Origin of the sequence: Kitasatospora sp. NPDC051705 (assembly GCF_044453265.1) — a bacterium.
GTDB lineage: Bacteria > Actinomycetota > Actinomycetes > Streptomycetales > Streptomycetaceae > Kitasatospora.
On the sequence record NZ_JBITCO010000004.1, the window covers coordinates 114,510 to 170,409 of the forward strand.

Consider the following 55,900-nt stretch of genomic DNA (forward strand, 5'->3'; position numbering starts at 1 on the left):
GCCCAGGTCGTCGCCCCGCCGCGCCAGCTCGCCCCGGGCGATCGCCGCGTCGGTGTCCGGGAAGAGCCCGGCGAAGCCCTCCGGCAGCCCCGCCGCGACCAGCCGGCGCACCTGCTCCTGCGGCGCGACGTCGAGGTACGCCACCGGGCTGCCGGAGGCCGCCGCGAGCTCGGCCGCGAACTCCGCCATGCTCCAGTCGGCGTCGCCGTTCAGCTCGTACACCCGGCCCTCGTGCCCCTCACCGGTGAGCACGGCCACGGCCGCGTCCGCGTAGTCGCGGCGCGCGGCGCTCGCCACCCGGCCCTCACCGCTGCTGCCGAAGACCTCGCCGCTCGCGACGTTCGCGGCCGCGGCGGCCAGGTAGTTCTCCGTGTACCAGCCGTTGCGCAGCAGCGCGAAGGGCAGCCCGGACGCGCGCAGCAGCTCCTCGGTGGCCCGGTGCTCCTCGGCGATCCGGAAGGTCGCGGTCGGCGCGGCCAGCACGCTGGTGTACGCCAGCAGCGCCACGCCGGCGGCCGCGGCCGCGTCGATCACCGCGCCGTGCTGGGCGACCCGGCTGCCGATCTGGTTCCCGGAGATCAGCAGCACCCGGTCGCCCGCGCCGAACGCTCCGGCCAGCGTCCCGGGGTCGTCGTAGTCGGCCACGTGGACCCGCACGCCGCGGTCCGCCCAGTCCGCGGCCCGGGCCGCGTCGCGGACCACCACGGCGACCCGCTCCGCCGGCACGGCGGCCAGCAGCCCCTCCACGACCAGCCGGCCGAGCTGTCCGGTGGCTCCGGTGACGACGTACATGTGCGCTCCCTGGGGTGATTCCGCGGCCTTCGCGGGCCGCACCGACTTCGACACTCACCCTAGGAACGGCACTAACTCCTGGATAGTACGCACTTCGAAGTAGGGTACTGACATGGAGGTAATGGAGAACGGTCTGTCCTTCCTCGACCGGGCGCCCGACGTGTACGACCGCACGTGCCCGTCCCGGGGCGTGCTGGAGCACGTCACCAGCCGGTGGGGGGTGCTGGTGCTGATCGCCCTGCGCGAGCGCGGCTACCGCTTCAGCGAGCTGCGCCGCCGGGTGTCGGGCGTCAGCGAGAAGATGCTCGCGCAGACCCTGCAGACCCTGGAACGGGACGGCTTCGTGCTGCGCGAGGCCCATCCGGTGATCCCGCCCCGGGTCGACTACAGCCTCACCCCGCTCGGGCTGGAGGCCGCCGAGTACGTGTCGGCGCTCGCGCACTGGGTGGAGGCCCGGATGTGCGCGGTCCGGGACGCCCGCGAGGGGTACGACGCCCGCGCCGCACGCGCCTGACCGGTCCCGTCCGCCGGATCGGTCCGCGGGGGCGGTCGATCCCCCGGGGCGGTCGATCCCCGGGCGCGGTCAGTGCTCGGGCGCGGTCAGTCCTCGGCCCTGATCAGTGCCGCCAGCCCGTCCAGCACCCGCGCCAGGCCGAAGGCGTACGCGTGGTCCGGGTCGTAGGCGCCGCCGTGCGCCTCTCCCGCGGCGGCCCCGACGCGGGCGGCCACCGGGTGGCGTTCCGCGTCGAAGACCTTGCCGAGCAGTTCGGCGTTGGCCGCCCACCACTGGGCGTCGGTCAGCGCGCTGTCCTGCTGCGCGGCGCGCTCGTCGGCGGCCATCCGGGCGCAGGTCTGCACGAAGCCGAGCAGGTGCGTGAGGGCGGCGTCCAGCTCGACGTCGGGCAGGCCGGTGCCCTCCAGGGCGCGCAGCTCGTACTCGTACTTGGCCATCAGGCCCGGGCCGAGCGGCGGGCGGCTGGTGGACACCGCCGCGACCCACGGGTGGGCCCGGTAGAGCGCCCGGTTGTCGTCGGCGACGGCGGTGGCCCCGGCCCGCCAGCCGTCGTCGGCCGGGGTGCTGCGGGGCATCGTGGCGTAGACGGTGTCCAGCATCAGGTCCAGCAGTTCCGCCTTGCCGGGCACGTAGGTGTAGAGCGCCATCGGGGACAGCCCCAGCTCCTGCGCCACCCGGCGCATGGTGACGGCGTCCACGCCCTCGGCGTCGGCGAGCGCGATGGCGGCCGCGGCGATCTCGCCGGTCGACCGGGCCTGCCTGGGGCCGCGCCGGCCGGGCTTCTCCTCGGCGGTCAGCCCCCAGAGCAGGGCGAGGGTACGCGCCGGGTCTCCTGCGCTGCTGCGGTCCGTGGCCATGCCGCCATCGTTTCACGGCCGCGACGGGGCCCACCCGGCCCGCCCGGGTTACCGTCTCCTTCCATGACCAGTGCCCCGACCGACGGCCCCGACCCGATTCCGGGCACCGACACCCCCGAGGCCGTCCGCCCCCGTGTCACCTGCCGCCGCTGCCACCGGCCGCTGCACGACCCGGAGTCGCGGATCCTGCGGCTCGGCCCGGAGTGCCGGGACCCGGCGGACCGGGTCGCCCGCTTCGACGTCGACCAGGATCCGCTGCCGGGCGTGGGCTGACCGCCGGCGGGCGGGCCCACCGCCCGGCCTGCGGGGCCGAACCGCCCCGGCCGCCGGTCGCGCCGTCAGCCGCGCCGTCAGTCGCGGCGGAAGAGACGCCGGAACAGCCCGGGGCGGGGTTCCGGGCGCCCGTCGGCCGCCGGCACCGGTGCTGCGGTCTCCTCGGCGGTGCCGCTCTGCCCCGCCCGTCCCGGTTTTCCCGCCTTCCCCGCCTGCTCGGCCTGTTGGGCCCGTTGGGCCTGCTCGGCCTGCTGGGCGTCCAGCCGGTCGATCGAGCGGCGGGCCAGGTCGAGGTCGGCCCTCGGCAGCCAGGGCGCGGCGAGCGCCAGCGCGGACACCGAGCGCAGCACCGTCACCACGCGGGTGCCGTACGCCCGGACGCTGTAGTGCAGCCGCTGCCCGAGCTGTTCGGCGACGTCGCTGCGGGTGTCGGGTTCCGTCCAGCCGATCGCCACCAGGGCGAAGCCGGCCGCCTCCACCACCCAGTCCTCCGGCCCGAGCAGCAGGTCGACCAGCACCCGGCGACGGTCGGACTCCGCCCACGGCTGGTCGGTGCGGTGGTGCGCGATGCCGAGGCAGGCGAAGACCTGGACGGCCCGCACCCAGAGTTCCGGCTGGTGGGCGAGCAGGGCCCGGCCGAGTTCGTCCTCGCGGGGCATCGGCGGGTGGGCGAGCACGCCGAGCAGGTCGTCGAGCGGCAGCCCGGCCAGCCGGACGGCGTGGTCGTAGGCGGCGGGCACGGTCGCCCAGACGATCTCGGCGGTGGCCTGGACGAGTTCGGCGCTGTGCGCTGCGGGCGGGCCGACCACCGGGCGCGGGTCGGTGCCGTCCCAGGCCCAGATCCGGGTGGCGGGCTCGGCCAGCGGCACCCGGGGGTCGGGTTCACCGACGGACTGGTATCCGACGGTCGCCCGCGGCAGGGCGAGCCGGACGGCCAGCAGCGAGCTGGGCGGCTCGACGGCGGAGGCGCTGCACTCGATCTCGCTCTCCCGGGTGGTGCCGGGGGCGGCCAGCACCTGGTGCAGCACGTTGACGGTCGCCTCGGTCGCGCCGGGGACCATGCCGAGCCAGGGTTCCCGGTGGCTGAGCCGCTCCAGCAGGTCCTGGGCGTAGTCGTGGTCGGGGTGGGCGCGGTGGTGGTCCGCGAGGGCGAGCAGGTGGGCGGGGTCGCCGTCGACGGCGTGCCGCAGGCCGTACCGCGCCGGAGCCGCCTTGGGGTGGTCGGGTTCGGTGGCGAGCACCCGGTCCAGCCAGGGCAGGCCGTCGGCGGGGCGGCCGAGGTCGCCGTACAACTCCGCGACGTCGACCGCGAGGTAGCTGCTGGAGTTGTCCCGGTCCGGGGCGACCCGGGCCAGTTCGGCCTCCCAGACGGCGAGCGCCCGTTCGGGCCGGCCGTGGGCGCGCAGGGCGTTGCCGAGCATCACGGACGGCATGTAGCCGGGGGCCAGGCGGTGCGCCAGTTCGGCGAGTTCGACGGCACGGGCGGTGGCGCCGACGCGGCGGGTGAGGCCGGAGGCCATCGCCAGCAGCAGCGCGTGGTCGCCGTGCAGGTCCACCACGGCCTGCACGAAGTCCTCGAAGGGGCCGACGGCGTCGACGAGTTCGGCCGGCAGCGGGTCGGGCAGTCCGCCCGATGCCCGGGCCACCGCCTGGGCGACGGCGTCCGGGTCGACCAGGGAGGGCAGGTCCTCGCGGGCGAGCCAGGCGGTGTGCGCCCAGGGTCTCGCCGGCTCGTACTGGATCGCGGAGGCGAGCAGCCCGACGGCGGTGTCCCAGTCCCCGGCCGCGGCCTCGACGTGGGCGCGGCAGACGACGGTGCCCAGGAACACCTGGCCGTCCAGCGGGAACAGCTCCCGCGCGGCCGCCGGGCCGCCCGCGGCCGCGCACAGCTCGGCCAACGCCTCGTGCAGTTCCGGCAGTTGCGGGTCGGAGAGGATCGCGTCGGCCAGGTGGTCCGCGGCGTGCGCGAGGTCCCCGGAGTCGATCGCCAGCCGGGCCACCGCCACCTCGCCCTCGGCCGCGAGTCGTGCGTCTCCCTCGCCGTCCGCGTGGTCCATGTGCCGTCCCCCCTGGTCGTGCCGTTCTCCGATGTGCGCCGAAGAGGGTATCCCGTGCATATGACGACCGCATGATCACCCCGATGGCCCGTCAGGCGGGGTGGCGCGAGGCCTTCGCCCGCGCGGGACGCACCCGGGACGCACCCGGAGGTGGCACGGGAAGCCGGCGGGCCCGACCTCCCGTGCCGCCCTCGTGCCGCCGCGGGCCGCCCCCCGGCGCCGGTGTCGGCGGCGTCTGGTCTGCTGCCACCGGAATCACGAACCGGAACGAGAACGGGCCGGGACGAGGACGAGGCGGAGAGGACGGCGGGGATGGGCGTGCTGACGGACTACTTCCGGGCGCCGGACGCGGCGGCGGTCGTGCGCGAGCTGGAGCGGACGGACGGCGGGTCGCCGGAGTTCGACGGGGTCCGGGCGAAGCGGATCGACCCGACCGTGCTGCTGGGGCAGCTCGTCGCGGCCGTCCGGCAGGAGCCGTGGCGGGCCGGCCTGGTCACCGAGACGCCGGTCTGGCCGACGGCCCCGCTCCCCGGCCCCGGGGGGCCGGCGGACGAGGACGACCCGTGGGCCACCGGCCCGTGGGTGACGGAACTCGGTGACGACGCGCGGGACGCCCTGGCCGGGGCCGGCGACGAGCGGTTGCCGCCGGCCGTCGCCGCGTGGGCGGTGGCGGAGGAGTGGGGCGGCGCCGATCCGGCGGAGCTGCTGCCGGTGGCGGAGGAGCTGGTCGCCCTGGCCGGGCGGGCCCGGGCGGCCGGGGAGCGGCTGTACTGCTGGATCTGCCTGTGAACGGGCCCGGTACGGGCGGCCGGTCGGCTCCGGCACCGGGCCCCGTCGATCAGCTCACTCGCCGAGGGTGGCGCGGTACCCGGCGGCGTCGAGGAGCCCGTCCAGCTCCGCCTTCTTGGCGGGCTTGAGCTTGAAGATCCACGAGTCGTAGGCGTCCTCGTTGATCAGCTCCGGACTGTCGTTCAGCTCCTCGTTGACGGCCACGACCTCCCCTCCGATCGGCGTGTAGAAGTCCGACGCGGCCTTGACCGACTCGACCACTCCGGCCGGGTCCCCGGCCTGGAGGGTCCGGCCGACGTTGGCGAGCTCGACGAAGACGATGTCGCCGAGCGTCTTCTGCGCATGGTCGGTGATGCCGATCGTCACGGTGCCGTCCCTCTCCAGGCGTGCCCATTCGTGCGAGTCGGTGTAGCGCAGGTCGGCGGGGATGGTGGTCATGACTTCTCCGTTCGGGGTGGTGGACGGCCGGCCCGCCGATCGTGCCCAGAAGCGACTGCGGGCAGGCCTCCGTTCCCTCGAACGGGCGCTGGTCCTTGACCGCCATTGACGGTGGACCTGAATATTTCATGATGAGAAATATTCAGGTCGCCGCCCGCGTTGGCCCCGGGGTGCGTGCGGGAAGGACCCGCGCGGCCGGATGACAGGAGCAACGCCGTGCGCGTCGAGGTCTGGAGCGACATCAACTGCCCGTGGTGCTACATCGGCAAGGCCCGGTTCGAGAAGGCGCTGGAGCGCTTCCCCCACCGCGCCGACGTCGAGGTCGTCCACCGCTCCTTCGAGCTCGACCCCCGCTCCCCCGCGGAGGCCCGGCCCGTCGTCCCGCTGATCGCCGCCAAGTACGGGATCAGCCTGGAGCAGGCCGAGGCCGCCGAGGCCGGGATCGCGGCGAACGCCCGCGCGGAGGGCCTGGACTACCTCAGCGAGGGGCGCGACGCGGCGAACTCCTTCGACATGCACCGCCTGCTGCACTTCGCCGCCGAGCACGGGCGCCAGGCCCAGCTCCTGGACGCCCTGTACCGGGCCAACTTCGCCGAGGAGGGCTCCGCCTTCGCGGACGGCCGCCTGCTGGAACTCGCCGTCGAGGCCGGGCTGGACGGCGGAGCCGCGGCGGCCGTGCTGGCCGATCCGGCGGCCTACGCGGAGGCCGTCCGCGAGGACGAGGCGACGGCGAGCGCGATGGGCGCGACGGGCGTGCCGTTCTACGTGTTCGACCGGCGGCTCGGCGTCTCGGGCGCCCAACCGTCCGCGACGTTCACGGCGGCGCTGGAGCAGGCCTGGGAGAGCCGGGTGGCGGTGCCGCTCCTGGTCGAGGCCGGAGGGGCAGGCGCGTCCGGCGAGGCCTGCGGGCCGGAGGGCTGTGAGCTGCCGCAGCGGTGAGCCGGGATCCGGCGGGCGGAGCGGGGCGTCGGACGGGCCGACGCCCCGCGCCCGCCCCTGCTCCCGAAGCGGTCAGCGCCCTGCGGCGACGAGCCGGGTGCCGGACCAGTCCACGGCGGCGCTGATGCTCCTAACCTGGACGAGGCCGGCCGTCCGGGCCGCCTCCTGCAGGTCCGCGGGATCGACGTGGCCGTCCCGGCCGGACTTCGGGGTGAGCAGCCAGACCGCGCCGCCCTCGTCGAGCACCCCGACGGCGTCCACCAGCGCGTCGGCGAGGTCGCCGTCCTCCTCGCGGAACCACAGCAGGACGACGTCGGCCACGTCACCGAAGTCCTCGTCCACCAGGTCCTGGCCGATCAGCGACTCGATGCCGTCGCGGAGGGCGAGGTCGACGTCGTCGTCGTAACCGACCTCCTGGACGACCTGGCCGGGCTCGAACCCGAGCCGGGCCGCCGGGCCGGTGCGCTCCTCCTCCGACGTCGTCATGGCGGTCTCCCTTCGTCCGGAGGCGCCTGCCGCCCCGCGTGCGGGTAGCCAACCAGACACGCAGCGTGTGGGGCCCGGAACACGCCCGTCGCGGCCGGCCGCGGAAGGACCGGCGCAAGCCCCACCCGTGCCGTCCCCTCCCGGGCGCGTCCGGCGGAGGAGCGTTCCGCGGATCCACCGGGACGCCCGCCCCGGAACGCCCGCCCCGGAGCACCGGGTGGCCCTCCGGACTGCCTCCCGGGGCAGGGACGTTGCCCGGAGGGCCCTATCCGTGCGGCGGATCCGAGGGGTATTCAGGAGTGTTGGATCCGAACACCCGAGGGGACGCCGATGCGGACGCGTGACAGCGAGAAGACCGCCCAGGACCAGGCGGTCGCCCGACCGGTCGCCGCCCGCGCCGCCGCCACCCCCCTGCTCGGCCTGCAGGCCACCGCCGGGAACGCCGCCGTCGTCCAGATGCTGCGTCAGGCCGGCGAGCTGCTGGAGGAGCCCGGGCAGGCGTCGTCGGTGCGGGACGTGCTGCGGCGGCCCGGACGCCCCCTGGACGGCGCCGTCCGCGCCGACATGGAGGCCCGCCTGGGGGCGGACTTCTCCGACGTCCGGATCCACGACGACGGTGCCGCCAGGGCCTCCGCCGCCGGCATCGGCGCCCGCGCGTACACCTCCGGGAGCCACGTGGTGATCGGCGACGGCGGCGGCGACAAGCACACCCTGGCCCACGAGCTCACCCATGTCATCCAGCAGCGGCAGGGCCCCGTCTCGGGCTCCGACAACGGCTCCGGACTGAACGTCAGCGACCCGTCCGACCGCTTCGAGCGCGAGGCCGAGGCCAACGCCCACCGGGTGATGTCCGGTCCGACGCCCGCGCAGCACAGCGGGCACGCTGGCCACGACGACCACTCCGGGCACACCCACCACGAGGAGGAGGAGGAGGGGGTGCAGCGGGCCCCCGCCGCCCCTGCCACCGCCGGCGCCGGAACGGCCGTCCAGCGGGCTCCCGGCCCGGGCATCGAACTCCTCAAGGGCCACGACCCCCTCCCCGACGACACCACGCCGCTGCGGGACTGGGACACCCTGCGCAACGCCGCCCAGCAGCCGAGCGCGCTGGACGTCCACCAGATCCTGCTGACCTACCAGAAGCTGTCGAACGGCTGGAGCAGCGGCATGGGCGAGGTGCAGCAGGCGCTCAGCAACCGGCACGGCGAGCTCAACAACGTGCCGCAGACCGTCGTCACCTTCGGCCCGGTGGTGAACGCGGGCGGCGTCCTCCGCGGCACCGCCATGCGCGCCTACCCCCTGACCTCGCGCGGCGCGGCCGGCTCGGACGCCACGACCGGCGCCTACGCCGGGCTCGGCGGGGCCGTGGAGGGGCACCTGCTCAACGCCCACCTGCACGGACCGGCCACCCCGGAGAACCTCGCCCCCTTCTCGAAGAGGCTCAACAGCAAGCACAGCAAGGAGGTCGAGGAGCCGCTCAAGAAGATGGTCTACAACGAGAACGGCACCTTCGGCTACGAGGTGGTCGTGAACGGCGACCCCAACTCCCCCCTGCCCTACTCGATCACCTGCCACGTCGTCGAACTCGACGACACCCTCCAGCAGATCGCCGGCGGCTACGAGCTCAAGGTCGAACTGGACCAGCAGGGCGGGGTGAACTACCTGGTCAACCGCACGACCGACGGGCCGGACCGGAGCGAGCCGCTGGACTTCGGCCGGGTCGAGCAGGACGGCGTGCCCGACGAACTCGCCATCCTGTGGAACCAGTTGAGGTTCCCCTGGACCAGGGAGTACGGCGACGTGGTCCGGGAGGTGCTGGAGACGGCCCACCAGGCCGTCGGCAGCTTCGAGACCCAGCAGTACGGCGGCACCAGCCTCGCGAACCTGCCCCGCACCCAGGTCGTGTTCGAGACCGGCAACTTCCAGAACATCGACGAGGACGGCGACCTGGTCGACGAGGTCATGGGCGTCCGGATGCTCGCCGAACCGCTCACCCTGCTGGCGCCCCCGGGGCAGTCCGGATTCGAGCCGGAGGGCGGCGCCTGGGGGCTCGGCGCCATCCGCGGGCACCTGCTCAACCACCACCTGCACGGCCCCGCCGAGGCGCGCAACCTCGTCCCGATGAGCGCCAGTCTCAACCAGCAGTTCGAGCGCGAGGTCGAGTCGCCCGTCAAGCGGTGGGTGCTGGAGGAGGGCCGGGTGCTGAGCTTCGAGGTGCGGATGCTGGGCAGTGACGAGCAGTTCGGCATGGACGGCGTGCCGACCACGCTGGCCTACGAGGTCCACGAGTGCCGGCAGGACCAGGGCGGGACGTGGCAGCGGGCCCAGCGCCTCCTCAGCGGCCGGCTCTCCAACGAGAGCGACGAGGCGTACGAGGAGTAGCCCCGGCGGCCCTCCCGGCCGGGGCGGCCACCCGCCGTCCCGGCCCGGACCCGGCCCGCGGTCCGGAAACCCGGGGGCGCGCCACCCCTGCCCCCTGATAGACAATGTGACATGCTACAAGGCTTGCACGTCACCCTCCGCGCCCGGCACCACGACGACGTCCCCGTCCTCCAGGCCGAGCTGTACGACGACGTCCCCACCCGCTCACGCGCCGACTCCCGGCCGTGGCGGCCCGTCCCGCCCGTGCCCGACCGATCCCCGTACGCCGTCACCGAGCCGAGCGAGGAGGCCGCCCTCTTCTCCGTGGTCGAGCGGGCCACCGGCGAACTCGCGGGCGAGGCGCTGCTCTGGGGCGTCGACGCCCACAACCGGTGCGCCCACCTGGGGATCGCGCTGCGGCCCTCGCACCGCGGGCGCGGGCTCGCCACCGACACCCTGCGCACCCTCTGCCACTACGGGTTCCGCGTGCTCGGCCTCCGGCGGCTCCAGCTGGAGACCCTGGCCGACAACGAACCGATGCTGCGGGCGGCGCGCAGTGCCGGCTTCACCCTGGAGGGCACCCTGCGCGCCGCCCGCTGGGCCGACGGGGCCTTCGCCGACGAGGCGGTGCTCGGCCTGCTCGCCGGCGAACGGGAGCACTGACCGCACCGGCGGACGGCCCGTCACGGAGGTGCGGCCTCCGTCACGGCTGCGCGCGGGACTCGTCACGGCCGGGTCAAGACGCCGCCAAACCGATGGTGCCGCGGTCGCGCCCTGCGCTATGAACGTCCCCGGAAGGGCGGCCGTCCGGCCGTCCCGAGACACGGGGGACACCCATGAAGTCCATCGGCAGCAGTAGGAACGCGGCGGTCCTGGCCGGACTCGTCGCGGTCGGCGCGTTGACCCTGACGGCCTGCAACGACGACGCCGCCTCGTCCGACACCGCGAAGACCCCGCCGGCGGCCGCGGCACCGACCACCCCGGCCGCGGCCCCGACCGGCCCGGCCACCACCCCGGCCGCGCCGGCCACCTCCGCGGCGACGGCCGCGGCCCCGGCGAACACACCGGCCGCCAGCGCCCCGCCGGCGGCCGGAGGCGGGGCGACCGCGGCGCCCGGTACGACGGTCAAGGTCGGCGAGGCCGTCACGCTGCCCTTCTCCTCGGGCAGCACCAAGGGCACCATCTCGCTGGCGGTCACCTCGATCGACCAGGGTGACCCGGCCGACCTGACCGCCCTCAAGCTCGGCGACAAGGCCAAGGGCCTGGTGCCGTACTACATCCACTACAAGGTCACCAACGCCGGCTCCACCGACCTGTCCTTCACCAGCGTGGACCACGTGAAGGGCCTGCTGGCGGACGGCACCGAGGCGCAGGACCTGATGATCATCGGCACCTTCGCCAAGTGCCCGAGCAGCTCGCTGCCCTCGGGCTTCACGGCCGGGCAGTCCGCCACCTCCTGCGCGGTGGCGCTGTCCCCGTCGGCCTCCAAGGTCGCCGGCGCCGAGTACTGGGGGGACCCGTACACCCTCGGCAAGGGCGTCAACTGGAATTGATCCGGCCGGGGTCCGGGCGGCGGGCCGGCCACGGCCGCCGCCCGGACCCCGCGGGGCGTCGGCCCGCCGCCCGGAGACCGGAGGCGTCCCGGCCCGCGGCCGGCGCGGCGAGGGCGCGTCAGCCCGCCGCCGGGGCTCGGTAGATCCGCAGGAAGGCCTCCACGCCGTCCGCCGCGATCCGGGCGACCTCCTCGTCGGCGACCGGCAGCGCCCCCCAGAACGAGCGCTCGGCGACGCCGTGGAAGGTCAGCAGGGTGTACTGCTCGGCGGCCAGCGCCGCGTCGTCGAAGGCCAGCAGTCCGCGGTCGGCGAGGGTGGTGAAGTGCCGCGCCAGGTCACGCTGCGAGGCGATCGGGCCGGCGTCCAGCCAGGCCTCCAGCACGTCGGCCGGGATGTTTGTCACCTCGGCGCGGATGGCCCGGCCGAGCGCGCCGTGGTCACCCGCGGACAGGACGGCCCGGGCCCGCTCGACGGCGAGGTCGACGAGGTCCTGGCGCAGGTCGACGACCCGGTCGAGGTACCGGGCCATCAGGGCGGCGATCCGCTCGGTGAGCTCGGCGGAGTTGTGCAGGGCGACGGAGAGGAAGAGGGTCTCCTTGTCCGCGAAGTGGTTGTAGACCGTCCGCTTCGACACCCCGGCCTCCGCGGCGATCGCGTCCATGCTGGCCCGGACGTAGCCCTCGCGCCCGAACACCGCCGTCGCGGCCCGCGCGATCGCCTCGCGCTTCTCCGGCCGTCCCGTTCCGCCCGTCGCCACCACCGCCACCGCACCGCTCCTCGCCCGTCGAACTAGAAAACTACCCGGTGTAGTATATATCGCCTGCGCCGGCCCGGGTTGCCGTCCGACCAGGGTGTCCTATGCTGCTGCCGATCTCTACACCCGTGTAGAAAGAAGTGGACGGCAGGCCCCGGCTCACCCGGTCGAGGGAACCAGTCGGCCGACCAACAGCGTCCAGTAGTGGCAGCGCACGGCCGATCCCCACACGGCGGCCGGGCGTGGGCGCCACCGTGGCGCACCAGCACCGAGGACCGGGGGTGAGTACGTGGCGGGCCGACGAGGACGGACGTCCGACCAGCGGATACGGCGGCAGTCGGGCGGAGCGGCCCGCCCGCTGCCCGGCGGCGCCGCCCTGCCCGCCGCGCTGGCCGTCGGGCTGCCGGCGGCGGGCGCCGCGGTCGACGAGCTCTCCGGGCCCGGCACCGGCCTGGCCTTCGGAGTGGGCGCGGTGCTCGGCACCGGCCTGGCCGCCGCGCTCAGCGGCCGCAACGGCTGGTGGTGGGTGCTCGCCGCCTCCCCGCTGCTGGTCCTCGGGGTCACCGCCGGCGCGGAACTGCTGGCCAACGGCGACGCCTACCGGGGCAGGGCCCTGGCCACCGGCTCCGCGAAGTGGGTGGTGCACGGATTCCCCGTGATGGCCGCAGCCGCAGCCGCGGCCGCGCTGGTGATGGTGGTCCGGGTGGTCCTGGGCCGGAGGAGGGCCCATGGCTGAGGAACGGAACGCCGACCGGGCCGCGGAGGCGGCTCCAGCACCCGCCCGCAGGCGCTCCCCGCTGCTGATCGCGGGCCGCACCGCGGCCTGCTCGGTGGCCCTGGCGGTCTTCGCCGCCAGCGGGGTGGTCTGGTACGAGTACACGTCCCTCACCGACGGGATGACCACCTCCGACGTCATCGCCGGGACGAAGAAGGACGCGCCCAAGCACCTCGACAACTCGGTCAACCTGCTGCTGATCGGCCTGGACAGCCGCAAGAACATGGACGGCACCGACCTGCCGCCGGAGTTCGTCCAGGACGAGCTGCACGCCGGCCACAGCTCCGACGTCGGCGGCTACAACACCAACTCGCTGATCCTGCTGCACATACCCGCCGGCGGCGGCAAGGTGCAGGCCGTCTCGATACCCCGCGACGACTACGTCATGACGTACGGCGCCGACGGCAAGCAGGCCGGCATGCGCAAGATCAAGGAGGCCTACGGCGAGGCCAAGGAGAAGGCCACGCCGGGCCTCCAGGCGAAGGGCCTCAAGGGCGCGGACCTGGAGAAGGCCGGCCGTGACGCCGGCCGGGCGGCCACCATCCAGACCGTGCAGAAGTTCCTCGACCAGCCCGTCGACCACATCGCCGAGGTCAACCTGATGGGCTTCTACGACATCGCCAAGGCCGTCGAACCGATCGAGGTCTGCCTCACCCACGACACCAAGGACCCGGCCATGGAGGGCCAGGGCTCCGGCGCCGACTTCCACAAGGGCATCAACAAGCTCAACGCCGCCCAGGCGCTCTCCTTCGTCCGCCAGCGCCACAACCTGGACGGCCCGGACGGCAACAGCGGCGACTTCGCCCGCACCCACCGCCAGCAGGCGTTCATCTCCTCCGTGGTGCACAAGCTCAAGCAGGACGGCATCGTCAGCGACCTGGGCAAGCTGCAGAAGCTCTTCGGCGTGGTGCAGAAGGACCTCGTCATCGACAACGAGTGGAACGTCCTCGACTTCGCCCAGCAGGCGCCCAACCTCACCGGCGGCAACGTCGAGTTCAACACCCTGACCTTCGACGACTTCGGCAAGCGCAACGGCCAGGACGTCAACCTGGTCACCCCGGCGAAGGTCCAGAAGGTGGTCAAGCAGATCTTCGGCTACGCGGACTCCGCCCCCGCCCCCGCGCCCGCGGACACCGCGGCCGCCACCCCCGGCGCACCGACCGCGACGCCCACCCAGACGCCGACCGCGTCCCCGACGACGACGGCCGCCGCGGCCTCCGCCACCGTGGACGTCTTCAACGCCTCGACCGCCGCCGGGGTCTCCTCGGGCGCGGAGTCCAAGGCGCTGGTCGCGATGGGCTTCAAGGCCGGCCGCACCGGCAGCGCGAGCACCCGCCCGAAGACCACCACCGTCGTCTACGGCAAGGGCGCCAAGGACGCGGCCGACCTGGTCGCCGCGCGCTACGGCGTGAGCGCCACCGAGTCCGCCGCGACGCCCGCCGGCCGGGTGGTGGTCACCCTCGGCACCGGGTTCACCGGAGCGGCCGACGACAAGCCCACCGCCACCGCGAGCGCCGGCGCCTCCGGGGCCCCGGGCGACCCGACCGCCAACCTGCCGGTGCAGGGCCCCGCGGTCGACGCGGAGTCCGACGGCGGCATCCCCTGCGTCTACTGACCCGGCGCGGCCGCTGACCGGCCGCACCGGGTGACGCCGGGTCACGCCGGCCGCACCCGTCACGTCTCTCGATCCGCCACACCGCACCGTGGGGAGGCTCCCGCCCGGGGGCCTCCCCACGCGCATCGGCGGAGAGCCCTCGCACAATTCTCCGTACTATGTATAGTGTACTGCGTACGGGATAACCGTGCCGGCTTGCCGACGAGAGGACGCCCACCATGCAGATCACCACCTCCGCCATCGCCCTGACCGTCGAGGACACCACCGCCTCCGCCGACTTCCTCCGGCGCCACTTCGGCTACGCCGAGGCGATGTCGGCCGACGGCTTCGTCTCGCTACGGCACCCGGGTGGCGGCGTCGACGTCGTCTACCTGCGCCGCGGCATCGAGGTGCTGCCCGAGGACCAGCGCCACCGGACGGTGGCCGGCACCATCCTGGCCTTCGTCGTGGCGGACCTCGCGGGCGAGGAACGGCGGCTGCGCGCGGAGGGCGCCGGGATCACCATGGAGCTGCGCGAGGAGCCCTGGGGCGAGAAGCTCTTCCAGGTCACCGACCCGAACGGGGTCGTGATCGAGCTGGTCGAGTGGGCCGCGGAGTGACGCACGGCACGCCGGGCGCCACAGCGGACTCGACGACGGGCCCGACAACGGGCGGCGCCCCCTCGGCCGGTGGCCGAGGGGGCGCCGTCACACCGTCCGGAGCGGTCAGTCCACCGTCCAGGTGTCGGCACCGGCCAGCAGCCCGGCCAGGTCGCCCGACCCGTGCCGGGCCACGGCCGCGTCCAGCTGATCGGCCATCAACTCGTCGTAGACCGGCCGCCGCACGTCGCGCAGCACCCCGATCGGGGTGTGGTGCAGGGTGTCGGTGTCGGCGATCCGGGACAGTGCGAAGGCCGTCGCCGGGCTGGCCGCGTGGACGTCGTGCACCAGCACCTGCGCCTCGTTGTCCGGCGTCACCGCCCCGACGGACAGCTCACCGCCCGGGCCGCGGAACACCCCGCCGGCCAGCCCCGCGCCGAAGCGGATCGGCTGCCCGTGCTCCAGCCGGACCAGCGCCTCGTCGCGCGTGCCCGGCTCCTTCAGCACCTCGAACGCGCCGTCGTTGAAGATGTTGCAGTTCTGGTAGATCTCCACCAGCGCGGTGCCCTCGTGCGCGGCCGCCGCCCGCAGCACCGACTGCAGGTGCTGGCGGTCCGAGTCGATCGTCCGCGCCACGAACGTCGCCTCCGCGCCGATCGCCAGCGACAACGGGTTGAACGGCGCGTCCAGCGAGCCCATCGGCGTCGACTTGGTGACCTTGCCCAGCTCGCTGGTCGGCGAGTACTGGCCCTTCGTCAGACCGTAGATCCGGTTGTTGAACAGCAGGATCTTCAGGTTCACGTTGCGCCGCAGCGCATGGATCAGGTGGTTGCCGCCGATCGACAGCGCGTCCCCGTCCCCCGTGACGACCCACACGCTCAGGTCGGGCCGGGAGGACGCCAGCCCCGTCGCGATCGCCGGCGCCCGCCCGTGGATCGAGTGCACCCCATAGGTGTTCATGTAGTACGGAAAACGCGACGAGCAACCGATCCCGGACACGAACACCGTGTTCTCGCGCCGGATGCCGAGCTCCGGCATGAAGCCCTGCACCGCCGCCAGGACCGCGTAGTCCCCGCAGCCCGGGCACCAGCGCACCTCCTGGTCGGTCTTGAAGTCCCGGGCGCTCTGCGCGCCCTCGGCGCGGGGCACCAGACGCAGGGACGGGAAGCCGTTCTCGCTCATCGGTGGTCCTCCTCGTCCAGGGTGCCGATCGCCGCCGACAGCACGTCCGCCAACTGCGCCGCCTTGAACGGCAGCCCCCGCACCTGGTTGTAGGACTCCGCGTCCACCAGGTACTTCGCCCGCAGCAGCAACGCGAGCTGCCCCAGGTTCATCTCCGGCACGATGACCTTGTCATAACTCCTCAGCACCGTCCCGAGGTTCGCCGGGAAGGGGTTCAGGTGCCGCAGGTGCGCCTGCGCCACCTCACCGCCGTCCGCCCGCACCCGGCGCACCGCCGCGGTGATCGGCCCGTACGTCGAACCCCACCCGAGCACCAGCACCCGAGCCTCACCGCTCGGGTCGTCGACCTCCACCTCGGGCACCGCGATCCCGTCGACCTTCGCCTGCCGGGTGCGCACCATGAAGTCGTGGTTCGCGGGGTCGTAGGAGATGTTCCCGGTGCCGTCCTGCTTCTCGATGCCGCCGATCCGGTGCTCCAGACCCGCCGTCCCCGGCACCGCCCACGGCCGCGCCAGCGTCTTCGGATCCCGCAGGTACGGCCAGAACGAGCCGTCCTCCCGGTTCGGCCCGGTCGCGAAGTCCGGGCTGATCACCGGGAGTTCGTCCACCTCCGGGATCCGCCACGGCTCCGAGCCGTTGGCCAGGTAGCCGTCCGACAGCAGGAACACCGGCGTGCGGTACGTCACCGCGATCCGCGCCGCCTCCAGCGCCGCGTCGAAGCACTCGGCCGGCGTCGCCGGGGCCACGATCGGCACCGGCGCCTCGCCGTTGCGCCCGAACATCGCCTGCAGGAGGTCGGCCTGCTCCGTCTTCGTCGGCAGGCCCGTCGACGGGCCCCCGCGCTGGATGTCCACGACCAGCAGCGGCAGTTCCAGCGACACCGCCAGGCCGATCGTCTCGCTCTTCAGCGCCACCCCGGGGCCCGAGGTCGTCGTCACGCCCAGCGCCCCGCCGAACGCCGCGCCCAGCGCCGCGCCGATCCCCGCGATCTCGTCCTCCGCCTGGAAGGTCCGCACCCCGAAGTTCTTGTGCCGGGACAGCTCGTGCAGGATGTCCGAGGCCGGCGTGATCGGGTAGGAGCCCAGGTACAACGGCAGTTCGGCGCGCCGCGCCGCCGCGATCAGGCCGTAGGACAGCGCCAGGTTCCCCGAGATGTTGCGGTAGCGCCCGGCCGGCAGCCGCGCCGGCGGCACCTCGTACGAGACCGCGAACGACTCCGTCGTCTCGCCGAAGTTCCAGCCCGCCTTGAACGCGCTGATGTTCGCCTCCGCGATCTGCGGCTTCTTGGCGAACTTGGTGCGCAGGAACGCCTCCGTCCCGTGCGTGGGGCGGTGGTACATCCAGGAGAGCAGCCCGAGCGCGAACATGTTCTTCGCCCGCTCGGCGTCCTTGCGGGCCAGCCCGCTGTCCTTCAGCGCCTCCAGCGTCAGCGTCGTCAGCGGCACCTTGTGCAGGTGGAAGGCCTCCAGCGAGCCGTCCTCCAGCGGATCCGCCGCGTACCCGACCTTCGCCAGCGCCCGCTTGGTGAACTCGTCCGTGTTGACGATGATCTCCGCACCCCGCGGCAGGTCCCCCAGGTTCGCCTTCAGCGCCGCCGGGTTCATCGCCACCAGCACGTTCGGCGCGTCCCCCGGCGTCAGGATGTCGTGGTCCGCGAAGTGCAGCTGGAAGCTCGACACCCCCGGCAGCGTCCCGGCGGGCGCCCGGATCTCGGCCGGGAAGTTGGGCAGCGTGGACAGGTCGTTGCCGAACGACGCCGTCTCCGACGTGAACCGGTCCCCGGTGAGCTGCATCCCGTCACCCGAGTCGCCGGCGAAACGGATGATCACCCGGTCGAGTCTGCGGATGGGCTTGGCCCGCCGCTGCGGAGGGCCTCCCGGGGCGGGAGGACCGGCCGGCACGGTCGGGCCGGAGCGTCCGTCACCGCTCCCGGAACGACCCTCGTCGCCGTCCGGGCCGTCCACTGCCTCTGACTGATCGACCTGACTGGTCACTGCCGCGGACCTCCTCGTGGGCACACCACCGCGGGCGCGGCCCCGTGCCCCGTCCGCCTGGTGCACCTCCCGCATCCTATGCGCGGGAGGTCGGCCGGGGACGGAACTCCCGCGTGCGGCGGGAAATCACCGACCCGCGCCCGACCCGCACACGAGGTCCAACGTCCGGCCTCCGGAGATCATTCCGGCGGCCCTCCGAGGGCTCCGGCGGCCCGGTCGTGCCCCGGGCTCCGCTCCCGGCCGGTCAGGAGTTGAGGTACGTGAGCACCGCCAGCACCCGGCGGTGGTCCTCCGGGCTCTGCGCCAGGCCCAGCTTCAGGAAGATGTTGCTGACGTGCTTCTCCACCGCGCCGTCCGAGACCACCAGCTGCCTGGCCACCGCGGTGTTGGTCCGGCCCTCCGCCATCAGGCCGAGCACCTCGCGCTCGCGCGGGGTCAGCCGGGCCAGGACGTCCCCCTTGCGGCTGCGGCTGAGCAGCTGCTGGACCACCTCCGGGTCCAGCGCGGTGCCGCCCTCGGCGACCCGGACCACCGCGTCCGCGAACTCGCGCACCTCGGCGACCCGGTCCTTCAGCAGGTAGCCGACGCCCCGGGTGGAACCGGCCAGCAGCTCGGAGGCGTAGCGCTCCTCCACGAACTGCGACAGCACCAGCACGCCCAGCTGCGGGTAGTGGCCGCGCAGCTCGACGCAGGCCCGCAGCCCCTCGTCGGTGTGGGTCGGCGGCATCCGGACGTCGGAGACCACCACGTCCGGCAGCTCGCCGGCCGCGGCCAGCTCGTGGACGGTCTTCAGCAGGCCCTCGCCGTCACCGACCCCGGCCACGACCTCCAGGCCCCGGTCGGTGAGCAGCCGGGTCAGGCCCTCCCGCAGCAGTACGGAGTCCTCGGCGATGACGACGCGGCGCATGGCGACCTTCCCGGCAGGGTGAGCTGACAGGGGTCAGTCTCCCCCATTCGGGTGTCCGCCCGCCGGGGGATTCACGGCGCCGGACGCCCGTCCTCCGGGGGGTGCCCACCGCCGCGCGGCCGGTGCCGGGCGGCGCGGGCGCCGGGAGGGGGCCGGCTGAGTGCCGGGCCCGGGCGACTGCCGGGCCGGCGGGTGCTCCGGCCGGGCGGGTTCCCGGCCGGGCCGTCACATGGTGCGGATCGCCACCGAGTCGCAGAGGCCCTCCAGGGCCGCCTTCGCCGGGCAGTCCGGCAGCGGGGCGAGCAGCGCGCGGGCGTCCTCGGCCTGGCGCAGGGTCTCCCGGCGGGCGCGCTCCAGCGCCGGGTGGCGGCGCAGCAGCCGCAGCGCCTCGGCGTGCAGCTCGTCGTCGGCGAGGGGCTGGGCGATCAGCTCGCGCAGCCGGGTGTCGGCCGGGTCGGCCGGGTCCGCGGGCATCTGCTGCAGCAGCAGGGTCGGCAGCGTCGCCACGCCCTCGCGCAGGTCGGTGCCGGGGGTCTTGCCGGACTCGTGGCCGTCGCTGGCGATGTCCAGCACGTCGTCGGCCAGCTGGAAGGCGATGCCGATCCGCTCGCCGAACTCGCCGAGGGTGTCCACCATCCACGGCTCGGCGCCGGCCACCAGTGCTCCTATCCGGCAGGAGACGGCGATCAGCGACCCGGTCTTGCCGGCCAGCACGTCGAGGTAGTGCAGCAGCGGGTCGCCGTCCGGGCCGGCGCCGCGGGTCTCCAGGATCTGGCCGGTGACCAGCCGCTCGAAGGCGTCGGCCTGCATCCGGACCGCCTCGGGGCCGAGGTCGGCGAGCACCTGGGAGGCGCGGGAGAACAGGAAGTCGCCGGTGAGGATGGCGACGGAGTTGTCCCAGCGCGAGTTGGCGCTGGGGGCGCCGCGGCGCACCGGGGCCTCGTCCATGACGTCGTCGTGGTAGAGCGTGGCCAGGTGGGTCAGCTCGACGACGACGGCGGCGGGCACCACGCCCGGGGCGCCCGGGTCGCCGAACTGCGCGGCGAGCAGCAGGAGCAGCGGGCGGAAGCGCTTGCCGCCGGCCTCGATGAGGTGACTGGCGGTGATGGTGATGAAGGGGACGTCGCTCTTGACGGCCTCGGCGAGCGCCGTCTCCACCGCGTCCAGTCCGGCCTGGACGTCCCGGGTCAGGTCGCGGTCCTGCACGCTGAGCCCGAAGGGTCCCACGACGGTCACGAAGACCACTCCTCTGTCCCTGGTCGATCTAGCGGCCTGGTCCCTGAGTGCCGCCGCTGGCCATACAGGCAGGGTATCCGGTCGCGAGTGGATCACTGCACGGGCGTGCGGATCCTGTCATGATCGGGCCGGACGCCCAGGTCAGGGCGGCTGTCGCGGCGATCCGGCGGTGGGGGCGGAATCCGCCGGTGAACCCGCCGGGAGAACCGCGGCGGACGCACCGGCGGCGGACGCGCGTCCGGGCCGCGCACGGGGGGGCACGGCCCGGACGACGGGCCCGGGGCGGCGGCGCCGGCCCGGCGGGGTCAGCGGACGAACAGCGCCGCCTTGGACGCCAGGTCGAGGAAGTACTGCGGCAGCAGACCGAGACCCAGCGTGACCAGGACCCCCACCCCGATCGCGGTCGCCGTGAAGGCGCTCGGGATCGCGACGGTCGGGCCGCCCGGCTTCGGGTCGGAGAAGAACATCAGCACGATGACCCGGATGTAGAAGAACGCGGCGACCGCCGAGCTCAGCACACCGACGATCACCAGCGGAGTCGCCCCGCCGGCCGCAGCCGCCTGGAACACCGCGAACTTCCCGGTGAAACCGGAGGTCAGCGGGATCCCGGCGAAGGCCAGCAGGAACAGGGCGAACACCGCCGCCACCAGGGGCGAGCGCCGCCCCAGCCCGGCCCAGCTGGACAGGTGGGTCGCCTCGCCCTTGGAGTCGCGCACCAGGGTGACCACGGCGAAGGCCCCGAGCGTCACGAAGGAGTACGCCAGCAGGTAGAACAGCACCGAGGAGAGGCCCTGCTTGTTGGTGGCGATCACCCCGGTGAGGATGAACCCGGCGTGCGCGATCGAGGAGTACGCCAGCAGCCGCTTCACGTCCTGCTGGGTCACCGCGAGCACCGCGCCGACCACCATGGTGAGGATCGCCACCCCCCAGAGCACCGGCCGCCAGTCCAGCCGCAGGCCGGGGAAGGCCACGTAGAACAGCCGCAGGAACGCCCCGAACGCGGCGACCTTGGTGGCCGCCGCCATGAAGCCGGTCACCGGGGTCGGCGCGCCCTGGTACACGTCCGGCGTCCAGGAGTGGAAGGGGACGGCGCCGACCTTGAACAGCAGGCCGACCGAGAGCACCGCCAGTCCCATCAGCAGCAGCGCGTCGCTCTGGGTGCTGCTCAGCTGCGCCGGGGTGGTCATCGCCTTGCCGGAGATGACGTCCGAGATGTCGCCGAGCTTCACGCTGCCCGCGTAGCCGTACAGCAGCGCGGTGCCGAACAGGAAGAACGCCGAGGCGAAGGCGCCGAGCAGGAAGTACTTGACGGCCGCCTCCTGGGAGAGCAGCCGGCGGCGCCGGGCCAGCGCGCAGAGCAGGTAGAGCGGGAGGGAGAAGACCTCCAGCGCCACGAACATGGTCAGCAGGTCGTTCGCGGCGGGGAACAGCAGCATGCCGCCGACCGCGAAGAGGGTGAGCGGGAAGACCTCGCTGGTGGCGAAGCCCGCCCGGACGGCCGCCCGCTCCTGCTCGCCGCCGGGGGTGGCGGCGGCCTGGGCGGCGAACGCGTCGGCCGGCAGGCCGCCGGCCTTCGGCTCGAGCTTCCGCTCGGCGTAGGTGAGCACCGCCACCACCGCGACCAGCAGGATGACGCCCTGCAGGAACAGCGCCGGGCCGTCCAGCGCGACCGACTCCATCGCCAGCAGGTCGACCTTGGTGGAGCCGTAGCCCTGCGCGGCCAGCACCACCACGGCGACGAAGGACCCGATCAGCCCGACCAGGGCGAGCAAGACCTGCGTCCAGTGCCGGTGCCGGCGGGGCACGAAGGCCTCGACCAGGACGCCGAGCACGGCGGCGCCGAACACCACCAGCATCGGGGAAAGTTGGGCGTACTCGATGTGGGGTGCCGGGATGCTGGCGGTGTTGCCGCCGGCGGCGGCGAGCATGCCGGTGGTGCTCACTTCTGCTCACCTCCTGAAGTGGCGGCGACCGGGTGGACCGGCGCCGGGTCGGTCTCGTGGACCTGCGAGAGCGTCGCGTTCACCGAGGGGTTGACCAGGTCGGTGAGCGGCTTGGGGTAGACGCCGAGCAGGACGGTCAGCGCCACCAGCGGGGCGACCACCGCGAGCTCCCGGACCTTGAGGTCGGGCATCCCGCTGACCTCGGCCTTCACCGGGCCGGTCATGGTGCGCTGGTACAGCAGCAGGGCGTACAGCGCGGCCAGCACGATGCCGAAGGTGGCCACGATCCCGATCGCCGGGTAGCGGGTGAAGGTGCCCACCAGGACCAGGAACTCGCTGACGAAGGGCGCCAGGCCGGGCAGCGACAGGGTGGCCAGGCCACCGATCAGGAACGTCCCGGCAAGCACCGGGGCGACCTTCTGCACGCCGCCGTAGTCGGCGATCAGCCGCGAGCCGCGGCGGGAGATCAGGAAGCCGGCGACCAGCATCCAGGCGGCGGTGGAGATGCCGTGGTTGACCATGTAGAGGGTGGCGCCGCTCTGGCCCTGGCTGGTGAGCGCGAACACGCCCATGATGATGAAGCCGAAGTGCGAGATCGAGGCGTAGGCGACCAGCCGCTTGATGTCCTTCTGCCCGATCGCCAGCAGCGCGCCGTAGAGGATCCCGATCACCGAGAGGGCCAGGATCGCCGGGGCGAAGGTCTTCGAGGCGTCCGGGAACAGGCCGAGGCAGTAGCGCAGCATCGCGAAGGTGCCGACCTTGTCCACCACCGCGGTGATCAGCACCGCGGTGCCGGCGGTGGCCTCGCCCATCGCGTTCGGCAGCCAGGTGTGCAGCGGCCACAGCGGGGCCTTCACCGCGAAGGCGAAGAAGAAGCCCAGGAACAGCGCCTTCTCGGCGGTGCCGGTCAGCTGCAGCTTCCCGTCGGCGATCGCCGAGGCCAGGGTGGGCAGGTCGAAGGTGCCGAAGCCCTGGTCCTGCGCGATCACGTACAGGCCGATCACGGCGGCCAGCATCACCAGGCCGCCGAGCAGGTTGTAGAGCAGGAACTTGACGGCCGCGTAGCTGCGCTGGCGCGCCGCGTCGGGGCCGCCGGCCCGGTCGCCGAAGCCGCCGATCAGGAAGTACATCGGGATCAGCATGGCTTCGAAGAACACGTAGAACACGAAGACGTCGGTGGCGTAGAAGGAGACGACGACCATCGCCTCCACCGCCAGGATCAGGGCGAAGAAGCCCTGGGTCCGGCGCCGGTTCTCGAAGGTCCCGTCGGGCCGGAGGGGGCCGGCCCCCTCCGGCCCGGCGGCGGGCGGGGAGGAGGGGTCGGCGTCGTGCCAGGAGGCCAGCATGACGACCGGCACCAGCACGGCGGTGAGCAGGGCGAGCACGGCGCCGATGCCGTCCACGCCGAGCGAGAAGCTGATGCCGAAGGAACGGATCCAGCTGTGGGACTCGGTGAGCTGGTAGCGGGCGCCGTTCGGGTCGAACCGCGCGGCCACCACGGCGGCCAGCACCAGGGTGACGGCCGAGACGCCCAGGGCGACGGCCTTGGTGGTCCGGCGCCGGCCCTCGGTGGACCCGGCGGGCAGCGCCGCGGTGAGCACCGCGCCGGCCGCGGGGACGGCACAGGTGGCGGTCAACAGCGCGCTCATGGCCGGCCCCCCGGGTTCTTGTCAGGACGAGTCATCACACGGACCTCATCAGGAGAGTCGTGGCGACCAGCACCAGCGTGCCGCCGAACATGGAGAGCGCGTACGAGCGGACGAAGCCGTTCTGGATCCGCCGCAGCCGACTGGAGACGCCGCCGATGGTGGCGGCCAGGCCGTTGACGAAGCCGTCCAGTCCGCGGCTGTCGAAGTAGACCAGGGTGGCGGTCAGGGCCGAGCCGGGCCGGACCAGGACGGCGTGGTTGAAGTCGTCCTGGAGCAGGTCGCGGCGGGCCGCCCGGGTGAGCGGGGAGCCGACCGGCGGCACCACCGGGACGGGCGAGCGCCCGTACATCAGGTAGGAGACGCCGACGCCGACCAGCATGCAGACCGTGGTGAGCAGGGTAACCACCAGCGGAGTGAGCGGCGAGTCGCCCTCGGCGTGGCCGGTGACCGGCTCCAGCCAGTTCAGGAAGGAGTCGTTGTAGGCGAACAGCCCGCCCGCGAAGACCGAGCCGAGGGCCAGCAGGACCATCGGGATCGTCATGCTCTTCGGCGACTCGTGCGGGTGCGGGGCGTTGCCGTCGGCGTCGGGCTGCCAGCGCTTCTCGCCGAAGAACGTCATCAGCATCACCCGGGTCATGTAGAACGCCGTGACACCGGCGCCGACGAGCGCGCACAGCCCGAGGATCCAGCCCTCGGTGCCGCCCTTGGCGAAGGCCGCCTCGATGATCTTGTCCTTGGAGAAGAAGCCGGACAGGCCCGGGAAGCCGATGATCGCCAGGTAGCCCAGCCCGAAGGTGGCGAAGGTGACCGGCAGGTACTTGCGCAGGCCTCCGTAGTGGCGCATGTCCACCTCGTCGTTCATGCCGTGCATGACCGACCCGGCGCCGAGGAACAGCCCGGCCTTGAAGAAGCCGTGGGTCACCAGGTGCATGATCGCGAAGGCGTAGCCGATCGGACCGAGCCCGGCCGCCAGCACCATGTAGCCGATCTGCGACATGGTCGAGCCGGCCAGCGCCTTCTTGATGTCGTCCTTGGCGCAACCGACGATCGCACCGAACAGCAGCGTGACCGTGCCGACCACCACCACGGCGGTCTGCGCGTCCGGCGCCAGGTTGAAGATCGCGGCGGAACGGGTGATCAGGTAGACGCCCGCGGTCACCATGGTGGCCGCGTGGATCAGCGCCGACACCGGGGTGGGGCCCTCCATGGCGTCCCCGAGCCAGGACTGCAGGGGCACCTGGGCGGACTTGCCGCAGGCCGCCAACAGCAGCATCAGGCCGATCGCCGTCAGCTTGCCCTCGCTCGCCTGGTCGGCCGCACCGAAGACCGGCCCGAAGGCGAAGGAGCCGAACTCGACGAACATCAGCATGATCGCGATCGACAGGCCCAGGTCTCCGACCCGGTTGACGATGAAGGCCTTCTTGGCCGCCGTCGCCGCGCTCGGCTTGTGCTGCCAGAAGCCGATCAGCAGGTACGAGGCCAGGCCCACGCCCTCCCAACCGAAGTACAGCAGCAGGTAGTTGTCGGCCGTCACCAGCAGCAGCATGGCGGCCAGGAACAGGTTCAGGTACGCGAAGAAGCGGCGCCGGCGCTCGTCGTGCGCCATGTAGCCGACCGAGTAGACGTGGATCAGCGTGCCGACACCGGTGATCAGCAGCACGAACGTCATCGACAGCTGGTCGAGCTGGAACGAGACGTCGGCCTGGAAGCCGTTCACCCGGATCCAGGTGTACAGGTACTCGGTCACGGCCCGGTGCTCGGCGTCACGGCCCAGCATCGCCGAGAACAGTGCCAGGCCGAAGCCGAACGAGAGTGCCGCGAGTGCGGTGGCCAACCAGTGGCCGAAGCGGTCCAGCGCCCGGCCGCCGAGCAGCAGCAGGACTGCGCCGGCCAGCGGGGCGGCCACCAGCAGCGGAATGAGAGAGTTCACCGAGAGGCCCTCCGCCTACAGCTTCATCAGGTTGCTGTCGTCGACCGAAGCGGAGTGCCTGGTCCGGAAGATGGAGACGATGATGGCGAGGCCGACCACGACCTCGGCCGCCGCCACCACCATCGTGAAGAACGCGATGATCTGACCGTCCAGGGTGCCGTGCATCCGGGAGAAGGTCACCAGGGCCAGGTTCGAGGCGTTGAGCATCAGCTCCACGCACATGAACAGCACGATCGCGTTGCGCCGGATCAGCACCCCGGAGGCGCCGATGGTGAACAACAGGGCGGACAGGTAGAGGTAGTTGACCGGGTTCACTGCTCGCCCTCCTCGTCGGTGCGCTCGGACCCCGCCTGGGGCCCGTCCTGCTGACCGGCCGGCACCGGCTCCAGGGACTTGCGCGGCCCGGACACGACCGGCCGCTCGGAGGACGGGCGGCCCAGCCAGTCGGCGGTGCTGTTCTCCAGCTCCGCCATCCGCCGCAGCATCTCCTGGCTGACGTCCCGGACCTGGCCGCGCTCGCGCAGCGTCGCCATCACCGAGTCCTCGGCCACCGTGCCGTCCGGCAGCAGCGCCGGGACGTCCACCGCGTTGTGCCGCGCGTACACGCCCGGCGCCGGCAGCGGCGGGAGCTGGATGTTGTCCTTGACCCGCTGCGCGGCCAGCTCGCGCTGCGTCTTCGGCGCCTTCACGTGCTCGCGGTGGGTCAGCACCATGGCCCCGATCGCCGCGGTGATCAGCAGCGCGCCGGTGACCTCGAAGGCCCACACGTACCGGGTGAAGATCAGCCGGGCCAGGCCCGGCACGTTGCCCTCGGCGTTCGCCTCGGACAGGCCGGTGAAGTGGTTCAGCTTCGCGTTGGCGATCCCCGCCACCAGCAGCACGCCGAAGCCCAGCCCGCACAGCACCGCGGCGAACCGCTGGCCCTTCAGCTGCTCCTTCAGCGAGTCCTCGCTGGTGACGCCCACCAGCATCACCACGAACAGGAACAGCATCATGATCGCGCCGGTGTAGACCACGATCTGCACCACGCCCAGGAACACCGCGCCCTGGGCCATGTAACAGACCGCCAGCGCCAGCATCGTCGCCGCCAGGCACAGCGCGCTGTGCACGGCCTTCCTCATCAGCAGCATGCCCAGCGCGCCGCCGACCGCGACGACCGCGAGCACCCAGAACTGGACGGCCTCCCCGGTGGAGGTCGTCCCTGTCGCGGCGAGGGTGGTCAGGGGGCTCACGACCGGACCTCCTTCTCCCGGTCGGTGCGCTCCTGCTGGACCGTCCCGGGCGCCGCCGCGGTGATCTCGCCCCGGTAGTACGCGCCCTCGTCGGCGCCCGGGAAGATCGCGTGCGGGGAGTCCACCATGCCCTCGGACAGCCCCACCAGCAGCTGCTCCTTGGTGAAGATCAGGTCCCGGCGGGAGGAGTCCGCCAGCTCGTACTCGTTCGTCATGGTCAGTGCACGGGTCGGACAGGCCTCGATGCAGAGCCCGCACAGGATGCAGCGGGCGTAGTTGATCTGGTAGACCGCGCCGTAGCGCTCCCCGGGCGAGTAGCGCTCGTCCTCCCGGTTGTCCGCGCCCTCCACGTAGATCGCGTCGGCCGGGCAGGCCCACGCGCACAGCTCGCAGCCGACGCACTTCTCCAGGCCGTCCGGGTGCCGGTTCAGCTGGTGGCGGCCGTGGAAACGCGGAGCGGTGGGCTTCTTCTGCTCCGGGTACTGCTCGGTCAGCCGCTTCTTGAACATGGCCTTGAAGGTCACGCCGAAGCCGGCGGCCGGGCCGAGGATCGACGGCTTGTCGGGGCGTTCGTCCCGCTCCGTCTGGTCGGACTCCATCTCGGTTCAGCTCCCTTCGGAATGGTCGGCCCCGTTGAGGGCGTCCTGCAGTTGCTTCGGGGCGCGGCTGCGCCGGCGCGGCACCGGCGGCAGCTCCTGGCCGGGCAGCGGGGGCACCGGGTAACCGCCCGCCATCGGGTCGAACCCGCCCTGCGGCGACGCCCCGTCACCGGACGCCGCAGAGTCCTCGGGCTCCTTCTTCAGGAAGTCCCGCAGCAACGCGAGCAGCAGGATCCCCCCGACCGGCGCGCCGACGTACAGCACCACCTCGCCGAAGCCGTAGCCCTCGTTGCGCAGCGCCCGCACGCTCGCGATCAGCACCAGCCAGACCAGCGAGACCGGGATCAGCACCTTCCAGCCCAGCTTCATGAACTGGTCGTAGCGGAACCGGGGCAGCGTGCCGCGCAGCCAGATGAAGAAGAACAGCAGCAGCTGGATCTTCAACGTGATCCAGAGCATCGGCCACCAGCCGTGGTTGGCGCCCTCCCAGAAGGTCGACACCGGCCACGGGGCCCGCCAGCCGCCCAGGAACAGGGTGGAGGCGACGGCCGAGACGGTCACCATGTTGACGTACTCGGCCAGCATGAACATCGCGAACTTCAGCGAGGAGTACTCGGTGTTGAAGCCGCCGACCAGCTCGCCCTCGGCCTCCGGCAGGTCGAACGGCGCCCGGTTGGTCTCGCCCACCATCGCGATGATGTAGACGATGAACGACACCGGCAGCAGCACCGCGAACCAGGTCGGCTGCTGGTGCGCCACGATCTCCGAGGTCGACATCGACCCCGAGTAGATGAAGACCGCCGCGAAGGACAGGCCCATCGCGATCTCGTAGCTGATCATCTGGGCCGAGGAGCGCAGACCGCCCAGCAGCGGGTACGTCGACCCGGAGGACCAGCCCGCCAGCACGATGCCGTAGATGCCGACCGAAGCCGTCGCCAGGATGTACAGCAGCGCCACCGGGAAGTCCGTCAGCTGCATCGCCGTCCGCGTCCCGAAGATCGACACCTCGTCGCCGGGCGGACCGAACGGGATCACCGCGAAGGCCATGAAGGCCGGGATGGCGCAGACGATCGGGGCCAGGACGTAGACCACCTTGTCCGAGCCCTTGACCACCAGGTCTTCCTTGAGCGCCAGCTTCACGCCGTCCGCGAGGGACTGCAGCAGCCCCCAGGGCCCGTGCCGGTTCGGCCCGATGCGCAACTGCATCCAGGCCACCACCTTGCGCTCCCAGACGATCGCGATCAGCACCGTCAGGACCAGGAAGCCGAAGCAGAACACCGCCTTCAACAGCACCAGCCACCACGGGTCGTGGCCGAAGAAGTGGAGCGTCTCGTACGGCTGCGGAGTCATCGCTCCTCCCCTTCGCTGCTCGCGTCGCCGACCGGGGCCACGGCCTGCTCGACCGGCTCCGGTGCGGCCGCGGCGATCGTCACCAGGTGGCCGACGGTGGTGCCGAGCGCGCGGTGCGCGCCGCCCGGCGTGGAGTTGAGCGGCACCCAGACCGTGCGGTCCGGGATCGAGTCGACGACCTCCAGCGGCAGGGTCAGCGAGCCCGCCGGGCCCGTCACCCGCAGCGCACCGCCCGCGACGGCCCCGATCTCCTCCGCGGTGACCGGGGAGACCCGGGCCACCGCCCGGTGCCGGGTGCCCGCCAGGTGCGGATCACCCTGCTGCAGCGAGCCGCCGTCCAGCAGCTGGCGCCAGCCGCCCAGCACCGCCTGACCGTTGGCCGGCCGCGGCAGCACGGCCGGGTGCGCGGCCGGGTCCGCGGTGCGGTCGCCCGCCCACGGGGTGAAGTGGTCCAGCTCCAGGCGGGCCGCCCGGACGTCCGGCAGGCCGAGCCGGTGGCCCAGCGCGTCCGCCAGCATGCTCAGCACCCGCAGGTCCGGGTGCAGGTGACGGCCCATCTGCTGGTCCGGCTTGAGCGCCGCCTCGAACATCCGCACCCGGCCCTCCCAGTCCAGGAAGGTGCCGGCCTTCTCCGCCACCGCCGCCACCGGCAGCACCACGTCCGCGTGCGCCGTCACCGCGGACGGCCGTAGTTCCAGGGACACCACGAACGGCACCGCCGCCAGCGCCTCGTCGGCCAGCGCCGGATCCGGCAGGTCGTCCGGATCCACACCGCCGACCAGCAGCGCGTCCAGATCGCCGTTCACCGCCGCCGCGAGGATCTGGTCGGTGTCCCGGCCCAGCCGCGCGGGCAGCTCCGCTACGCCCCACAGCGCGGCGGCCTCCGCCCGCGCCCCCGGCGCCGCCACCGGACGGCCGCCCGGCAGCAGGCCCGGCAGCGCGCCCGCCTCGACGGCCCCGCGCTCACCCGCCCGGCGCGGCACCCAGGCCAGCGTCGCACCGGTCGCGTGCGCCAGGCGCAGCACCGCCGTCAGCGCGCCCGGCACGGAGGCCAGCCGCTCGCCCGCCAGGATCACCGCGCCCGGGCCGCGCAGCAGCTCGGCCGCCCGCCCGGCGTCGTCGTTCAGCGGCTCGTCCGCGGCCAGCGCCGCGAACCACTCCGGCTCGGTGCCGGGGGCCGCCGGCAGCAGTGCGCCGCGCAGCTTGGTCAGCCCCCGGGAGGCGAACGTCGCCACCGAGTACACCTTGGTGCCGCGCGCCCGGGCCGCCTTGCGCAGCCGCAGGAAGACGATCGGCGACTCCTCCTCCGGCTCGAAGCCCGCCAGCAGCACCACCGGTGCCTGCTCCAGCCGCTCGTAGCTCAGGCCCGTGCCGTCCACGTCCACGCCGCGCCCGGCGACGGCGGCGGCCAGGAAGTCCGCCTCCTCGCCGCTGTGCGGGCGGGCCCGGAAGTCCACGTCGTTGGTGCCGAGCACCACCCGCGCGAACTTCGCGTACGCGTAGGCGTCCTCGACGGTGACCCGGCCGCCGGTGAGCACGCCGGCGCGGGCGCCGCGCAGCCCCGCGGCGGCCCGGGCCAGCGCCTCCGGCCAGGACGCCGGGACCAGCTCGCCGCCCTCCCGCACCAGCGGGGTGGTGAGGCGGTCCCGCTGCTGGGCGTAGCGGAACGCGAACCGGCCCTTGTCGCAGTTCCACTCCTCGTTGACCGCCGGGTCCTCGCCCGCCAGCCGGCGCAGCACCTTGCCCCGCCGGTGGTCGGTGCGCTGGGCGCAGCCGGCCGAGCAGTGCTCGCACACGCTCGGCGAGGAGACCAGGTCGAACGGACGCGAGCGGAAACGATAAGCCGCCGAGGTCAGCGCGCCCACCGGGCAGATCTGGATGATGTTCCCCGAGAAGTACGACTCGAAGTCGTCGCCCTCACCGGTGCCGACCTGCTGCAGCGCACCGCGCTCCACCAGGTCGATGAACGGGTCGCCGGCGATCTGCTGCGAGAAGCGGGTGCAGCGCGCGCACAGCACGCAGCGTTCGCGGTCCAGCAGCACCTGGCTGCTGATCGGCACCGGCTTCTCGTAGGTGCGCTTCATCCCCTCGAAGCGGGAGTCCGTCTCCCCGGTGGACATCGCCTGGTTCTGCAGCGGGCACTCGCCGCCCTTGTCGCAGACCGGGCAGTCCAGCGGGTGGTTGATCAGCAGCAGTTCCATCACGCCGCGCTGCGCCTTCTCCGCCACCGGCGAGCTCAGCTGGGTGCGCACCACCATGCCCTCGGCGACCGGGATGGTGCAGGAGGCGACCGGCTTGCGCTGGCCCTCGATCTCCACGATGCACTGCCGGCAGGCGCCGGCCGGGTCGAGCAGCGGGTGGTCGCAGAAGCGCGGGATCTGGGTGCCGATGGTCTCGGCGGCCCGGATCACCAACGTCCCCTTGGGGACCTGCACTTCGACGCCGTCGATGGTGAGCGTGACCAGTTCGACCGGGGCCTTGTCGCCCGTGGAGGTGGATGGCTCTGTGATCGTCACGCGTGCACCTCCCTTTCGGTGGCGGACTGGTGGCCGGGGCGGGGGCCGTCGGCCCAGACGGTGGAGGCGGCCGGGTCGAACGGGCAGCGGCGCTCGGCCAGGTGCTGCTCGTACTCGGCCCGGAAGTGCTGGAGCGAGGAGACGATCGGGCTGGCCGCGCCGTCCCCCAGCGCGCAGAAGGACTTGCCGTTGATGTTGTCGGCGATGTCGAGGAGCTTCTCCAAGTCCCCCGCGACGCCCTCGCCCGCCTCGATCCGCTTGAGCAGCTGGACGAGCCAGTAGGTGCCCTCTCGGCAGGGGGTGCACTTGCCGCAGGACTCGTGGGCGTAGAACTCCGTCCAGCGGGTGACGGCCCGCACCACGCAGGTCGTCTCGTCGAAGACCTGCAGCGCCTTGGTGCCGAGCATCGAGCCGGCCGCGCCGACGCCCTCGTAGTCCAGCGGGACGTCCAGGTGCTCGTCGGTGAACATCGGGGTGGAGGAGCCGCCCGGGGTCCAGAACTTCAGCCGGTGGCCGGAGCGGACGCCGCCGCTCATGTCCAGCAGCTGGCGCAGGGTGATGCCCAGCGGCGCCTCGTACTGGCCGGGGTTGGTGACGTGGCCGGAGAGCGAGTACAGCGTGAAGCCGGGGGACTTCTCGGTGCCCAGGCCCTTGAACCACTCCTTGCCCCGGGCCAGGATCGGCGGCACCGAGGCGATCGACTCGACGTTGTTGACCACCGTCGGGCAGGCGTACAGGCCGGCGATGGCCGGGAACGGGGGCCGCAGCCGGGGCTGGCCGCGCCGGCCCTCCAGCGAGTCCAGCAGCGCCGTCTCCTCGCCGCAGATGTAGGCGCCGGCGCCGGCGTGCACGGTGATGTCGAGGTCGACGCCCGAGCCGAGGATGTTCCGGCCCAGCAGCCCCGCCCGGTACGCCTCCGCGACCGCCTCGTGCAGGCGGCGCAGCACCGGGACGACCTCGCCGCGCAGGTAGATGAACGCGTGGTCGCAGCGGATCGCGTACGAGGCGATGATCATGCCCTCGATCAGCGAGTGCGGGTTGGCGAACAGCAGCGGGATGTCCTTGCAGGTGCCCGGCTCGGACTCGTCCGCGTTGACCACCAGGTAGTGCGGCTTGCCGTCGTTCTGCGGGATGAACTGCCACTTCATCCCGGTGGGGAAGCCGGCGCCGCCGCGGCCGCGCAGCCCGGAGTCCTTCACCAGGGCGATCACGTCGTCCGGCGGCATGGCCAGCGCCGCCTTGAGGCCCTCGTAGCCGTGGTGGCGCTGGTACGTGGCGAGCGTCCAGGGCCGGCTGTCGTCCCAGGAGGCCGACAGCACGGGGGTGAGCAGCTTCTCGGCCGGCTCGGCGGAGGTCATCACGCTTCGGTCCCTTCGTGGCCGGTGCCCTCGTGGCGGGGCGCGACGACCTTGGTGCCACCGGTGCCGGGCAGCGCCTCGCCCCTGGCCAGCCGCAGGCCGGCGAGCGAGGGCGCTCCGCCCGCGCCGGACTCGTCGTTGGCGCCCGGGCGCTCGTCGGGGAAGCCCGCCAGGATCCGGGAGGTCTCCTTGAAGCCGCACAGCCGGGCGCCCCGGGTCGGCCGGACCTCGCGGCCGGCGCGCAGGTCGTCGACCAGCTGCTTGGCGCTCTCCGGGGTCTGGTCGTCGAAGAACTCCCAGTTGACCATCACCACGGGGGCGTAGTCGCAGGCCGCGTTGCACTCGATGTGCTCGATCGAGATCTCGCCGTCCGCGGTGGTCTCGTTGTTGCGCACACCGAGGTGCTGCTGGAGCTCGTCGAAGATCTGGTCGCCGCCGAGCACCGCGCACAGGGTGTTGGTGCAGACCCCGACGTGGTACTTCCCGGCCGGCCGCCGCCGGTACATCGTGTAGAAGGTGGCGACGGCGGTGACCTCGGCGGTGGTGAGGTCCAACTGCTCGGCGCAGAACCGGATGCCGGTCGCGCTGACGAAGCCCTCCTCGGCCTGCACCAGGTGCAGCAGCGGCAGCAGCGCCGACCGGGCCTGCGGGTAGCGGCCGATCAGCTCCGCGGCGTCCGCGGTCAGCCGGGCGTGCACCTCCTCGGGGTACGGTGCGGCCGGCATCGCCGGCATCCCCAACTGGACGTCTGTCACCGGTCCACGCCTCCCATCACCGGGTCGATCCCGGCCACCGCGACGATCACGTCGGCCACCTGGCCGCCCTCGCACATCGCCGCCATCGTCTGCAGATTGGTGAACGACGGATCCCGGAAGTGGACCCGGTACGGGCGCGTCCCCCCGTCGCTGACCACGTGCACGCCCAGCTCGCCCTTGGGCGACTCGACCGCCGTGTACGCCTGGCCGACCGGGACCCGGAAGCCCTCGGTGACCAGCTTGAAGTGGTGGATCAGGGCCTCCATCGAGGTGCCCATGATCTTGCGGATGTGGTCGAGCGAGTTGCCCATCCCGTCCGGGCCGACGGCGAGTTGGGCCGGCCAGGCGATCTTCTTGTCGGCCACCATGACCGGGCCCGGGCGCAGCCGGTCCAGGCACTGCTCGACGATCCGCAGTGACTGCTTCATCTCCTCCAGCCGGATCAGGAAGCGGCCGTAGGAGTCGGCGCTGTCGGCGGTCGCGACCTCGAAGTCGTAGTCCTCGTAGCCGCAGTACGGGTCGCTCTTGCGCAGGTCGTGCGGCAGGCCGGTGGCGCGCAGGATCGGACCGGTGGCGCCGAGCGCCAGGCACCCGGGCAGGTCCAGGAAGCCGACGTCGACCAGGCGGGCCTTGAACACCGGGTTGCCGGTGGCGAGCTTGTCGTACTCGTGCATCCGGGAGCGGAACGTCCGGACCGCCTCGCGGATCTGGTCGACCGCCCCGGGCGGGAGGTCCTGGGCGAGACCGCCGGGGCGCACGTACGCGTGGTTCATGCGCAGGCCGGTGACCAGCTCGAAGACGTCCAGGATCAGCTCGCGGTCCCGGAACCCGTAGATCATCAGGGTGGTGGAGCCGATCTCCATGCCGCCGGTGGCCAGGCAGACCAGGTGCGAGGCGATCCGGTTGAGCTCCATCATCATCACGCGGATGACGCTGGCCCGGTCCGGGACGTCGTCGGTGATGCCGAGCAGCTTCTCGACGGCCAGGCAGTAGGCGGTCTCGTTGAACAGCGGGGTCAGGTAGTCCATCCGCGTCACGAAGGTCGTGCCCTGGACCCAGCTGCGGAACTCCATGTTCTTCTCGATGCCGGTGTGGAGGTAGCCGATGCCGCAGCGGGCCTCCGTGACCGTCTCGCCGTCGATCTCCAGGATCAACCGCAGCACGCCGTGGGTGGACGGGTGCTGGGGGCCCATGTTGACGATGATGCGCTCGTCGTCGGCCCGGCCGACCGCCTCGACGACCTCGCCCCAGTCGCCGCCGGTGACCGTGAAGACCCGGCCCTCGGTGGTCTCCCGGGCGTGTGCCCGCTCGGCGTCCTCCCGCGGGTCCGCTCCCTGCGGGGCCTGTTCGTGGTGCTGGGTGCTCATCAGCTGTACGACCTCCGCTGGTCGGGTGCCGGGATCTGGGCGCCCTTGTACTCGACGGGGATGCCGCCGAGCGGGTAGTCCTTGCGCTGCGGGTGGCCCAGCCAGTCGTCCGGCATCATGATCCGGGTGAGCGCCGGGTGACCGTCGAAGACCAGGCCGAAGAAGTCGTAGGCCTCGCGCTCGTGCCAGTCGTTGGTCGGGTAGACGCTCACCACGGACGGGATCCGCGGGTCGGCGTCCGGTGCGGTGACCTCCAGCCGGATCAGCCGGCCGTGGGTGATCGAGCGCAGGTGGTAGACCGCGTGCAGCTCGCGGCCCTTGTCGCCGGGGTGGTGCACGCCGCTCACGCCCAGGCAGAGCTCGAAGCGCAGCGCCGGGTCGTCGCGCAGGATGCGGACGGTCCGCAACAGGTGCTCGCGCTCGATGTGGAAGGTGATCTCGCCGTGGGCGACCACCGTCTTCCCGATCACGTCGACCGGGTCCAGCCCCTGCTCCTCCAGGGCGCCCTCCAGCTCGTCGGCCACCTCGTCGAACCAGCCGCCGTACGGCCGCTCGCTCGGGCCGGGCAGCACCACCGGCGCGACCAGACCGCCGAAGCCGGAGGTGTCACCGGTGCCCTGGGCGCCGAACATGCCCTGGCGGCGGCCGACCACCTCGACCGGGATCTCGCGGACGGGCCGCTCCTGCCGGGTCTCGGGTACCTGCTCGTTCATCGCAGCTGCCCCCGCATCTCGCTGACCGGGGTGGCCCGGAGGGCGAGCGCCTCGCCGAGCTCCTCGGCCCGGCGCCGGTTCACGCCGAGCGGCTCGTGCTGGATCTTGTCGTGCAGCTTCAGGATCGCGTCCATCAGCATCTCCGGGCGGGGCGGACAGCCGGGCAGGTAGATGTCCACCGGGACGATGTGGTCGACGCCCTGCACGATCGCGTAGTTGTTGAACATCCCGCCCGACGAGGCGCAGACGCCCATCGAGATGACCCACTTCGGGTTGGGCATCTGGTCGTACACCTGGCGCAGCACCGGGGCCATCTTCTGGCTCACCCGGCCCGCCACGATCATCAGATCGGCCTGTCGGGGCGAACCCCGGAACACCTCCATGCCGAACCGGGCCAGGTCGTAGCGGCCGGCACCGGTGGTCATCATCTCGATCGCGCAGCAGGCCAGACCGAAGGTGGCCGGGAAGAGTGACGCCTTGCGCACCCAGCCGGCGGCCGTCTCCACGGTCGTGAGCAGAAAGCCGCTCGGCAGCTTCTCCTCGATTCCCATCAGATCCCTCTCAATGCCCTCAGAAAGCCCTCAAGTCCTGTGGTACGTCCGGCCCGTTCGGGCTTGTCCGCTCGTTCACAAGGGCGGCGGCCACCCCGCGCTCAGTCCCACTCCAGACCGCCGCGGCGCCACACGTAGGCGTACGCGACGAAGACGGTGGCGATGAACAGGAGCATCTCGACCAACCCGAAGATCCCCAGGGCGTCGAAGGTGACCGCCCACGGGTAGAGGAAGACGATCTCGATGTCGAAGACGATGAAGAGCATCGCCGTCAGGTAGTACTTAATCGGGAACCGACCGCCGCCCACGGGCTGCGGGGTCGGCTCGATGCCGCACTCGTACGCCTCCAACTTGGCCCGGTTGTAGCGCTTGGGGCCGGTCAGCGAGGCCATCACGACGGAGCCGACCGCGAACGCCGCCGCGATGGCACCGAGTACGAGGATCGGCGCGTAGGCATTCATAGCCCCCGCTCCCTCCGTCCAGTCGTCCTTGACTGCAGATCGGAACCGGCAGGTCACACTGTGGTGAACCCGCGTTCCGGTTCCCGGGATCCACCTCATGTGAGGCAGTTCACAAAGCCTGGAACGAGCGCATCCTATGCCCGTCGGCTTGTGATCTGCGACACGCAGTTCAACGTCATCTTTGTGATCTACGACACCCTTGGAATCACGCCGAATGTGAACATGCCGAGAGTTGTCAACACAAAGAAGTCAAATGGTCACAACCAGTCGCATTTACTTGTGAAGCGGCTGGTCAGAGGCACGCTCCTATATCAACTATGCGTCGTCTCAAGCAAATTTCCGGGCGTCATGTTGACGTGTTATAGCGGCTCACCCAGAGGGGTGGCGGCGCTCCGAACGTCCGCTTGACCCTTCGTTCACAAGCGCGCGAGCGCGGGGTGGAGTTGGGGTTCTCCCCCACTCGCCACGCGGCCCCCGCCGCTCGCCGGACGCCCCTCCGCACGGCCCCCTCCCGCCGGTGTCTCCCTGCTGCCGTCGCCCCCGCCGGCCGGCCACCTCTTGCCGGCCACCCCTCGCCACTCACCCCGCTACCGGTTGCCGGCGGCCTGCTCCCAGACCCAGGCCGCGATGCCCACCCGGTTCCTGGCACCGAGCTTGCGCTGGACGTTGGCGAGGTGGTTCTTCACCGTGCCCGGTGAGATGAACAGCCCGGAGCCGATCTCGGCGTTGGTCGCGCCGTCGGCCACCAGCTCGGCGATCTCCCGCTCCCGCGCGGTCAACTCCTCCACCGGGCCGGCCGCAGGCGGCGCCGCCGCCCCCGAACCGGAGCGCTCCTCCGGACCGGGCGCCGCCATGTGCCGCAGGAGCCTGACGGTGACCTGGGGGCTGATCAAGGCGTCCCCGGCCATCGCCGCCCTGATCGCCTCGATCAGCAGCACCGGACCGGAGCGCTTGAGCAGGAAGCCCGCCGCACCGTGCCGGAGCGCTGTGTGCACGTACTCGTCCAGGTCGAACGTGGTCACCACGATCACCTTGCACTGACCGGCCAGCTGCCGGGTGACCTCCAGGCCGTCGAGCTTCGGCATCCGGATGTCCGCGAGGACCACGTCCGGACGAAGCCTCCTCGCCTCCGCCACCGCCGCGGCGCCGTCCGCGGCCTCGGCCACCACCGCCATGTCCGGCTGGACGTCCAGGATCATCCGGAACGCACTGCGGACGTCGGGCTGGTCGTCCGCGATCAAGACCCTGATCGGCCCGGTGCTGCTCATGCGTGCTCCTCCCGTGCTGCGGCCTTCGCCGCACTCCGCCGAACTCCTTGCCGGTCGCGTGCCTCCCCCAGGGGAAGCACCGCCGCCACCCGCCAGGACCGCACTCCGTGCGGCCCCGCCTCGAACGAACCGCCCAGGGCCTCCACCCGGGCCGCCAGCCCCGACAGTCCGCTTCCTCCGCCGCGCCGTGGGCGGCCTCCTGGAGCGGCGCCCCGCCCGTCGCTGGTCACGGTCAGCTCCAGCCGGCCGCCGGCTCGGAGCGCCCGGACGTCCACCGTCCGAGCGGTCGGTGCGTGCCGCCTGACGTTGGTGAGCGCCTCGACGACGATCCGGTGGACGGTGCCCGCCACCTCCCGGGGGACCGGGTCCTCCGGGAGCTCCAGCCTGACCTCGGCGCCGCCCGAGAGCACGAACTGCGCTGCCACCTCACGCAGTTCGGTCAGGCCCGGCTGCGGGGCGCGGCCGGCACCCTCCTCCGTACGCAGCAGCTGCACCGTCCGGTCCAGCGAGGCCAGGGCCCGCTGCCCGGCCTGCTCTATCCGCTCGAACATCTCCGCCGCCCGCGCGGGATCGATCGTGGCCAGGTAGGCCCCCGCCTGGGCCTGGGCGACCATGCCGCTCACGTCGTGCGCCACGAAATCGTGCAGGTCGTGGGCCAGCTCGAGCCGCTGGGCCCGCCGGGCCTCCGCCACCGCCCGGAGCCGGGCGCCGTCCAGGCCGCGCAGGTAGAGGCCGATCAGCACCGCGGGGAGGGACAGCATCGACCCGAAGCCGAAGAGGTCGAGCGCCCCCATCGGCCCGTCGACCGCCTCGAACCGGGAGGGCCAGAGGCCGACGGCGCCGCAGGCCGTCCAGGCGGCCGCGGCGGACCGCGGGCCGTCCGCCGACCGGAGGGTGAGGACCACCGCCAACAGCAGGGCGGCCAGTTCGGCCAGGCCGAGCAGCCCCGGCCACCTGTCCGCCTCCGCCCACCGGCCGACGAACCAGACGGCGATGGTGACCACCGCCGACGACGCACCGACCACGGCCGTCACCGCCGCCACCCCGCGGCGACCGCGAGCCACCCACGCCGGCAGCAGCAGGGCCGGCACGACGAGTGCGAGCAGCTGAGTCATCGTCATCTCCTCCCTTGGACTGCCGTCACCGTACGACGGGGCACCCGGGGTCCGCTTGTGCCGATCGGCACATTTCAAAGGCCGGTTGAGCAGGTGGAACAGCCCGATCGGCATCTGCCGCGGAGCCGGTGGGAGGGGTCAGCCTTGAGTCGTCGAACCGGCCGGGAGGGCCGGGCAGGGAGGGAGCCACCACCATGTCGAAGATCGCGATCAACGCACGCGGCACCGGCCGCCGGGCCGGGGCGGCCGCCCCGGCCGTCGCCGTCGCTCCGGACACCCTCGTCGCTCCGGGCGGTCGCAACGCCCGGGCCGTCCCGCCCGCACCGCGGTGGGCCGAGCTCGCCGCCGGGACCGCGGCCCTGAGCACCGTCCCCTCGGGGGTGTGGCGGGTCGCCTTCGGCTTCGGCGTCCCGATGGGGTTCACCGGGGCGACAGCCGCGGCCTACGGCGAGCACCAGCCGGGTTGGGGCACCGTCTACTGCGTCGTACTGAGCGCCCTGGCCGAGGCGCTGGCGTTCCTGACCCTCGGCCTGGTCCGGCCCTGGGGCCTGGCGGTGCCCCGGTGGGTCCCGCTGATCGGCGGCCGGCGGGTGCGGCCGCTCGCCGCGATCGTCCCGGCGCTGCTGGGCTCGGTGGTGCTCACCGTCCTCGGCGCGGAGGGGCTGTTCGGCCGCTGGGCCGCCAACCTGGCCGAGCCGGATTCGCCGCGCGGGGCCGCCGCCGTGGTGATGACCCTCGCCTACCTGCCCCTGGTGGTCTGGGGCCCGTTGCTCGGCGCGGTCACCGTCGACTACGCCCGCCGGACACTGGGGCGCCGGTGATCACCGAGCCCGGTCAGGCCCGCGCCGCCTCCGGAGCCGGAGCCGGAGCCGGCGGCGAGGCCGCGCCCTCGGAGTCGCCCCGGGCCTCGTCCCCGGCCTGCGGCCGCGGAGCCGGGGCGGTGCGACGGCCCCACTCCGTCGCGAACAGGACCACGGCTCCGCCGAGCAGGGCCAGCGGGCCCATCCGGTTGCCCGCGATCGTGATGCCGAAGACGGCGGCCCAGAGCGGCTCCGTCCCCAGCAGCAGGCTCACCCGGGACGGCGAGGTGGCTCGGACGGCCCAGGTCTGGACGAAGAAGGCGAACAGCGTGCAGAACAGCGACAGGTGGAGCAGCCAGGCCCACTGTCCGGGCCCGTACGAGGCGGCGACGGCCCACGGTGCCGGCCCCACGGAAAGCGCGACGACCGTGAAGACGGCGGTGGCGACCGCGAGTTGGACCCAGGTCAGGGCCAACGCGTCGGTGTTGCGCACGGCCCGGGTGCGGGCCGTGGTGAGGACGAACACCGCGCGGACGAGGGCGGCGCCCAGCACCAGCAGGTCACCGAGCGTGGGTGGGCGGAGCCCTCCGTCGCCGGTGAGCAGGGCGACGCCCAGGACGGCCAGCACGGCGGCCGCGAGGAAGGCGCGCGGCGGGGCGGTCCGGGTGAGCGCGCTCTCGCCGAGCGGGGTCAGCACCATGGCGAGGCTGATGATCAGTCCGGCGTTGGTGGCGGAGGTGTGCACGGCGCCGTACGTCTCCAGCAGGAAGATCCCGCTGAGCACCAGGCCCAGCGCACCGCCGCCCAGCCACTCGGCGCGGCTCAGCCTCCGCAGGGCACGCCAGGCGACGGCCCCGAGGAGTGGAAGCACCAGCCCGAACCGCAGCACCAGCATCGCGACGGCGGTCCCCGGCTCGGCCACCCGCTGGACGGCGAGGAAGCTCGACCCCCACACCACGGCCACCAGGAGGACCGGCAGGTCGCGGAGGACCGACGAGGAAGCGAACGAGGACGAGAGCGAGGAGCTGGACGTGGAGCTGGAACTGAACAGGCGGGAGCGCATGGGTCTGACCCCTCCGAGCGAACGGAACCGGCGGGCGCGAGTACCGTACGGCGTCGGACGGACCCAGGAGGAGGCCGAGCGGCGGGCTCGGCGGCGAACGGGCGGAGCGTGGAGCGGCGGTGCGCCATCTTCGCGCACCGGCCCGCCCCTGATCAACGGCCTTTCACGGGCCGGACGGTTCAGGGGGCGAGCAGACCGTTCGCCGCGGCGATCTCCTCGATGTCGGCCGGGGTCCCGGACATGACGGCTCGGACGTGCTCGGTGACGAGTTCGACCGGCCAGTCCCACCAGGCCGCGCGGAGCAGCCGTTCGATGTCGGCCTCGTCGAAGCGGCGCCGGATGGGGCGGGCGGGATTGCCGCCGACGACGGTGTAGGGCTCGACATCGGCGGTGACGACCGCGCCGGCCGCGATGATCGCCCCGTCGCCGATCCGGACGCCGGGCAGCACGGTGGCCCCGAAGCCGAACCAGACGTCGTTGCCGACCACGGTGTCGCCCCGGCTGGGCAGGCCGGTGACGATGTCGAGGGTCCGTTCGGTCCAGTCGCCGCCGAACATGGTGAACGGGAAGGTGGAGACGCCGATGGTGGGGTGGGCGGCGCCGGCCATCAGGAAGCGGGTGCCGGTGGCGATGGCGCAGTACCGGCCGATCACCAGCCGCTCGGGCCCGTAGGCGTAGAGGACGTTGCGCTCCTCGAAGCGGGTGGCCCCTTCGGGGTCGTCGAAGTAGGTGTATTCGCCGACGTCGATCCGCGGGTCGGTGACGAGCGGGCGCAGCAGGACCACCCGGTCATGGCCGGCGAGCGGGTGCAGTGCGGTCGGGTCGGGGATGGCGGTGACGGTCATCGGGGAAGGGCTCCTCTCGTAATGCGACCGACGTCGCATTACGATGAGAATGACATCGAGACCATCCGCACGGCAAGCTTTAACGCGACTGGAGTCGACTTTGAACGAGAGCGCCACGAACACCGCGGACACCACGGACGCCACGGACACCGCGAACACCCCCGACGCCACCCCGACCCCCCGCCCCGCCGCCGGTCCAGCCGCCAGCCCCGCCGCGGGAGCCGAGCCACCCCGAGCTCCGACTCCGCGCCCCGGCGGTCGCAGCGCCCGGGTCCGGGCGGAGGTGGTCGCCGCCACGCTCGCCGAGGTCACCGAGAAGGGGTACGACGGCCTCACCGTGGAGGCGGTCGCGGCCCGGTCCGGCGTCCACAAGGCGACGCTCTACCGTCGCTGGGGCGGGGTGGACGGCCTGGTCGCCGAGGCCCTGACCGTCTCGGCCGACCAGCCGTGGCCGGTACCCGACACCGGCGACCTCCGGGAGGACCTCCGCCTCATCACCCGGGAGGTGTTCGCCGTCTTCACCGACCCGGAGCAGGGCCCCACTCCCACGGCGCTGATCACCGCCGCCCAGCGCTCCGACACCGGCGCGGCCGCCCTGCGCTCCTTCTTCACCGCCCGGCACCGACAGGCCGCGCAGGTGGCCGACCGGGCCGTCGCCCGCGGGGAACTGCCCACCGGCACGGACGGCGCCGAAGTCGTCCGGGCCGCCACCGCCCCGCTCTACTACCGGCTGTTCGTCACCGGCGAGCCGCTGGACGCCCGGTCCGCCGAACGGGCCGCGGACGCCGCCGCACTGGCCGCCGGCGCCGGCCTCTTCATCCACACCCCGGAGGCGAACCCCGCGACGGGTGCGACTTCCTGACCCTCCGACACCGAACGGGAACCCACACCACTCCGCCCCCTACCGGATCGCCGCCCCGGCGTGGATGATGTCGCCATGCCAAACCTGCCGTCCACCACCCCTCGGAAGGCCAGTCACGTGAAGCGCGCACCCTGGGCCCTGCTCGCCGTCGCCACCGTCCTGCCGCTCGTGGCGAGCACCGGCACCGCCGTCGCGGACACCCCGCCCACCACACCCGCGCCCACCTGCGCCTACACGCCCGCAGTGCCGGCCGACAACTTCAAGGGCATCCCGGTCTTCGACGCCAAGAAGGCCGCCCAGCCCTACCGCGCGACCCTGCGCACGAGCCAGGGCTCGATCACCTTCCAGGCGCTCACCGACAAGGCGCCCTGCACCACCTTCTCGTTCCGGTTCCTCGCCGAGCACGACTACTTCGACCGCAGCCACTGCCACCGTCTCACCACCCAGCGGATCTACGTCCTGCAGTGCGGCGACCCGACCGGAACGGGCAGCGGCGGCCCCGGCTACTCCTTCCCGGACGAGAACCTGACCGGCGCCACCTACCCGGCGGGCACGGTGGCGATGGCCAACGCGGGCCCCAACACCAACGGCAGCCAGTTCTTCTTCGTCTGGAAGGACACCAAGCTCTCCCCCGCCTACACCCCGTTCGGCCGGGTCACGGCGGGCCTGGACGTGCTGCAGAAGATCGCCGCGGGCGGCGAGGACGACCAGAACAACCCCGGCGACGGCTTCCCGACCCTCCCGGTGAACATCCGCAACGTGAAGATCAGCACCCGCTGACCCGGGGCCGGCACCCCGTGGGCCCGGGCCCACGACCGCTCGGGGGGTGACCGCTCGCCCCAGGACCACCCGGCTCAGGACCACCCGGCCCAGGACCGCTCACCTCAGAACCGCCCGGCTGGCAGCCCCCGGCCCGCGACCACTGGGTCACGACCATCGGGTCACGACCGCCCGGCCCGCGAGAGCCAGGCGCCGTCCGCCGCCGCTCCCGTACGGTGGCAGCACCACCGACACCGTACGGGAGCAGCGCGCATGGACAGCCGGATCTGGGAGAGCGTCGACCACGTCGTCGCGTGGCTCGACGCGGAGGGCACGCAGTCGCCCCGGGAGGAGCTCCTGCTGCGGATCCTCAAGCTCTCCGAGGAGGTCGGCGAGGTCGGTGCGGCGGTGATCGGCGCCACCGGCCAGAACCCGCGAAAGGGCGTGACCCACAGCTGGGAGGACGTCCAGCACGAGCTCTGCGACGTCGTCTTCTCGGCCCTCGTCGCGCTCCGGACGCTGACCCCGGACGCGGCCCGGGTGTTCGCCGAGCGCCTCGCCTACGTCGAACAGCGCTCCGCCGCCTCCCGCCGCCCGGCGGACCGGGAGCAGGGGGCGGCGGAGGATGCGACGCACTGAAGGCCGCACCGAGGAGGGCCGCCGGAGGGCGCCCCGGGGGGCGTTCCCCCGAGGACGCCCCCGAGGGTGTTACGCGTTCGGGGCGACCTTCGCGAGGCCGTTGATGATGCGGTCCATCGCGTCGCCGCCCTGCGGGTCGGTGAGGTTGGCGAGCATCTTGAGGGTGAAGCGCATCAGCATCGGGTGGGTGAGGCCGCGCTGGGTGGCGAGCTGCATCACCTTGGGGTTGCCGATGAGCTTCACGAAGGCGCGGCCCATCGTGTAGTACCCGCCGTAGACGTCCTTGAGGATGCGCGGGTAGCCCTGGAGGGCGCGCTCGCGGCCGGCCTCGGTGACCCGGGCGTGGGCCTGGGCGATGACCCCGGCGGCGATCTGGCCGGATTCCATCGCGTAGGCGATGCCCTCGCCGTTGAACGGGTTGACCATGCCGCCCGCGTCGCCGACGAGCAGCAGGCCGCGGGTGTAGTGCGGCTGCCGGTTGAAGGCCATCGGCAGCGCGGCGCCGCGGATCGGCTCGGTCATGTTCTCGGGGGTGTAGCCCCACTCCTCCGGCATGCCGGCGCACCAGGCCTTGAGCACCTCGCGCCAGTCGAGCTCACCGAAGGCGGGCGAGGAGTTGAGGATGCCGAGGCCGACGTTGGAGGTGCCGTCGCCCATGCCGAACACCCAGCCGTAGCCGGGCAGCTGCTTGCGCTGGCCGCCGCGGGTGTCCCAGAGCTCCAGCCAGGACTCCAGGTAGTCGTCGTCGTGGCGCGGCGAGGTGAAGTACGTCCGGTAGGCGACGCCCATCGGGCGGTCCTCGCGGCGGTGCAGGCCCATGGCGAGCGAGAGCCGGGTGGAGTTGCCGTCGGCGGCGACGACCAGCGGGGCGCGGAAGGTGACGGGGCGCTTCTCGTCGCCGAGCTTGGCGGTGACGCCGACGATCCGGCCGGTGCGGTCGTCCAGGACGGGCCCGCTGACGTTGCAGCGCTCGTAGAGCCTGGCGCCGGCCTTCTCGGCCTGACGGGCCAGCAGCTCGTCGAAGTCGGCGCGCTTGCGCACCAGGCCGTAGTCGGGGAACGCGGACAGCTCGGGCCAGTCGAGCTCGAGCCGGACGCCGCCGCCGATGATGCGCAGGCCCTTGTTGTGCAGCCAGCCGTTCCCGGTGGAGACGTCGATGCCCATGTCCACCAGCTGCTTGGTGGCGCGCGGGGTCAGGCCGTCGCCGCAGACCTTCTCTCGCGGGAAGGCGGTCTTCTCCAGCAGCAGCACGTCCAGCCCGGCCTGGGCGAGGTAGTACGCGGTGGTGGAGCCGGCGGGGCCCGCGCCGACCACGATGACGTCGGCCGTGCTCTCGATCGGGCTGTCCGGCTTCGTCAGGTCGGCTGCGGTCTCGGACACGGTGGACACTCTCCTGGAGCTGCGACTGGGGGACGGCGGCGTTGTCTTGGGCAGTCTAGTTCCGTTCACGGCGCCGGAAACGACCACGCCCCCGGCTGCGTCCCGCCCCGCACCCCGGACCCCGGACCCCGGACCCGGACCGCACCGCGCCCCGCGGTCCGGGGGCGCCGCGGCGGTGCGCGCTACGCCGGCTTGTAGGCCCGGTGCAGCGCGACGATGCCGCCGGTGAGGTTGCGCCAGGCGGCCTTGGACCAGCCGCTCTCCTGCAGCTTGGCGGCCAGCGCGGGCTGGTCCGGCCACTCCCGGATGGACTCGGCGAGGTACACGTACGCGTCGGGGTTGCTGCTGACCGCGGTGGCGACCGGCGGGAGGGCGCGCATCAGGTACTCGGTGTAGACCGTCCGGAACGGCGTCCAGGTCGGGGTGGAGAACTCGCAGATCACCAGCTTGCCGCCGGGCTTGGTGACCCGGTGCATCTCGCGCAGCGCGGCGTCGGTGTCGTGGACGTTGCGCAGCGCGAAGGAGATCGTCACCGAGTCGAAGGTGTCGTCCGCGAAGGGCAGCCGGGTGGCGTCGCCGGCGGTGAGCGGCAGCTCGGGGTGGCGGCGCTTGCCCTCGGCGAGCATGCCGACGGAGAAGTCGCACGGGACGACCTGCGCGCCGGCGTCGGCGAAGGGCAGCGAGGAGGTGCCGGTGCCGGCTCCGAGGTCGAGCACGAGGTCCCCGGGTCCGGCGGCCACCGCCTCGGCCACCGCCCGGCGCCAGGCGCGGGCCTGGCCGAGGGAGAGCACGTCGTTGGTGCGGTCGTACTTCGCCGCGACGTCGTCGAACATGGCGGCGACTTCGTGCGGCTGCTTGTCCAGAGAGGCTCGGGTCACGACCCCATTGTTCACCCTGGCGCCGATGCCCCGACCAACGGGGCACGCCGGGCCACCGGATCCGGCCCCCCGGCCGGCACCCGGCCGGCCCGCGGCGGGCACGCCGGCCCCGTCAGTGCTGGGCGCGCCGCCCGCCCGGGCGCCGTCGGCGGCGGGAGCGCTTGCCGTGCGTTATAGCGGGCATCCCGTCGGCCAGTGCCCCGGTCGCCAGGGCGACGGTGGTGGCCAGCCGGCCCTGGCCGGCGCGGACCGCGACGGCCCGCCGGTGCCGCCGGATGCGCAGCACGCAGATCGCGAAGAGCCCGACGGCGACCGGAACGCTGAACCGGGCCAGGCCGACGCCGACCGGCTGCGGATAGGTGTCGCCGCAGATCCGCACCGCGCCCGGGTCGTCGGCGGCGTGCTCCAGGCAGATCGTGTCGCCCACCCTGGCGCCGTCGGTCAGCGGCAGCGCGGCCGCGGTGTGCTGCTGGCCGGAGGCCCGGTAGCTGACGGCGCTGTAGGAGCCGCCGCCGGTGGGCAGCTGGGTGACGACGCCCTCGACCCTCACCGGGTGGGCGGCGATCCGGTCGGCCTGCTCGGCCTGGCGCCAGCCGAGCAGGCACATGCCGACGGCGAGCACGGCGCTGAGCACGGCGGCGAGGTACCAACCACGGCCCAACCGCGGGGTTCGCGGTGGGGGGACGGTCGCGGATCGCATGGTTCCTGTCCTGGCTTGCCTTCGGGCCCTGGGACGGGGCCGCGCCGCCCGCGGGCACGGGCGGTGGTGTGGTGAGGGTACGGAGTGAGCTGTTCGGGATCGTAGCCGCTGGCGGGCCCTCAGGTCACGGCGAAGGGGTAATCACTCCACGCTGCGGACACCGCAGTTCGGCAGCACACGAAGGAAGTCCGTTGCGCCGCAGGGAAGTCCGGCTACCGGCGGGTACGGACGAACGACCCGGGCGCCGCTCAGCGCCGGCGGTACACCAACCGCCCCGCGAGCACGGTCGCCAGGCAGCCGCCCGGCAGCGGCCCGACGCCCACGGCGGCCTCTCCCGCCCCGGCCTCGTCCCCGGTCGCGTCCACCGCACCGCCGACCCGGCCGTCCCCGAGGCCGTCCCCGACGGCTCCCCGACCCGCCGGGAAGACCGCGAAGTCGGCCCGGCCGCCCACCGTCACCCGTCCGTGGACGGCCCGCGAGAGCGGCAGCACCGCCAGGGGGTCCAGCAGCCGACCACCGGCCGCGCCCGGAGCGGCACCCCGGTCCGCGTCGGCACCCGTGGCCGGGTCGCCCGGCAGCGCCACCAGCCCCGAGCGCGCCACGGCCGTGCGCACGGGGCTCCGCTCGAACGGCCCGGCGACCGCCGTCACCCCGAAACCGAGCATCCGTTGCAGCCCGCGCCGGGCGCTGGCCCCGCACCGCGCGTCGTCACCCGAAGCCCCCGAGGCACCCGCAGCACCCGGACCAGCCGTAGCCCCCGCAGCACCGGCATCCCCAGCGTCCACCAATCCGTCCACGAGCGGCTCGACCCCGATCCCCTCGCGCGGGTCCGGGTGGTAGTCACGCTCCAGCAGCCGGTGCCCGTACGGGTTGCGCAGCCCCGGGGTGAGCACGGCGGCACCCCAGTCCCGCACCCGTGCCCCCGGGTGGGCGGCGGCCAGCTCGGCGTACGCCCCGACGGCCTCGACGCGTTCGCCGCGCACCAGCACCGCCCCGTCCGCGAGGGACGGGGCGGTGGGGTCGGCCGGGTCGGGCAGCACGAGGGCCGCCCGGTGGAGGGTCAGCACGTCGGCGCCCCGCTCCTCAGTTGTCCAGGATCTTCAGCTCGGGGTGCGCCGTGCCGCCCTCGATCGCGGTGGAGGCGATGTGCGAGGCCACCCGCGGGTCGACCGGGTCGTTGGCCGGGTCGTCCAGCACCCGCAGGTGCTCGTAGGTGGTGGCGCGCTGGGCCGGGACGCGGTCGGCGGCCCGGATGAGGTGGATCAGCTCGGTGAGGTTGGAGCGGTGCTTGGCACCGGCCGCCGAGACGACGTTCTCCTCCAGCATGACGGAGCCCAGGTCGTCCGCACCGTAGTGCAGCGACAGCTGGCCGGCCTCCTTGCCGGTGGTGAGCCAGGAGCCCTGGATGTGGGCGACGTTGTCGAGGAACAGGCGGGCGATGGAGATCATCCGCAGGTACTCGAAGACGGTGGCCTGGGTCGAGCCCTTCAGGTGGTTGTTCTGCGGCTGGTAGGTGTACGGGATGAAGGCCCGGAAACCGCCGGTGCGGTCCTGCACGTCGCGGATCATCCGCAGGTGCTCGATCCGCTCGGCGTTGGTCTCGCCGGTGCCCATCAGCATGGTGGAGGTGGACTCCACGCCGAGGCCGTGCGCGGCCTCCATGATCTCCAGCCAGCGCTCGCCGGACTCCTTGAGCGGGGCGATCGCCTTGCGCGGCCGCGCGGGCAGCAGTTCGGCACCGGCGCCGGCGAAGGAGTCCAGGCCGGCCCGGTGGATCCGGGTGATGGCCTCCTCGATCGAGACGCCCGAGATCCGGGACATGTGCTCGACCTCGGAGGCGCCCAGCGAGTGGATCACCAGCTGCGGGAAGTCGGCCTTGATCGCCGAGAACGCGCGCTCGTAGTACTCCACGCCGTAGTCGGGGTGGTGACCGCCCTGGAACATGACCTGGGTGCCGCCGAGTTCGACGGTCTCGGCGCAGCGGCGCAGGATCTCGTCGAGCTCGCGGGACCAGCCCTTGTCGCTCTTCGGCGGCACGTAGAAGGCGCAGAACTTGCACGCCGTCACGCACACGTTGGTGTAGTTGATGTTGCGTTCGATGATGTACGTCGCGATGTGCTCGGTACCGGCGTAGCGGCGGCGGCGCACCGCGTCGGCGGCGGAGCCCAGTGCGTGCAGCGGCGCCGAGCGGTACAGCTCCAGCGCCTCCTCCGGGGTGATCCGGCCGCCGGCGGCGGCCCGGTCGAGCACGGCCTGCAGGTCGGTGCTGGGCGCATCGAGGGTGGTCGCTGCGAGCTCGGTCACCTGGCGGCCTTCTCTCTCTCGGGTACTGCTGTTCTCGGCGCTGCCGGCCCCCGGACGGCGGGCGTCCGGGTACGGCCGAACCAGCCTACGCCAGGCCCTTCGGGCGGCCGCGTCAGCCCGCTGTCCCGTCGACCCTGCGCATCGTGCCGGCCGGGTTACCGGCCGCCGGGTCGGCGGAGGTGAAGCGGATCGTGCCGTCCGCCTGCAGGGTGAGCGTCTCGGCGTAGGAGCCGCTGGTGCAGGCGCCGGGGAGTGAGGAGCGGACCAGCCGCGAGGTGAAGACGAGGGCGCTGCCGGAGGCGGACTTGAGCGTCCAGGCGCCGTCGCAGCTGAGCGGGATCAGGCCGGTGAGGGCGTTGCGGCTGGTGGTGTTCTCCTGGCCGATCGCGGCGGGGCCGATGGTGAGCGTGGTGGTGCCGGCGGGCAGGCCCTTGTCGCTGACCATGTCTCCGCGCCAGGTGCCCAGGAAGGCGGCCGGTACGGCGCTCGGCCCGCCGGTCCCTCCCGACCCGGACGCCGGTGCGGTCGCGGGGGCGGCGGGCGGCCCGGAGCGCCCGGCCGGTGACGCGGCGGCCGACGGATCGGACGGTCCGTCCGCCCCGCCTTCCCCGGACGCCCCGCCTTCCCCGGACGCCCCCGGCGACGCGCCGGACCGGCCCGGGTCGACGGACGGGACGGCCAGTGGTCCCGTGGTCGGTGCGGTCCCGGCCGGATCGGGCCGCTGCGTCCACGCGTACAGCCCGTACCCGGCGCCGGCGAGCAGCGCCGCGGCCAGCACGGCCGCCGCCGCCCGCCCGGCCCGCCGCCGCCCGGGCTGCCCCGGCCGGCCAGGCTGCCCCGGCCGGCCGGGCCGCCCCGGCTCCAGTGGCGTCACCGGTGCGGGCGGGTGCTGGCCGAGGGGCGGGTAGTGGCCGCGGGGCACGTAGGTCGGTGTCGGCACGGGCTCGTCCGGCGGGCCGCCGCCGTCCGGATCCCCCTCCAGGTCCAGCAGCTCCACGGCGCTGCGCCCGACCGCCGCCGCCAGCGCGGGCGGCAGCCAGCCGCCGTGGCCCAGCAGGGCGGTGGCGCCGCCGTCCGGGTCGAGCCGTTCGCGCAGCCGGGCCGGGGTGGGCCGGGCGGCCGGGTCCTTGGCCAGGCAGTCGAGGACGAGCGCGCGCAGCGGCCCGGCCAGGCCGGCGACGTCGGGTTCCTCGTGGAGCACCCGGTAGAGCAGCACGGCGGCGCTGACGCCCTCGCCGAAGGGGTGCACCCCGGTGGCGGCGAAGGCGAGGACGGCTCCGAGCGAGAAGACGTCGCCGGCCGGGCCGACGGGCCGTCCGTTCGCCTGCTCGGGGGACATGAAGCCGGGCGAGCCGACCACGTACCCGGACTGGGTGAAGCCGCTGGTGGCGTCGAGCGCGCGGGCGATGCCGAAGTCGATCAGCCGCGGCCCGTCGAGGGTGAGCAGCACGTTGGACGGCTTGACGTCGCGGTGCACCAGGCCGAGCCCGTGCACGTGGGCGAGCGCCTCGGCGAGCCCGACGCCGAGGGCGCGCACGGCCGGTTCGGGCAGCGGTCCGGAGTCCCGGACGGCGGTGGCGAGCGCGGGGCCGGCCACGTAGCCGGTGGCGACCCAGGGGTGTTCGCCCTCGGTGTCGGCGTCGAGCACGGGCGCGGTCCAGGCGCCGCCGACCCGCCGGGCCGCGGCGACCTCCTGCCGGAAGCGGGCGCGGAACTCGGCGTCGTCCGCGAGTTCGCTGCGCACCACCTTGACGGCGACGGTGCGCCCGCCCGCCGTGCGGCCGAGGTAGACGCGGCCCATCCCGCCCGCGCCGAGCCGCCGCAGCAGTCGGTAGGCGCCCACCTGACGCGGGTCGTCCGACCCCAGTGCCCGCATGCCCCGCACGCTCCCCTCGCGCCGTCGACGCGGCCGCCCGGCCGCGTCCGCCGTTCCCGGGGCGCGCTGCGGTCGCCCGCAGGACGCACCCGGGAGCAGACCGTACCGGGCCGGGCGGGGGCCGCGCTCAGCCGACGGGCAGCGCCACCGGTTCGAGCAACCGCACGGCCACGTCCGGCGCGAAGCCGCTGTCGTGGGCGACCCGCCGGGCGAACTCGGCGACCCCGGCGAGCTGGCGCCCGCCGAGGGAGAAGTCGAGGGCCTCGCTGAAGTAGCGCTCCAGCACGTCGGCCCCGAAGGCCTCCCAGCGGGCCGCCTGCTCGGCGACCTTGGCGGCCTCGACGAGCGAGAGGTCGCGGGACTCCAGGAAGGCCCGGTGGACGGCCGCGGTGAGCTCGGGCCGGCGCTCGGCGAACTCCCGGCGCACCGCCCAGACGGCGAACACGAAGGGCAATCCGGTCCAGTCCTTCCACATCTCGCCGAGGTCGTGGACGGTCAGTCCGAGGTCGGCGGCCTGTCCGAGGTAGGCACGCAGCGCCGGGTCGCCGATCAGGACGGCGGCGTCGGCCTCGGCGAGCATGGCGCTGAGGTCGGGCGGGCAGCTGAAGTACTCCGGGCGGACGCCCTCGCGCTCCTCGAGCAGCAGCCGGGCGAGCCGGACGGAGGTGCGGCTGGTGGAGCCGAGCGCGACCCGTCGGCCGTCGAGCTCGCCCAGCGGGACCTTGCTGACGATGATGCAGGACATCACCGGGCCGTCGCTGCCGACCGCGATGTCGGGCAGGACGAGCAGGTCGTCCGCGTTGCGCAGGTACTCGACGCAGGTGATCGGCCCGATGTCCAGCCGGCCGTCGACCAGCTGGTCGCTCAGCTTCTCCGGGGTGTCCTTGGTGAGGTCGAGGTCGAGCAGATTGCCGGTCCTCGCGAGGCCCCAGTAGAGGGGGACGCAGTTCAGGAACTGAATATGGCCGACCCGCGGCCTGACCGGGGTGATCTCCGGGGTGTTCTCCTGGGGCTCCCGCGTTTGTCCGTCCGGTGCTGCCACTGCGCCGCTCCCTCGTGCTGTTCGTGCGCTTCCCCGCAGCGTATGCCCGGTGTTCGGAATGGCTCGCACCGGCCACCCGACACGCCCGCGCCGACTCCGCCACGGATGCCCCGCACGCCTGCGCGCGACCCGCCTCCCGACCCTCGCGGGGCGCCCGCGCCGCCTGCCCAACACCCCTGCGCCGCCCGCCCCGCGCCCTCGCGCGGGGCCTTACGACACGCGCCGTCCGGGCCGCAAGTCACCCCTGGTCGTCACAGCGACCGCATGCTAGCGTTGCCCTCAGTTGCAGTTTGATTCCCCTTGCAGTACTTGAAGCCTGCGGAGCATGTAACCGCAGGCTTTTTGTAGTTTTTCAGCAATATCGAAAAACTTCGGACTCGTCCGGAGGCAGGGCGATCAGCGCAGCGGACCGGGTGCCACACGGTGTGGCCCCCGATACGTCCCTCGCAAGGAGAACGGCATGGCCACGGGAACCGTCAAGTGGTTCAACGCTGAGAAGGGCTTCGGCTTCATCGCCCAGGAGGGCGGCGGCCCCGACGTCTTCGTCCACTACTCCGCCATCAACGCGAGCGGCTTCCGCTCGCTGGAGGAGAACCAGGCGGTGAGCTTTGACGTCACCCAGGGCCCGAAGGGCCCGCAGGCGGAGAACGTCACCGCTATCTGACCATCCTCTGATGTTCTGATCGCTCGGGACCCCACCGGGTCCGTCGGCGGCTCCCGACAGCCGTCACCATGAGCACAAGAGCAACACCCAAGGGGGCCCGCCCGACCGGCGGGCCCCCTGCCTCGTGCCCGGGAACCCCGGGGCGGCGTGGGGGAGGGCCCCCCCCCCCCCCGGTTCGGGGGGGGGGGGGGCCCTTCTGCACTGCGGAGGGTCAGACCGCGGCCGGAGCCGCCTCCTTGCCCGCCTGCGCCGGGATCACGGCCGCCGGGGTGGCGTCGTACAGGTCGCCCGACGGGTCGTTGTACGCGGCGACGTCGAGGATCTTCTCCCGCGCGGCGACCACGACCGGCACCAGCGCCTGGCCGGCGACGTTCGTCGCGGTGCGGACCATGTCGAGGATCGGGTCGATGGCGAGCAGCAGGCCGACGCCCTCCAGGGGCAGACCCAGGGTGGAGAGGGTGAGCGTCAGCATGACGATCGCACCGGTGAGGCCCGCGGTGGCGGCCGAGCCGACGACCGAGACGAAGGCGATCAGCACGTAGTCCTTGATGCCGAGGTCGATGTTGTAGACCTGGGCGACGAAGATCGCGGCGATCGACGGGTAGATCGCGGCGCAGCCGTCCATCTTGGTGGTGGCGCCGAACGGCACGGAGAAGGACGCGTACTCGCTCGGGACGCCGAGGCGCTCGGTGACCCGGCGGGTGACCGGCAGGGTGCCGACCGAGGAGCGCGAGACGAAGGCCAGCTGGATGGCGGGCCAGGCGCCCTTGAAGAAGTTCACCGGGTTGAGGCCGGCCGCGAACCGGAGCACCAGCGAGTAGACGACGAACAGCACCAGCGCGCAGCCGACGTAGACGTCCAGGGTCAGCGTGGCAAAGGGCTTGAGCAGGTCCCAGCCGTACTTGGCGACGGACTTGCCGATCAGGCCGAGGGTGCCGAGCGGGGAGAGCCGGATGACCCACCACAGGGCGGTCTGGGTCAGCTCCAGCACGGACTCGCTGAGCTTGAGGACCGGCTCGGCCCGGCTGCCGAGCTTGATGATCGCGGCGCCGACCACGACCGCCATGAAGACGATCTGCAGGACGTTCACCTTGGCGAAGGCGTCGACGATGTTGGTCGGGAAGATCCCGGTCAGGAAGTCGATCCAGGTGCCCTTGGAGTCGAGCGCCTTCAGGCCCTCGGTCTTGAGGTCGGTGCCCCGGCCGGGGTTGGTCAGCAGGCCGAGGCCCAAGCCGATGGCCACCGCGATCAGCGAGGTGATCATGAACCAGAGCAGGGTGCGGGTGGCCAGGCGGGCCGCGTTGGTGACGTTGCGCAGGTTGGCGACGCTCACCACGATCGCGGTGAACACCAGCGGCGGGACGGCCAGCTTGAGCAGCTGGACGAAGATCTTGCCGATCGTCTCCAGGGTGGTGGCCAGCCAGGAGATGTCGGCGGTCCGGGCCAGGTAGCCGAGGCCGGCGCCGAGCACGAGGCCGGCGACGATCTGCACCCAGAACGGGGTCTTTCGGATCTTGGTGAGCACGGACGGCGACGAGGTCGCCTCGGGCGCTGTGGACATGACGGTGCGGCTCCGGGGGAGGGCGTTGCTGACGGCGGGGCGGGGCGGGGAAGGCGGCACGGCGCGGGGCCGGACAGGAAGGTCACGAACCCCCGGTCAGGGGCGTGCCGCCGACGTACAGCTCATGGCGCGACAACGGCGCGGGCTGTCCACAGCACCGGTCAGAGCGCACGGGCGGGCGGCGCCGGGCAGCGAGCCCAGGCCGTGCGTCCGCGGTGCGTCTGAGGTGGTCACGGCCGACACGTTAGCAGCAAAGGTTTGAGATGTTCAAAGTAGTTGTTTGAGGTTGCGGCGAGATCCGGACACGAACGAAGCTGACGCCCCATCAGTCGACGCCGACCGGCTCGATTGACCGCAGGTGGTTATACGTATAACTTTGACCTGTCCCCGCCCCCGCCTGCCCAGACCGGAGAAGAAGACGCCGATGGGCTACCTCGCCCTGCTCCGCGCCCCCCACGTCAGCCGCCTGCTCCTCGGCACGCTGCTCGGCCGCCTGCCCGCCGGCATGACCGCCCTGGTCATCGCCCTCGCCCTGCGCGAGGCCGGCACGCCGTACGGGCGGATCGGGCTGGCCACCGCCGCGTACGCGATCGCCGCCGCGGTCGGCGGGCCGGTGCTCGGACGCGTCGTGGACCGCACCGGGCAGCCGCGCGTCCTGCTCGCCTCCGCGGTCGTCGCCGGCGGCGGCTACGCCCTGCTCGCCCTCGCCCCCGGCTCCGCCCTCGCCGCCCCGCTGGGCGCCGCGATCGCCGGACTCGCCATGCCCCCGCTCGAACCCTGCCTGCGCTCGCTCTGGCCGGAGGTGGTGGAGGAGGAGCAGCTCGACACCGCCTACGCCTTCGACTCCGCCTCCCAGCAGATCCTCTACGTGGCCGGCCCGCTGGCCGTCGCCGGCATCGCCGGGCTGTTCAGCCCGGTCGCCGCGCTCTGGGTGGCCGCCGGCCTGGGCCTGGCCGGCGCGCTGATCGTCTCCACCACCGCCCCCGCCCGGGCCTGGCGCGCCCCGGCCCGGGAGCACTCCGCCGGCCTGCTCGGGCCGCTGCGCTCCCCCGGCCTGGTGCTGCTGCTGGTCGGACTGGCCGGCGCCGGCTGGGCGGTCGGCGCGCAGAACGTGCTGTTCATCGCGTACGCGGAGCACCACGCCGGCGAGCTGCCCGGCGGGGCCGGCACCCTGCTGGCACTGGCCGCGCTCGGCGGCCTGCTCGGTGCGCTCGCCTACGGCGCGGTGCGGTGGCGCAGCAGCACCGCCACCCGCACCTGGGTGATGGCGCTCGCCATGGCCGCCTCCTACCTCCCGCTGGTGCTGCTGCCCGGGCCGTACCCGATGGCCGTACTGGCCTTCCTGTCCGGGATCGTGCTGGCCCCGCTGCTGGCGGCGGCGTTCGTGCTGGTCGCCGAGCTGGCGCCGACCGGGACGGTGACCGAGGCGTTCGCCTGGCTGGTGACGCTGTTCGCCACCGGCAACTCGCTCGGCTACGCGGTGGCCGGACACCTCGCCGAGGACTCGCTGCGCCCGGTGGCGCTGTGCGCGGCCGGCGGGATCGCGCTCGGCGGCCTGCTGCTGTTCGGCGCCCGGCGCTGGTTCCACCCGGCACCGGTCGCGCCGCTGGCGCAGCCGGTCCC

The 55,900-nt window shown here is 73.2% G+C and carries 52 protein-coding genes (2 of these 52 only partly in view); 16 read left to right on the forward strand and 36 right to left on the reverse strand.

Going from position 1 to position 55,900, the window contains the following annotated elements; genetic code table 11:
- On the reverse strand, window positions 1-792 hold the 5' portion of the coding sequence (locus ACIA8Q_RS07090) for an NAD(P)H-binding protein (protein WP_360213517.1). It extends 63 nt beyond the left edge of the window; only the first 792 of its 855 coding nucleotides appear in the window; the start codon lies at window positions 790-792; its stop codon lies off the left edge, out of view.
- A gap of 112 nt (window positions 793-904) precedes the next feature.
- On the opposite strand from ACIA8Q_RS07090, the gene ACIA8Q_RS07095 reads away from it, so the two are divergent.
- The gene (locus tag ACIA8Q_RS07095; RefSeq protein ID WP_396316864.1) at window positions 905-1,306 is read left to right on the forward strand and encodes a winged helix-turn-helix transcriptional regulator; all 402 of its coding nucleotides are present in this window, start codon (window positions 905-907) and stop codon (window positions 1,304-1,306) included.
- An 86-nt stretch (window positions 1,307-1,392) separates the two neighbouring features.
- On the opposite strand, the gene ACIA8Q_RS07100 is transcribed toward ACIA8Q_RS07095, so the two are convergent.
- The gene (locus tag ACIA8Q_RS07100) at window positions 1,393-2,163 is read right to left on the reverse strand and encodes a TetR/AcrR family transcriptional regulator (protein WP_360213515.1); all 771 of its coding nucleotides are present in this window, start codon (window positions 2,161-2,163) and stop codon (window positions 1,393-1,395) included.
- A gap of 63 nt (window positions 2,164-2,226) precedes the next feature.
- Here ACIA8Q_RS07100 and ACIA8Q_RS07105 point away from each other — a divergent pair, with 63 nt between their 5' ends.
- A complete protein-coding gene (locus tag ACIA8Q_RS07105) occupies window positions 2,227-2,436 on the forward strand; it encodes a DUF6011 domain-containing protein (protein WP_360213513.1) in 210 nt (69 codons plus the stop codon).
- Window positions 2,437-2,513: 77 nt separating this feature from the next.
- Here ACIA8Q_RS07105 and ACIA8Q_RS07110 read toward each other — a convergent pair whose 3' ends face one another.
- Window positions 2,514-4,493 (reverse strand): hypothetical protein, encoded by a 1,980-nt coding sequence (locus ACIA8Q_RS07110; RefSeq protein ID WP_396316865.1) that lies wholly within the window; start codon window positions 4,491-4,493, stop codon window positions 2,514-2,516.
- 312 nt (window positions 4,494-4,805) lie between these two features.
- Here ACIA8Q_RS07110 and ACIA8Q_RS07115 point away from each other — a divergent pair, with 312 nt between their 5' ends.
- Complete coding sequence (locus ACIA8Q_RS07115; RefSeq protein ID WP_360213509.1) at window positions 4,806-5,282, forward strand: hypothetical protein; 477 nt, start codon at window positions 4,806-4,808, stop codon at window positions 5,280-5,282.
- Window positions 5,283-5,336: 54 nt separating this feature from the next.
- Here ACIA8Q_RS07115 and gcvH read toward each other — a convergent pair whose 3' ends face one another.
- Window positions 5,337-5,720, reverse strand: a complete 384-nt coding sequence (gcvH, locus tag ACIA8Q_RS07120) for a glycine cleavage system protein GcvH (protein WP_360213507.1) — start codon at window positions 5,718-5,720, stop codon at window positions 5,337-5,339.
- Window positions 5,721-5,936: 216 nt separating this feature from the next.
- On the opposite strand from gcvH, the gene ACIA8Q_RS07125 reads away from it, so the two are divergent.
- Complete coding sequence (locus tag ACIA8Q_RS07125; protein ID WP_396316866.1) at window positions 5,937-6,659, forward strand: DsbA family oxidoreductase; 723 nt, start codon at window positions 5,937-5,939, stop codon at window positions 6,657-6,659.
- 72 nt (window positions 6,660-6,731) lie between these two features.
- On the opposite strand, the gene ACIA8Q_RS07130 is transcribed toward ACIA8Q_RS07125, so the two are convergent.
- Window positions 6,732-7,145, reverse strand: coding sequence for a DUF3052 domain-containing protein (locus ACIA8Q_RS07130; RefSeq protein ID WP_360213503.1), 414 nt, complete (start codon window positions 7,143-7,145; stop codon window positions 6,732-6,734).
- 330 nt (window positions 7,146-7,475) lie between these two features.
- Between ACIA8Q_RS07130 and ACIA8Q_RS07135 the strand changes: the two genes are divergently transcribed.
- The 3 genes from ACIA8Q_RS07135 to ACIA8Q_RS07145 all read left to right on the forward strand — a co-directional run bounded on the left by ACIA8Q_RS07135 (window position 7,476) and on the right by ACIA8Q_RS07145 (window position 11,056).
- A complete protein-coding gene (locus tag ACIA8Q_RS07135; RefSeq protein ID WP_396316867.1) occupies window positions 7,476-9,524 on the forward strand; it encodes a DUF4157 domain-containing protein in 2,049 nt (682 codons plus the stop codon).
- 123 nt (window positions 9,525-9,647) lie between these two features.
- Entirely contained in the window at window positions 9,648-10,166 is a 519-nt protein-coding gene (locus tag ACIA8Q_RS07140) for a GNAT family N-acetyltransferase (RefSeq protein ID WP_387900897.1), read from the forward strand.
- A gap of 173 nt (window positions 10,167-10,339) precedes the next feature.
- Window positions 10,340-11,056: a hypothetical protein gene (locus ACIA8Q_RS07145; protein WP_396316868.1), complete on the forward strand. Its 717-nt coding sequence runs from the start codon at window positions 10,340-10,342 to the stop codon at window positions 11,054-11,056.
- 118 nt (window positions 11,057-11,174) lie between these two features.
- Here the strand turns inward: ACIA8Q_RS07145 and ACIA8Q_RS07150 are convergent, their stop codons facing one another.
- Window positions 11,175-11,822, reverse strand: coding sequence for a TetR/AcrR family transcriptional regulator (locus ACIA8Q_RS07150; RefSeq protein WP_387900893.1), 648 nt, complete (start codon window positions 11,820-11,822; stop codon window positions 11,175-11,177).
- 277 nt (window positions 11,823-12,099) lie between these two features.
- Between ACIA8Q_RS07150 and ACIA8Q_RS07155 the strand changes: the two genes are divergently transcribed.
- The 3 genes from ACIA8Q_RS07155 (at window position 12,100) to ACIA8Q_RS07165 (ending at window position 14,799) form a co-directional block, all read left to right on the forward strand.
- The gene (locus ACIA8Q_RS07155) at window positions 12,100-12,546 is read left to right on the forward strand and encodes a DUF6542 domain-containing protein (protein WP_360218910.1); all 447 of its coding nucleotides are present in this window, start codon (window positions 12,100-12,102) and stop codon (window positions 12,544-12,546) included.
- Window positions 12,539-14,200, forward strand: coding sequence for an LCP family protein (locus tag ACIA8Q_RS07160; RefSeq protein WP_387900890.1), 1,662 nt, complete (start codon window positions 12,539-12,541; stop codon window positions 14,198-14,200). Before ACIA8Q_RS07155 ends, ACIA8Q_RS07160 begins: the two co-directional genes overlap by 8 nt.
- Window positions 14,201-14,418: 218 nt before the next feature.
- A complete protein-coding gene (locus ACIA8Q_RS07165; protein ID WP_360218904.1) occupies window positions 14,419-14,799 on the forward strand; it encodes a VOC family protein in 381 nt (126 codons plus the stop codon).
- A 105-nt stretch (window positions 14,800-14,904) separates the two neighbouring features.
- On the opposite strand, the gene ACIA8Q_RS07170 is transcribed toward ACIA8Q_RS07165, so the two are convergent.
- The 20 genes from ACIA8Q_RS07170 to ACIA8Q_RS07265 all read right to left on the reverse strand — a co-directional run bounded on the left by ACIA8Q_RS07170 (window position 14,905) and on the right by ACIA8Q_RS07265 (window position 38,904).
- Complete coding sequence (locus tag ACIA8Q_RS07170) at window positions 14,905-15,960, reverse strand: 2-oxoacid:ferredoxin oxidoreductase subunit beta (protein WP_396316869.1); 1,056 nt, start codon at window positions 15,958-15,960, stop codon at window positions 14,905-14,907.
- On the reverse strand, window positions 15,957-17,954 hold the full coding sequence (locus ACIA8Q_RS07175) for a 2-oxoacid:acceptor oxidoreductase subunit alpha (protein ID WP_396316870.1): 1,998 nt from the start codon (window positions 17,952-17,954) through the stop codon (window positions 15,957-15,959). Before ACIA8Q_RS07175 ends, ACIA8Q_RS07170 begins: the two co-directional genes overlap by 4 nt.
- Window positions 17,955-18,198: 244 nt before the next feature.
- Window positions 18,199-18,861 carry a response regulator transcription factor gene (locus tag ACIA8Q_RS07180; RefSeq protein ID WP_360218898.1) on the reverse strand — a complete coding sequence of 221 codons (663 nt, stop codon included), beginning with the start codon at window positions 18,859-18,861 and terminating at the stop codon, window positions 18,199-18,201.
- A gap of 225 nt (window positions 18,862-19,086) precedes the next feature.
- Window positions 19,087-20,097, reverse strand: coding sequence for a polyprenyl synthetase family protein (locus tag ACIA8Q_RS07185; protein ID WP_360218895.1), 1,011 nt, complete (start codon window positions 20,095-20,097; stop codon window positions 19,087-19,089).
- A 305-nt stretch (window positions 20,098-20,402) separates the two neighbouring features.
- Entirely contained in the window at window positions 20,403-22,025 is a 1,623-nt protein-coding gene (nuoN, locus tag ACIA8Q_RS07190; RefSeq protein ID WP_360218928.1) for an NADH-quinone oxidoreductase subunit NuoN, read from the reverse strand.
- Window positions 22,026-22,036: 11 nt separating this feature from the next.
- A complete protein-coding gene (locus ACIA8Q_RS07195) occupies window positions 22,037-23,689 on the reverse strand; it encodes an NADH-quinone oxidoreductase subunit M (RefSeq protein WP_360218892.1) in 1,653 nt (550 codons plus the stop codon).
- A 34-nt stretch (window positions 23,690-23,723) separates the two neighbouring features.
- Complete coding sequence (gene nuoL / locus ACIA8Q_RS07200) at window positions 23,724-25,619, reverse strand: NADH-quinone oxidoreductase subunit L (protein ID WP_360218889.1); 1,896 nt, start codon at window positions 25,617-25,619, stop codon at window positions 23,724-23,726.
- A gap of 15 nt (window positions 25,620-25,634) precedes the next feature.
- Entirely contained in the window at window positions 25,635-25,934 is a 300-nt protein-coding gene (nuoK, locus tag ACIA8Q_RS07205) for an NADH-quinone oxidoreductase subunit NuoK (protein ID WP_030235394.1), read from the reverse strand.
- On the reverse strand, window positions 25,931-26,842 hold the full coding sequence (locus tag ACIA8Q_RS07210) for an NADH-quinone oxidoreductase subunit J (RefSeq protein ID WP_360218925.1): 912 nt from the start codon (window positions 26,840-26,842) through the stop codon (window positions 25,931-25,933). Before ACIA8Q_RS07210 ends, nuoK begins: the two co-directional genes overlap by 4 nt.
- 5 nt (window positions 26,843-26,847) lie before the next feature.
- The gene (nuoI, locus tag ACIA8Q_RS07215) at window positions 26,848-27,450 is read right to left on the reverse strand and encodes an NADH-quinone oxidoreductase subunit NuoI (RefSeq protein WP_360218886.1); all 603 of its coding nucleotides are present in this window, start codon (window positions 27,448-27,450) and stop codon (window positions 26,848-26,850) included.
- 6 nt (window positions 27,451-27,456) lie between these two features.
- Complete coding sequence (gene nuoH, locus ACIA8Q_RS07220; protein ID WP_360218883.1) at window positions 27,457-28,800, reverse strand: NADH-quinone oxidoreductase subunit NuoH; 1,344 nt, start codon at window positions 28,798-28,800, stop codon at window positions 27,457-27,459.
- On the reverse strand, window positions 28,797-31,316 hold the full coding sequence (locus ACIA8Q_RS07225) for an NADH-quinone oxidoreductase subunit G (protein ID WP_360218880.1): 2,520 nt from the start codon (window positions 31,314-31,316) through the stop codon (window positions 28,797-28,799). Before ACIA8Q_RS07225 ends, nuoH begins: the two co-directional genes overlap by 4 nt.
- Window positions 31,313-32,674, reverse strand: coding sequence for an NADH-quinone oxidoreductase subunit NuoF (nuoF, locus tag ACIA8Q_RS07230; protein ID WP_360218877.1), 1,362 nt, complete (start codon window positions 32,672-32,674; stop codon window positions 31,313-31,315). Before nuoF ends, ACIA8Q_RS07225 begins: the two co-directional genes overlap by 4 nt.
- Entirely contained in the window at window positions 32,674-33,399 is a 726-nt protein-coding gene (nuoE, locus tag ACIA8Q_RS07235) for an NADH-quinone oxidoreductase subunit NuoE (protein WP_387900879.1), read from the reverse strand. The genes nuoF and nuoE overlap by 1 nt, the downstream gene beginning before the upstream one ends.
- A gap of 26 nt (window positions 33,400-33,425) precedes the next feature.
- Window positions 33,426-34,796 (reverse strand): NADH-quinone oxidoreductase subunit D, encoded by a 1,371-nt coding sequence (locus tag ACIA8Q_RS07240; protein WP_360218874.1) that lies wholly within the window; start codon window positions 34,794-34,796, stop codon window positions 33,426-33,428.
- Window positions 34,796-35,509, reverse strand: a complete 714-nt coding sequence (locus ACIA8Q_RS07245) for an NADH-quinone oxidoreductase subunit C (RefSeq protein ID WP_360218871.1) — start codon at window positions 35,507-35,509, stop codon at window positions 34,796-34,798. Before ACIA8Q_RS07245 ends, ACIA8Q_RS07240 begins: the two co-directional genes overlap by 1 nt.
- Window positions 35,506-36,060: an NADH-quinone oxidoreductase subunit B family protein gene (locus ACIA8Q_RS07250; protein WP_360218868.1), complete on the reverse strand. Its 555-nt coding sequence runs from the start codon at window positions 36,058-36,060 to the stop codon at window positions 35,506-35,508. Before ACIA8Q_RS07250 ends, ACIA8Q_RS07245 begins: the two co-directional genes overlap by 4 nt.
- 101 nt (window positions 36,061-36,161) lie before the next feature.
- Window positions 36,162-36,521: an NADH-quinone oxidoreductase subunit A gene (locus tag ACIA8Q_RS07255; protein ID WP_030060100.1), complete on the reverse strand. Its 360-nt coding sequence runs from the start codon at window positions 36,519-36,521 to the stop codon at window positions 36,162-36,164.
- 587 nt (window positions 36,522-37,108) lie between these two features.
- Window positions 37,109-37,789, reverse strand: coding sequence for a response regulator (locus ACIA8Q_RS07260; RefSeq protein WP_396316871.1), 681 nt, complete (start codon window positions 37,787-37,789; stop codon window positions 37,109-37,111).
- Window positions 37,786-38,904, reverse strand: coding sequence for a sensor histidine kinase (locus ACIA8Q_RS07265; protein ID WP_396316872.1), 1,119 nt, complete (start codon window positions 38,902-38,904; stop codon window positions 37,786-37,788). Before ACIA8Q_RS07265 ends, ACIA8Q_RS07260 begins: the two co-directional genes overlap by 4 nt.
- Before the next feature lie 194 nt (window positions 38,905-39,098).
- Here ACIA8Q_RS07265 and ACIA8Q_RS07270 point away from each other — a divergent pair, with 194 nt between their 5' ends.
- Window positions 39,099-39,725, forward strand: coding sequence for a hypothetical protein (locus ACIA8Q_RS07270; RefSeq protein ID WP_396316873.1), 627 nt, complete (start codon window positions 39,099-39,101; stop codon window positions 39,723-39,725).
- A gap of 13 nt (window positions 39,726-39,738) precedes the next feature.
- Here ACIA8Q_RS07270 and ACIA8Q_RS07275 read toward each other — a convergent pair whose 3' ends face one another.
- Window positions 39,739-40,767 (reverse strand): DMT family transporter, encoded by a 1,029-nt coding sequence (locus ACIA8Q_RS07275; protein ID WP_396316874.1) that lies wholly within the window; start codon window positions 40,765-40,767, stop codon window positions 39,739-39,741.
- A 179-nt stretch (window positions 40,768-40,946) separates the two neighbouring features.
- Complete coding sequence (locus ACIA8Q_RS07280) at window positions 40,947-41,612, reverse strand: CatB-related O-acetyltransferase (protein ID WP_396316875.1); 666 nt, start codon at window positions 41,610-41,612, stop codon at window positions 40,947-40,949.
- Window positions 41,613-41,712: 100 nt separating this feature from the next.
- On the opposite strand from ACIA8Q_RS07280, the gene ACIA8Q_RS07285 reads away from it, so the two are divergent.
- From ACIA8Q_RS07285 to ACIA8Q_RS07295, 3 genes are all read left to right on the forward strand, one after another.
- Window positions 41,713-42,474, forward strand: a complete 762-nt coding sequence (locus tag ACIA8Q_RS07285) for a TetR/AcrR family transcriptional regulator (RefSeq protein ID WP_396316876.1) — start codon at window positions 41,713-41,715, stop codon at window positions 42,472-42,474.
- 75 nt (window positions 42,475-42,549) lie between these two features.
- Window positions 42,550-43,254 carry a peptidylprolyl isomerase gene (locus ACIA8Q_RS07290; RefSeq protein ID WP_387900862.1) on the forward strand — a complete coding sequence of 235 codons (705 nt, stop codon included), beginning with the start codon at window positions 42,550-42,552 and terminating at the stop codon, window positions 43,252-43,254.
- A gap of 252 nt (window positions 43,255-43,506) precedes the next feature.
- Window positions 43,507-43,872 (forward strand): MazG-like family protein, encoded by a 366-nt coding sequence (locus ACIA8Q_RS07295; protein ID WP_360218844.1) that lies wholly within the window; start codon window positions 43,507-43,509, stop codon window positions 43,870-43,872.
- Window positions 43,873-43,941: 69 nt separating this feature from the next.
- Here the strand turns inward: ACIA8Q_RS07295 and ACIA8Q_RS07300 are convergent, their stop codons facing one another.
- From ACIA8Q_RS07300 to ACIA8Q_RS07330, 7 genes are all read right to left on the reverse strand, one after another.
- Window positions 43,942-45,231, reverse strand: coding sequence for a geranylgeranyl reductase family protein (locus ACIA8Q_RS07300; protein ID WP_360218919.1), 1,290 nt, complete (start codon window positions 45,229-45,231; stop codon window positions 43,942-43,944).
- 203 nt (window positions 45,232-45,434) lie between these two features.
- A complete protein-coding gene (locus tag ACIA8Q_RS07305; RefSeq protein WP_360218841.1) occupies window positions 45,435-46,130 on the reverse strand; it encodes a demethylmenaquinone methyltransferase in 696 nt (231 codons plus the stop codon).
- A 112-nt stretch (window positions 46,131-46,242) separates the two neighbouring features.
- Entirely contained in the window at window positions 46,243-46,830 is a 588-nt protein-coding gene (locus ACIA8Q_RS07310; protein ID WP_360218838.1) for a hypothetical protein, read from the reverse strand.
- Window positions 46,831-47,078: 248 nt separating this feature from the next.
- A complete protein-coding gene (locus tag ACIA8Q_RS07315) occupies window positions 47,079-47,897 on the reverse strand; it encodes an imidazolonepropionase-like domain-containing protein (RefSeq protein ID WP_396316877.1) in 819 nt (272 codons plus the stop codon).
- A gap of 16 nt (window positions 47,898-47,913) precedes the next feature.
- Window positions 47,914-49,134, reverse strand: coding sequence for a cyclic dehypoxanthinyl futalosine synthase (gene mqnC / locus ACIA8Q_RS07320; RefSeq protein WP_360218832.1), 1,221 nt, complete (start codon window positions 49,132-49,134; stop codon window positions 47,914-47,916).
- Between the two features lie 112 nt (window positions 49,135-49,246).
- Entirely contained in the window at window positions 49,247-51,010 is a 1,764-nt protein-coding gene (locus ACIA8Q_RS07325) for a protein kinase (protein WP_360218829.1), read from the reverse strand.
- 127 nt (window positions 51,011-51,137) lie between these two features.
- Window positions 51,138-52,001: a menaquinone biosynthesis protein gene (locus ACIA8Q_RS07330; RefSeq protein WP_360218916.1), complete on the reverse strand. Its 864-nt coding sequence runs from the start codon at window positions 51,999-52,001 to the stop codon at window positions 51,138-51,140.
- Between the two features lie 511 nt (window positions 52,002-52,512).
- On the opposite strand from ACIA8Q_RS07330, the gene ACIA8Q_RS07335 reads away from it, so the two are divergent.
- A complete protein-coding gene (locus tag ACIA8Q_RS07335; RefSeq protein WP_030060085.1) occupies window positions 52,513-52,716 on the forward strand; it encodes a cold-shock protein in 204 nt (67 codons plus the stop codon).
- Between the two features lie 211 nt (window positions 52,717-52,927).
- On the opposite strand, the gene ACIA8Q_RS07340 is transcribed toward ACIA8Q_RS07335, so the two are convergent.
- Window positions 52,928-54,277 carry a dicarboxylate/amino acid:cation symporter gene (locus ACIA8Q_RS07340; protein ID WP_387900854.1) on the reverse strand — a complete coding sequence of 450 codons (1,350 nt, stop codon included), beginning with the start codon at window positions 54,275-54,277 and terminating at the stop codon, window positions 52,928-52,930.
- 424 nt (window positions 54,278-54,701) lie between these two features.
- Between ACIA8Q_RS07340 and ACIA8Q_RS07345 the strand changes: the two genes are divergently transcribed.
- Window positions 54,702-55,900 carry the 5' portion of an MFS transporter gene (locus ACIA8Q_RS07345; RefSeq protein WP_396316878.1) on the forward strand. 10 nt of this gene lie beyond the right edge of the window, so only the first 1,199 of its 1,209 coding nucleotides appear in the window; it begins with the start codon at window positions 54,702-54,704; its stop codon lies beyond the right edge, outside the window.

Bases quoted from the DNA above. Each gene is read 5' to 3' on its own strand.
- nuoN (WP_360218928.1), bottom strand. From the start codon at position 22,025: ATGCTCGCCGCCGCCGGCGGCAACACCGCCAGCATCCCGGCACCCCAC.
- ACIA8Q_RS07275 (WP_396316874.1), bottom strand. From the start codon at position 40,767: ATGCGCTCCCGCCTGTTCAGTTCCAGCTCCACGTCCAGCTCCTCGCTC.
- ACIA8Q_RS07295 (WP_360218844.1), top strand. From the start codon at position 43,507: ATGGACAGCCGGATCTGGGAGAGCGTCGACCACGTCGTCGCGTGGCTC.
- ACIA8Q_RS07095 (WP_396316864.1), top strand. From the start codon at position 905: ATGGAGGTAATGGAGAACGGTCTGTCCTTCCTCGACCGGGCGCCCGAC.
- ACIA8Q_RS07160 (WP_387900890.1), top strand. From the start codon at position 12,539: ATGGCTGAGGAACGGAACGCCGACCGGGCCGCGGAGGCGGCTCCAGCA.
- ACIA8Q_RS07280 (WP_396316875.1), bottom strand. From the start codon at position 41,612: ATGACCGTCACCGCCATCCCCGACCCGACCGCACTGCACCCGCTCGCC.
- ACIA8Q_RS07310 (WP_360218838.1), bottom strand. From the start codon at position 46,830: ATGCGATCCGCGACCGTCCCCCCACCGCGAACCCCGCGGTTGGGCCGT.
- ACIA8Q_RS07170 (WP_396316869.1), bottom strand. From the start codon at position 15,960: ATGAGCGAGAACGGCTTCCCGTCCCTGCGTCTGGTGCCCCGCGCCGAG.
- gcvH (WP_360213507.1), bottom strand. From the start codon at position 5,720: ATGACCACCATCCCCGCCGACCTGCGCTACACCGACTCGCACGAATGG.
- ACIA8Q_RS07245 (WP_360218871.1), bottom strand. From the start codon at position 35,509: ATGAACGAGCAGGTACCCGAGACCCGGCAGGAGCGGCCCGTCCGCGAG.
- ACIA8Q_RS07250 (WP_360218868.1), bottom strand. From the start codon at position 36,060: ATGGGAATCGAGGAGAAGCTGCCGAGCGGCTTTCTGCTCACGACCGTG.
- nuoE (WP_387900879.1), bottom strand. From the start codon at position 33,399: ATGCCGGCCGCACCGTACCCCGAGGAGGTGCACGCCCGGCTGACCGCG.
- ACIA8Q_RS07130 (WP_360213503.1), bottom strand. From the start codon at position 7,145: ATGACGACGTCGGAGGAGGAGCGCACCGGCCCGGCGGCCCGGCTCGGG.
- nuoI (WP_360218886.1), bottom strand. From the start codon at position 27,450: ATGGAGTCCGACCAGACGGAGCGGGACGAACGCCCCGACAAGCCGTCG.
- ACIA8Q_RS07100 (WP_360213515.1), bottom strand. From the start codon at position 2,163: ATGGCCACGGACCGCAGCAGCGCAGGAGACCCGGCGCGTACCCTCGCC.
- ACIA8Q_RS07290 (WP_387900862.1), top strand. From the start codon at position 42,550: ATGCCAAACCTGCCGTCCACCACCCCTCGGAAGGCCAGTCACGTGAAG.
- ACIA8Q_RS07265 (WP_396316872.1), bottom strand. From the start codon at position 38,904: ATGACTCAGCTGCTCGCACTCGTCGTGCCGGCCCTGCTGCTGCCGGCG.
- ACIA8Q_RS07115 (WP_360213509.1), top strand. From the start codon at position 4,806: ATGGGCGTGCTGACGGACTACTTCCGGGCGCCGGACGCGGCGGCGGTC.
- nuoH (WP_360218883.1), bottom strand. From the start codon at position 28,800: ATGACTCCGCAGCCGTACGAGACGCTCCACTTCTTCGGCCACGACCCG.
- ACIA8Q_RS07145 (WP_396316868.1), top strand. From the start codon at position 10,340: ATGAAGTCCATCGGCAGCAGTAGGAACGCGGCGGTCCTGGCCGGACTC.
- ACIA8Q_RS07180 (WP_360218898.1), bottom strand. From the start codon at position 18,861: ATGCGCCGCGTCGTCATCGCCGAGGACTCCGTACTGCTGCGGGAGGGC.
- ACIA8Q_RS07340 (WP_387900854.1), bottom strand. From the start codon at position 54,277: ATGTCCACAGCGCCCGAGGCGACCTCGTCGCCGTCCGTGCTCACCAAG.
- ACIA8Q_RS07260 (WP_396316871.1), bottom strand. From the start codon at position 37,789: ATGAGCAGCACCGGGCCGATCAGGGTCTTGATCGCGGACGACCAGCCC.
- ACIA8Q_RS07135 (WP_396316867.1), top strand. From the start codon at position 7,476: ATGCGGACGCGTGACAGCGAGAAGACCGCCCAGGACCAGGCGGTCGCC.
- ACIA8Q_RS07270 (WP_396316873.1), top strand. From the start codon at position 39,099: ATGTCGAAGATCGCGATCAACGCACGCGGCACCGGCCGCCGGGCCGGG.
- ACIA8Q_RS07335 (WP_030060085.1), top strand. From the start codon at position 52,513: ATGGCCACGGGAACCGTCAAGTGGTTCAACGCTGAGAAGGGCTTCGGC.
- ACIA8Q_RS07195 (WP_360218892.1), bottom strand. From the start codon at position 23,689: ATGAGCGCGCTGTTGACCGCCACCTGTGCCGTCCCCGCGGCCGGCGCG.
- ACIA8Q_RS07110 (WP_396316865.1), bottom strand. From the start codon at position 4,493: ATGGACCACGCGGACGGCGAGGGAGACGCACGACTCGCGGCCGAGGGC.
- ACIA8Q_RS07255 (WP_030060100.1), bottom strand. From the start codon at position 36,521: ATGAATGCCTACGCGCCGATCCTCGTACTCGGTGCCATCGCGGCGGCG.
- ACIA8Q_RS07325 (WP_360218829.1), bottom strand. From the start codon at position 51,010: ATGCGGGCACTGGGGTCGGACGACCCGCGTCAGGTGGGCGCCTACCGA.
- ACIA8Q_RS07240 (WP_360218874.1), bottom strand. From the start codon at position 34,796: ATGAGCACCCAGCACCACGAACAGGCCCCGCAGGGAGCGGACCCGCGG.
- nuoF (WP_360218877.1), bottom strand. From the start codon at position 32,674: ATGACCTCCGCCGAGCCGGCCGAGAAGCTGCTCACCCCCGTGCTGTCG.
- ACIA8Q_RS07165 (WP_360218904.1), top strand. From the start codon at position 14,419: ATGCAGATCACCACCTCCGCCATCGCCCTGACCGTCGAGGACACCACC.
- ACIA8Q_RS07105 (WP_360213513.1), top strand. From the start codon at position 2,227: ATGACCAGTGCCCCGACCGACGGCCCCGACCCGATTCCGGGCACCGAC.